This window comes from Tardiphaga sp. 839_C3_N1_4 (genome assembly GCF_051811045.1).
Classification (GTDB): Bacteria; Pseudomonadota; Alphaproteobacteria; order Rhizobiales; family Xanthobacteraceae; genus Tardiphaga.
Genome location: NZ_JBPWQD010000001.1, coordinates 5706669 through 5764115 on the forward strand (window position 1 = coordinate 5706669; position 57447 = coordinate 5764115).

The 57447-nt window shown below is 63.2% G+C and carries 49 protein-coding genes and 1 riboswitch (2 of these 50 running past the window's edge); of the genes, 23 read left to right on the plus strand and 26 right to left on the minus strand.

What is annotated here, in order from left to right; all coding sequences use genetic code 11:
- A protein-coding gene (locus AB8A38_RS27335) for an AMP-binding protein (protein ID WP_439088038.1) crosses the window boundary here: on the minus strand, positions 1-1490 show its 5' portion. It extends 73 nt beyond the left edge of the window; 1490 of the gene's 1563 nt are visible here — the first part of the coding sequence; it begins with the start codon at positions 1488-1490; the stop codon falls past the left edge of the window.
- Positions 1491-1678: 188 nt separating this feature from the next.
- Here AB8A38_RS27335 and AB8A38_RS27340 point away from each other — a divergent pair, with 188 nt between their 5' ends.
- The 3 genes from AB8A38_RS27340 to AB8A38_RS27350 are packed head-to-tail and all read left to right on the plus strand — an operon-like array spanning position 1679 to position 3690.
- The gene (locus AB8A38_RS27340; protein ID WP_089265314.1) at positions 1679-2287 is read left to right on the plus strand and encodes a LemA family protein; all 609 of its coding nucleotides are present in this window, start codon (positions 1679-1681) and stop codon (positions 2285-2287) included.
- Between the two features lie 24 nt (positions 2288-2311).
- The gene (locus tag AB8A38_RS27345; RefSeq protein WP_439088039.1) at positions 2312-3193 is read left to right on the plus strand and encodes a TPM domain-containing protein; all 882 of its coding nucleotides are present in this window, start codon (positions 2312-2314) and stop codon (positions 3191-3193) included.
- Positions 3193-3690, plus strand: a complete 498-nt coding sequence (locus AB8A38_RS27350) for a TPM domain-containing protein (protein WP_439088040.1) — start codon at positions 3193-3195, stop codon at positions 3688-3690. The genes AB8A38_RS27345 and AB8A38_RS27350 overlap by 1 nt, the downstream gene beginning before the upstream one ends.
- A gap of 128 nt (positions 3691-3818) precedes the next feature.
- Here the strand turns inward: AB8A38_RS27350 and AB8A38_RS27355 are convergent, their stop codons facing one another.
- On the minus strand, positions 3819-4430 hold the full coding sequence (locus AB8A38_RS27355; protein WP_439088041.1) for a glutathione S-transferase family protein: 612 nt from the start codon (positions 4428-4430) through the stop codon (positions 3819-3821).
- A gap of 174 nt (positions 4431-4604) precedes the next feature.
- Here AB8A38_RS27355 and AB8A38_RS27360 point away from each other — a divergent pair, with 174 nt between their 5' ends.
- The 3 genes from AB8A38_RS27360 to AB8A38_RS27370 all read left to right on the plus strand — a co-directional run bounded on the left by AB8A38_RS27360 (position 4605) and on the right by AB8A38_RS27370 (position 7360).
- Positions 4605-5579, plus strand: coding sequence for a hypothetical protein (locus AB8A38_RS27360; protein WP_439088042.1), 975 nt, complete (start codon positions 4605-4607; stop codon positions 5577-5579).
- 95 nt (positions 5580-5674) lie between these two features.
- On the plus strand, positions 5675-7189 hold the full coding sequence (locus AB8A38_RS27365) for a hypothetical protein (protein ID WP_439088043.1): 1515 nt from the start codon (positions 5675-5677) through the stop codon (positions 7187-7189).
- Positions 7190-7201: 12 nt separating this feature from the next.
- Positions 7202-7360, plus strand: a complete 159-nt coding sequence (locus tag AB8A38_RS27370) for a hypothetical protein (protein WP_439088044.1) — start codon at positions 7202-7204, stop codon at positions 7358-7360.
- 70 nt (positions 7361-7430) lie between these two features.
- On the opposite strand, the gene AB8A38_RS27375 is transcribed toward AB8A38_RS27370, so the two are convergent.
- The 3 genes from AB8A38_RS27375 to putA form a co-directional block, all read right to left on the minus strand.
- Positions 7431-7997 carry a fasciclin domain-containing protein gene (locus tag AB8A38_RS27375; RefSeq protein WP_439088045.1) on the minus strand — a complete coding sequence of 189 codons (567 nt, stop codon included), beginning with the start codon at positions 7995-7997 and terminating at the stop codon, positions 7431-7433.
- Between the two features lie 228 nt (positions 7998-8225).
- Positions 8226-9431 carry a CaiB/BaiF CoA transferase family protein gene (locus AB8A38_RS27380; RefSeq protein WP_439088046.1) on the minus strand — a complete coding sequence of 402 codons (1206 nt, stop codon included), beginning with the start codon at positions 9429-9431 and terminating at the stop codon, positions 8226-8228.
- A gap of 203 nt (positions 9432-9634) precedes the next feature.
- Complete coding sequence (putA, locus tag AB8A38_RS27385) at positions 9635-12637, minus strand: bifunctional proline dehydrogenase/L-glutamate gamma-semialdehyde dehydrogenase PutA (protein ID WP_439088047.1); 3003 nt, start codon at positions 12635-12637, stop codon at positions 9635-9637.
- Between the two features lie 112 nt (positions 12638-12749).
- Here putA and AB8A38_RS27390 point away from each other — a divergent pair, with 112 nt between their 5' ends.
- Positions 12750-13214, plus strand: a complete 465-nt coding sequence (locus AB8A38_RS27390; protein WP_439088048.1) for an Lrp/AsnC ligand binding domain-containing protein — start codon at positions 12750-12752, stop codon at positions 13212-13214.
- A 140-nt stretch (positions 13215-13354) separates the two neighbouring features.
- Positions 13355-13963 carry a hypothetical protein gene (locus tag AB8A38_RS27395; protein ID WP_439088616.1) on the plus strand — a complete coding sequence of 203 codons (609 nt, stop codon included), beginning with the start codon at positions 13355-13357 and terminating at the stop codon, positions 13961-13963.
- 280 nt (positions 13964-14243) lie between these two features.
- Here AB8A38_RS27395 and AB8A38_RS27400 read toward each other — a convergent pair whose 3' ends face one another.
- The 3 genes from AB8A38_RS27400 to AB8A38_RS27410 all read right to left on the minus strand — a co-directional run bounded on the left by AB8A38_RS27400 (position 14244) and on the right by AB8A38_RS27410 (position 16939).
- Entirely contained in the window at positions 14244-14444 is a 201-nt protein-coding gene (locus AB8A38_RS27400) for a cold-shock protein (RefSeq protein ID WP_068734210.1), read from the minus strand.
- 322 nt (positions 14445-14766) lie between these two features.
- The gene (locus tag AB8A38_RS27405; RefSeq protein WP_089265306.1) at positions 14767-15012 is read right to left on the minus strand and encodes a hypothetical protein; all 246 of its coding nucleotides are present in this window, start codon (positions 15010-15012) and stop codon (positions 14767-14769) included.
- A 166-nt stretch (positions 15013-15178) separates the two neighbouring features.
- Complete coding sequence (locus tag AB8A38_RS27410; protein ID WP_439088049.1) at positions 15179-16939, minus strand: adenylate/guanylate cyclase domain-containing protein; 1761 nt, start codon at positions 16937-16939, stop codon at positions 15179-15181.
- Positions 16940-17058: 119 nt separating this feature from the next.
- On the opposite strand from AB8A38_RS27410, the gene AB8A38_RS27415 reads away from it, so the two are divergent.
- Entirely contained in the window at positions 17059-18657 is a 1599-nt protein-coding gene (locus tag AB8A38_RS27415; RefSeq protein ID WP_439088050.1) for a glycosyltransferase family 39 protein, read from the plus strand.
- Here the strand turns inward: AB8A38_RS27415 and AB8A38_RS27420 are convergent.
- Positions 18639-19382: an ArsR/SmtB family transcription factor gene (locus AB8A38_RS27420; RefSeq protein WP_439088051.1), complete on the minus strand. Its 744-nt coding sequence runs from the start codon at positions 19380-19382 to the stop codon at positions 18639-18641. The genes AB8A38_RS27415 and AB8A38_RS27420 overlap by 19 nt on opposite strands.
- A gap of 147 nt (positions 19383-19529) precedes the next feature.
- Between AB8A38_RS27420 and AB8A38_RS27425 the strand changes: the two genes are divergently transcribed.
- A complete protein-coding gene (locus AB8A38_RS27425; RefSeq protein WP_439088052.1) occupies positions 19530-19922 on the plus strand; it encodes a RidA family protein in 393 nt (130 codons plus the stop codon).
- Between the two features lie 12 nt (positions 19923-19934).
- On the opposite strand, the gene AB8A38_RS27430 is transcribed toward AB8A38_RS27425, so the two are convergent.
- On the minus strand, positions 19935-20969 hold the full coding sequence (locus AB8A38_RS27430; RefSeq protein ID WP_439088053.1) for a YcjF family protein: 1035 nt from the start codon (positions 20967-20969) through the stop codon (positions 19935-19937).
- Positions 20966-22429 carry a YcjX family protein gene (locus AB8A38_RS27435; protein ID WP_439088054.1) on the minus strand — a complete coding sequence of 488 codons (1464 nt, stop codon included), beginning with the start codon at positions 22427-22429 and terminating at the stop codon, positions 20966-20968. The genes AB8A38_RS27430 and AB8A38_RS27435 overlap by 4 nt, the downstream gene beginning before the upstream one ends.
- 224 nt (positions 22430-22653) lie before the next feature.
- On the opposite strand from AB8A38_RS27435, the gene trhA reads away from it, so the two are divergent.
- Positions 22654-23352, plus strand: coding sequence for a PAQR family membrane homeostasis protein TrhA (gene trhA / locus AB8A38_RS27440; RefSeq protein WP_184518994.1), 699 nt, complete (start codon positions 22654-22656; stop codon positions 23350-23352).
- An 82-nt stretch (positions 23353-23434) separates the two neighbouring features.
- Positions 23435-24229: an SDR family oxidoreductase gene (locus AB8A38_RS27445; RefSeq protein ID WP_439088055.1), complete on the plus strand. Its 795-nt coding sequence runs from the start codon at positions 23435-23437 to the stop codon at positions 24227-24229.
- A 273-nt stretch (positions 24230-24502) separates the two neighbouring features.
- On the opposite strand, the gene AB8A38_RS27450 is transcribed toward AB8A38_RS27445, so the two are convergent.
- The 7 genes from AB8A38_RS27450 to AB8A38_RS27480 form a co-directional block, all read right to left on the minus strand.
- The gene (locus AB8A38_RS27450; RefSeq protein WP_439088056.1) at positions 24503-26845 is read right to left on the minus strand and encodes a molybdopterin guanine dinucleotide-containing S/N-oxide reductase; all 2343 of its coding nucleotides are present in this window, start codon (positions 26843-26845) and stop codon (positions 24503-24505) included.
- A gap of 29 nt (positions 26846-26874) precedes the next feature.
- Positions 26875-28503, minus strand: a complete 1629-nt coding sequence (gene mdlC / locus AB8A38_RS27455; RefSeq protein ID WP_439088057.1) for a benzoylformate decarboxylase — start codon at positions 28501-28503, stop codon at positions 26875-26877.
- A 361-nt stretch (positions 28504-28864) separates the two neighbouring features.
- Positions 28865-29716: an FAS1-like dehydratase domain-containing protein gene (locus AB8A38_RS27460; protein WP_439088058.1), complete on the minus strand. Its 852-nt coding sequence runs from the start codon at positions 29714-29716 to the stop codon at positions 28865-28867.
- A 25-nt stretch (positions 29717-29741) separates the two neighbouring features.
- Entirely contained in the window at positions 29742-30836 is a 1095-nt protein-coding gene (locus AB8A38_RS27465; protein ID WP_439088059.1) for a CaiB/BaiF CoA transferase family protein, read from the minus strand.
- A 9-nt stretch (positions 30837-30845) separates the two neighbouring features.
- Positions 30846-32021, minus strand: a complete 1176-nt coding sequence (locus AB8A38_RS27470; RefSeq protein ID WP_089265293.1) for an acyl-CoA dehydrogenase family protein — start codon at positions 32019-32021, stop codon at positions 30846-30848.
- 47 nt (positions 32022-32068) lie between these two features.
- Positions 32069-33340: a cytochrome P450 gene (locus AB8A38_RS27475; protein ID WP_439088060.1), complete on the minus strand. Its 1272-nt coding sequence runs from the start codon at positions 33338-33340 to the stop codon at positions 32069-32071.
- 47 nt (positions 33341-33387) lie between these two features.
- Entirely contained in the window at positions 33388-34584 is a 1197-nt protein-coding gene (locus AB8A38_RS27480) for a cytochrome P450 (RefSeq protein ID WP_439088617.1), read from the minus strand.
- Between the two features lie 260 nt (positions 34585-34844).
- Here AB8A38_RS27480 and AB8A38_RS27485 point away from each other — a divergent pair, with 260 nt between their 5' ends.
- Positions 34845-36017, plus strand: coding sequence for an isovaleryl-CoA dehydrogenase (locus AB8A38_RS27485; RefSeq protein ID WP_068734239.1), 1173 nt, complete (start codon positions 34845-34847; stop codon positions 36015-36017).
- A gap of 969 nt (positions 36018-36986) precedes the next feature.
- Positions 36987-38060 (plus strand): NAD(P)-dependent alcohol dehydrogenase, encoded by a 1074-nt coding sequence (locus tag AB8A38_RS27490; protein WP_439088061.1) that lies wholly within the window; start codon positions 36987-36989, stop codon positions 38058-38060.
- A gap of 51 nt (positions 38061-38111) precedes the next feature.
- Here the strand turns inward: AB8A38_RS27490 and AB8A38_RS27495 are convergent, their stop codons facing one another.
- Positions 38112-38894: an SDR family oxidoreductase gene (locus AB8A38_RS27495; protein ID WP_439088062.1), complete on the minus strand. Its 783-nt coding sequence runs from the start codon at positions 38892-38894 to the stop codon at positions 38112-38114.
- Positions 38895-38958: 64 nt separating this feature from the next.
- On the opposite strand from AB8A38_RS27495, the gene AB8A38_RS27500 reads away from it, so the two are divergent.
- Positions 38959-40239, plus strand: coding sequence for a Zn-dependent hydrolase (locus AB8A38_RS27500; protein ID WP_439088063.1), 1281 nt, complete (start codon positions 38959-38961; stop codon positions 40237-40239).
- On the opposite strand, the gene AB8A38_RS27505 is transcribed toward AB8A38_RS27500, so the two are convergent.
- Entirely contained in the window at positions 40236-42224 is a 1989-nt protein-coding gene (locus AB8A38_RS27505; protein WP_439088064.1) for a putative bifunctional diguanylate cyclase/phosphodiesterase, read from the minus strand. The two genes, AB8A38_RS27500 and AB8A38_RS27505, sit on opposite strands and share 4 nt — an antisense overlap.
- Positions 42225-42495: 271 nt before the next feature.
- Between AB8A38_RS27505 and AB8A38_RS27510 the strand changes: the two genes are divergently transcribed.
- A complete protein-coding gene (locus AB8A38_RS27510) occupies positions 42496-43008 on the plus strand; it encodes a tyrosine phosphatase family protein (protein WP_315843165.1) in 513 nt (170 codons plus the stop codon).
- Here AB8A38_RS27510 and cobS read toward each other — a convergent pair.
- Both cobS and cobT read right to left on the minus strand, forming a co-directional pair.
- Positions 43001-43765, minus strand: a complete 765-nt coding sequence (cobS, locus tag AB8A38_RS27515) for an adenosylcobinamide-GDP ribazoletransferase (RefSeq protein ID WP_315843164.1) — start codon at positions 43763-43765, stop codon at positions 43001-43003. The two genes, AB8A38_RS27510 and cobS, sit on opposite strands and share 8 nt — an antisense overlap.
- Positions 43766-44821: a nicotinate-nucleotide--dimethylbenzimidazole phosphoribosyltransferase gene (gene cobT, locus AB8A38_RS27520; protein ID WP_439088065.1), complete on the minus strand. Its 1056-nt coding sequence runs from the start codon at positions 44819-44821 to the stop codon at positions 43766-43768. It lies immediately after the preceding gene.
- A gap of 98 nt (positions 44822-44919) precedes the next feature.
- Positions 44920-45110: riboswitch (cobalamin riboswitch) on the plus strand.
- 109 nt (positions 45111-45219) lie between these two features.
- On the opposite strand from cobT, the gene AB8A38_RS27525 reads away from it, so the two are divergent.
- From AB8A38_RS27525 to AB8A38_RS27550, 6 genes are read left to right on the plus strand one after another with little or no spacing between them, the layout of a single operon-like run.
- On the plus strand, positions 45220-45669 hold the full coding sequence (locus AB8A38_RS27525) for a DUF1636 domain-containing protein (RefSeq protein ID WP_439088066.1): 450 nt from the start codon (positions 45220-45222) through the stop codon (positions 45667-45669).
- The gene (cobU, locus tag AB8A38_RS27530; protein ID WP_439088067.1) at positions 45666-46196 is read left to right on the plus strand and encodes a bifunctional adenosylcobinamide kinase/adenosylcobinamide-phosphate guanylyltransferase; all 531 of its coding nucleotides are present in this window, start codon (positions 45666-45668) and stop codon (positions 46194-46196) included. The genes AB8A38_RS27525 and cobU overlap by 4 nt, the downstream gene beginning before the upstream one ends.
- Positions 46197-47210: a cobalamin biosynthesis protein CobW gene (cobW, locus tag AB8A38_RS27535; RefSeq protein WP_439088068.1), complete on the plus strand. Its 1014-nt coding sequence runs from the start codon at positions 46197-46199 to the stop codon at positions 47208-47210.
- A 15-nt stretch (positions 47211-47225) separates the two neighbouring features.
- Positions 47226-50948: a cobaltochelatase subunit CobN gene (gene cobN, locus AB8A38_RS27540; protein ID WP_439088069.1), complete on the plus strand. Its 3723-nt coding sequence runs from the start codon at positions 47226-47228 to the stop codon at positions 50946-50948.
- Positions 50945-51571 carry a cob(I)yrinic acid a,c-diamide adenosyltransferase gene (gene cobO, locus AB8A38_RS27545; RefSeq protein WP_068734347.1) on the plus strand — a complete coding sequence of 209 codons (627 nt, stop codon included), beginning with the start codon at positions 50945-50947 and terminating at the stop codon, positions 51569-51571. Before cobN ends, cobO begins: the two co-directional genes overlap by 4 nt.
- Positions 51571-53058, plus strand: coding sequence for a cobyric acid synthase (locus AB8A38_RS27550; protein WP_439088070.1), 1488 nt, complete (start codon positions 51571-51573; stop codon positions 53056-53058). The genes cobO and AB8A38_RS27550 overlap by 1 nt, the downstream gene beginning before the upstream one ends.
- Here AB8A38_RS27550 and cbiB read toward each other — a convergent pair.
- Both cbiB and AB8A38_RS27560 read right to left on the minus strand, forming a co-directional pair.
- Positions 53031-53999: an adenosylcobinamide-phosphate synthase CbiB gene (gene cbiB, locus AB8A38_RS27555; RefSeq protein WP_439088618.1), complete on the minus strand. Its 969-nt coding sequence runs from the start codon at positions 53997-53999 to the stop codon at positions 53031-53033. The two genes, AB8A38_RS27550 and cbiB, sit on opposite strands and share 28 nt — an antisense overlap.
- Before the next feature lie 14 nt (positions 54000-54013).
- Positions 54014-54895, minus strand: a complete 882-nt coding sequence (locus AB8A38_RS27560) for an ABC transporter substrate-binding protein (protein WP_439088071.1) — start codon at positions 54893-54895, stop codon at positions 54014-54016.
- Here AB8A38_RS27560 and cobD point away from each other — a divergent pair.
- The gene (gene cobD / locus AB8A38_RS27565; protein WP_439088072.1) at positions 54887-55873 is read left to right on the plus strand and encodes a threonine-phosphate decarboxylase CobD; all 987 of its coding nucleotides are present in this window, start codon (positions 54887-54889) and stop codon (positions 55871-55873) included. The two genes, AB8A38_RS27560 and cobD, sit on opposite strands and share 9 nt — an antisense overlap.
- A gap of 12 nt (positions 55874-55885) precedes the next feature.
- Here cobD and AB8A38_RS27570 read toward each other — a convergent pair whose 3' ends face one another.
- Both AB8A38_RS27570 and AB8A38_RS27575 read right to left on the minus strand, forming a co-directional pair.
- Positions 55886-56668 (minus strand): ABC transporter ATP-binding protein, encoded by a 783-nt coding sequence (locus AB8A38_RS27570; RefSeq protein ID WP_439088073.1) that lies wholly within the window; start codon positions 56666-56668, stop codon positions 55886-55888.
- Positions 56665-57447, minus strand: partial view of a FecCD family ABC transporter permease gene (locus tag AB8A38_RS27575; RefSeq protein ID WP_439088074.1) — the 3' portion only. The gene runs 243 nt beyond the window's last position; the window shows 783 of its 1026 coding nt (coding positions 244-1026); its start codon lies beyond the right edge, outside the window — the gene reads right to left on this strand; the stop codon is at positions 56665-56667. The genes AB8A38_RS27570 and AB8A38_RS27575 overlap by 4 nt, the downstream gene beginning before the upstream one ends.

Sequence of the window (57447 nt, forward strand, 5' to 3'; positions counted from 1 at the left end):
GTCATCGGCAATTCAGTCACGAACTTGATGTGCTTGGGAGCATGCGCCGACCCCTTGCGGGTCTTCACCAGATTGATCAGTTCGTTGGCGTCCGGCTTCGCACCGCCACGCGCGACCACGATGGCGGTGACGGCCTCGCCCCATTTGTCGTCGGGCACCCCGACCACGGCGCACATGGCGACATCGGCATGGGTGGTCAACACATCCTCGATCTCGCGCGGGAAGATGTTGAAGCCGCCGGAGACGATCATGTCCTTCTTGCGGTCGAGGATGAACATGTAGCCGCGCTCGTCGGCGCGGGCGATGTCGCCAGTATGCAGCCAGCCGTTCTTCAGCGTCTCCGCGGTCTGCTCCGGCCGCTTCCAGTATTCCTTCATCACATGCGGCGCGCGGACGCAGATCTCGCCGGCCTCTCCGGGCGAGACTTCCTGATCGTCATCGTCGAGAATGCGGACGTCGCAGACAGCGATGGGGAAGCCGCAGGACAGGAACAGCTCGGGCTTCCTGGGATCATGATCCGTCTTGCGCAGCACCGACACAGGGTAGCATTCGGTCTGCCCGTAGAGCTGCGAGAACACCGGGCCGATGCGTTCGATGCCTTCCACCAGCCGGCTCGGTGACATCGGCGATGCGCCGTAAAGCACGAGATCGAGCGACGATAGATCGGTCTTTGACAGCGTCGGGTTGTCGAGCAGCACATAGATCATGGTCGGCACGAACAGCGTGAAATTGATGCGCTCGCGTTCGATGGTCTTGAGCACCGCTTCGGGATCGAAGCCCTTCAGCATGTGCACCGTGCCGCCGCGCATCAGCGTTGGCAGCACCTTGGTGCCGGCGACATGGCTGATCGGCGCCACCGTGAGATAGCTCGGCGTATCCGGAATTTCGAAGTCAGACAGGATGGCGCTGGCAAAGCCCGACACTTCGCGATGCCGGCGCAGCGCACCCTTGGACTTTCCAGTGGTGCCGCCGGTGTAGTTCAGTACGGCGATGTCATCGACCTGTGCAAAGTCCCGCGCGGTGGCGCTGCCGCCCGAGCCGACGACTTTCAGAAGATCGATGCCGTAATCCGCACGGCCCAGCGTGAACACGTGCTGCAGGCCTTGCGCGCGCGATGCCAGTTCGCCGCCGCGCTGCAGAAAATTGTCGGCATCGATGATCAGGATCGTTGCTTCGGCGTCCTCGATCTGGTCGATCTGGTCCTGCATGGAGCCCAGCGGATGCAGCCAGGAGATTGCGAAACGCGACAGTTGCGCGGCGACGCCGGCGCACCAGGTGTCGGCGCGGTTGGCTGTCAGCAACGCCACTTTCGTGCCGGGCTGTGCGCCGAGGTTCATGAACACATTCTGCAGTCGCGCGATCAGGTCCGTGGTGCCGCGATAGGTGATGGAGCCGCCGGGCCAACTGAAAGCGATGCGATCCGGATAGCGCGCCAGCGCCCGCAAGGTCTGCGCCCCGACCGTCGGAAACGCGTTGAGCACGTCCGTCATGGAAACCTCCCCAAATGTCCTCGGCTTCTGTGGGCCGATGCTTGCGGCAAGGCTAACAACGAATGCCGGGCATGCAAACATAAACCCGTATGGGCATTGCAGCATTCGCGATGAACTTGTGGCGGCTTTCGTCGTTTGCCTGTGCTAGAAGCGGTCGAGTCATTTGAGCCGCGTCACAGGAGAATTTCATGCGCAAGTTTTTGACCGTGCTGGCCGCACTGGCGACCCTCAGTCTGACCAATTGCGGTTACAACGCGATCCAGACCAATGATGAGCAGGTCAAGTCGGCCTGGTCGGAAGTGGTCAACCAGTATCAGCGCCGCGCGGACCTCGTGCCGAATCTCGTGAATTCCGTAAAGGGCTTCGCGCAGCAGGAGAAAGACGTTCTTCTGGGCGTCACAAATGCGCGCGCCAAGGTCGGCTCGGTGCAGGCGACGCCCGATGTGGTCAACGATCCCGCCGCGCTGCAGAAATTCCAGGCCGCGCAAGGCGAACTCTCCAGCGCGCTGTCGCGCTTGCTCGTGGTCACCGAGAACTATCCGCAGCTCAAGTCGGACGCGCTGTTCAAGGATCTGATGTCGCAGCTCGAAGGCACCGAGAACCGCATCACAGTGGCGCGCAACCGCTACATCAAGTCGGTGCAGGATTATAACGTCGGCGTGCGCACCTTCCCGAACAATCTGACGGCCATGATGTTCGGCTACAAGGAGAAGGCGAATTTCTCGGTCGCCAATGAGAGCGAGATTTCGACGGCGCCGAAGGTCGACTTCAACCCGACGCCGGCGCCTGCGAAATAGGCCGGTGCCGATCAGGCCGATCCGATGAAGGCGATCAAAGCCTGTCTGTTGGCATTGCTGCTGTGCTGGAGCGCCGTTGCTCTGGCTGATGTGGCCGTGCCGGCTCTGACGGGGCGCGTGGTCGATCAGACCGCGACGCTGAGCCAGAGCGAACAGGCGTCGCTCGACAGCACGCTGCGTGATTTCGAGTCGCGCAAGGGCAGCCAGATCGTGGTGCTGATCGTGCCCACCACGGCGCCAGAAGCCATCGCGCAATACTCCATCCGCGTTGCCGAAGCCTGGAAGATCGGCCGCAAGAAAGTCGATGACGGCGCGATCCTGCTGGTCGCCAAGGACGATCGCAAGCTCCGCATCGAAGTCGGCTACGGCCTCGAAGGCGCACTGACCGACGTGACCACGAAACGGATCATGGACGAGATCATCACGCCGCGCTTCAAGACCGGCGATTTCGCGGGTGGCATCACAGCCGGCGTCAACCAGATCATCAAGGTGATCGACGGCGAGCCACTGCCGGCGCCGGATGAATGGAAGGGTAATTCGAATGCCCTCGATCAGATCATGGAATATGCGCCGTTCCTGCTGTTCGGTGTGCTGATCTTCGGCAGTATCCTGCGTAATATCTTTGGCCGGCTGTTCGGCTCGCTGGCGACCGGCGGGCTCGTCACCGTGGTGGTCTGGTTGGTCGCCGGCAGCCTGCTGTTCGGCGGCATTCTCGGCGCGGTCGCATTTTTCTTTACGCTGATCAGCGAGGCCCTCATGTCGGGTGGCGGAGGCGGTGGACGTCGCGGCGGTGGCTCTATCGGGGGCGGCGGCGGTTCCTGGTCATCAGGGAGTTCATCGAGCAGCGGCGGCTTCAGTGGAGGCGGCGGCAGTTTCGGTGGCGGCGGCGCTTCGGGGAGTTGGTGATGAGCCTGACACGCATCGGCAACCATCTGCTCGGCAATCGCTCGCGGGTCCGCAAGGCGTTCCCGCCGGAATCGCTGGCGGCGATCGAACAGGCCATCAAGGCCTCCGAGGCCAGCCATGCCGGCCAGATCCGCTTCGTGGTCGAAGGCGCGCTGGACGGTGCCCCACTGTTCCGCAATCAATCCGCCCGCGAACGCGCCATCGACGTGTTCGCGCAATTGCGTGTCTGGGACACCGCGCATAACAACGGCGTGCTGATCTATCTGCTGCTCGCCGATCGCGATGTCGAGATCGTGGTCGACCGCGGCATTGATGCCCGCGTCGGCAAAGCCGGCTGGGAAGCGATCTGCCAGATGATGGAAGCGGAGTTTCGCGCCGGGCATTTCGAGCGCGGTGTGATCAAGGGCATCGATGCGGTGACGCAGCATCTGGCGGCGCATTTTCCGCGCGATGCCGGCTCGGTGAACGAACTGCCGGATGCGCCGGTGGTGCTGTAGCCGTTACGCCCTCTCAGCCGTCATGCGCGGGCTTGTCCCGCGTATCCACGCCTTGGCAACAAAACGAATAAAGACGTGGATGGCCGGGACAGGCCCGGCCATGACGGAGTTTTGTGTCAGAGCGCCAGTTACGCCTTCACACTCTCCCGCGCACCGACCCGCTCGAACCACGCTGCGATCCTCGCATTGCCCCGGTCCCAAGGCTGCTTCACCTTGTCGGCGAAATCGAGCCAGCAAAACAGCACGATGTCGGCCATGGTGAACCGCTCGCCGCAGATGAAGGTCTTGCCGCCCATCTGTCCGTCGAGCCAGCGCAGCCGGTCGATGGCGATTGTTTTCAGGCCCGGCGCGCCTTCGGGCACGCAGACGATACGTGTCTCGAAGCGCTTCAATCCCTCCGAAAAGCGATAGCCGTTGGCGATGTGCTGGCAGATGTTGAGATCGACGCGCTGCCGCCACATCCGCGCCTCGGCGCGCTGCTCGGGCGTGGTGCCGATCAGCGCCGGCGTCGGATGCGTCTCCTCGATATATTCGCAGATCGCCACCGTCTCCGACACGTAGGCGCCGTCGTCGAGTTCGAGCGTCGGCATCTGGCCATGCGGATTGCGCGCCAGATGCGCGGGTTCGCGGTTCTCCCCGGCAGCAAGATCGACGCTCTGGATGGGGAGGCTGATGCCCTTCTCGGCCAAGAACATGCGCACCACGCGCGGATTCGGTCCGATGGAATCGTAGAGCTTCATGGCATTTCCCCGATTGTTCTGTTTGCAGGTGTTGTGCGGGCGGGGCGGATGCGCGTCAAGCAACGGTTCCTCCCCCCGGACAAGAGGTGAAATTTTCGTAAGCACGGCACCCGGTAAGGATTTGGCAAGCAATGAAAGTTACCAAAGTGTTCATCTATTCCGGAGAATTTGATCGTGAGCGAGCACAAGGCCGATTCCACCCCAGACGTCAGCGGCGATCACGTCGACACCGGCGCGGCGGCGGTGGCCGGTTCCCACGATGCTGACATTCACGTGGATTCGCCGAAGCTCGCACCGGAGCAGGGCGACGAGCACAGCGGTGCTGACCGCCCCGCCCAGATGCCTAAGAGGGAAGCGCCGAAGCTCGGAGCGCCCGGCCGGATCACCATCATGGCTCCCTCCCGCGACAGCGGCCCGCATGATGGCGCATCCCGCGAGAATGTGTCGCGCGAGCGCTCCTGGGAAGACTTCGTCAACTCCGAGCCGAAGATTGAGTCGGCAGAGAAGGCTGGCCGCAGCCGGATGCTGGCGATCGCCGCGATGATCGCGCTGGGCATCACCGTCGGCGCGGTTGGTGGTTCGGTCGCAATGTCGGGCCTCGGCAAGCTGTTTGCCGCCGACGACGCCAAGTCGACCAATCAGGCACTGGAAGACCATATCGCCCGCCTCGACGGCGAACTCTCGGCGCTCAAGGCCGAGGTCGACCGCAACGCCAAGCAGTCCATTGCGGCGCGCGCGAAGTCTGCCGATCGTCTCGACAAGCTTGAGAAGGCGCAAGCCGAACCGGCCGCGAAACTCGCCAAGCTGAGCGAGACCGTCGAAAAGCTGCGCACCACACCGCCGGCTGCTGCCGCACCCGCGCCGGCCCCTGCACCGGTTGCCTCGGTACCGGCCAAGGAAGTGACCGGTTCGATCAACGCCCCGGTGCCGACCCCGACACCGAAGCCCGAAGTTGCGCGCCTGCCCACGGTCGAAAGCTGGCGCATCATCGACATCGCCGGCGGCGGTGCCACCATCGAGGGCCGTGCCGGAATCTTCGAAGTCTATGCCGGCGATCCGGTTCCCGGCCTCGGCCGCGTCGACGCGATCCGCAAACAGGATGGCCGCTGGACGGTGGTCACGAGCCGCGGCCTGATCGTTGCCCGCTGATCCGCTCTTCCTGTGATGAATGCGTTCGGGCCGCTGCTGGTGCAGCGGCCTTTGTTTTGGGCTAGCTTCCCGGCATGACGTATCGGGATTGCGCCGTGCGACTTTGCTTGAGCCTCATTGCCGTGCTGCTCGGCCTCGTGGCTCCTGTCGCTGTCGCGCAGGCTGACGAGGGCAACGGTCTCGCCGTCACCGATCCCGGTGTGTTGCGGGCGCTGGAAACGCACGGCACCCACGGTCTCGGCCTCGCGCAACTGCTCGATACCGCGCGATCGATACCGATCCCCAACGATGCTCTGTTTGCTCTGCCTGCGATGACGCCGGTCCGTGCCGCGCTGGATGATGCGTTCACGCACTATCTCGCCGAGCATCAGAACCGCCAGCCGCGCGTGAGCATTGGCGTTGGCCCCGGCCATGATGTGCAACTGTTCGACAAGGTAATGCTGACGTCGCCCGACGCGCGGTTCATTCTCGCCGGAATCGTCAACCGCATGGACCGCGCTTATGTCGCGCCGGATACTTGCGGCGAGATCAGGCTGATCTACCGCCTCACGCGCACGGCCACTGGCACGACACCGCCGCGCCTGCCGATGACGCTAAATCTTGTGCTTCATGCGAAGGACCCGAACGATGCGTCGGTAACATGCGCGGATCTCGCCGCGCGCTGGCTCGATTCAGCGCCGTTCGCCGAGACTGGCGTAGCGCTCGCAGATCGCTTGCTGAAACCGGGTGGCCCGCTTGCGACAATCACAGCCGCACATATCGATCGCATCGAAACCAATCTGCAGATCGCGCATCGACCGAAGTCCGATACGCGGGAATTCCGCACCGACTATTTGCAGAAGGTGTTTCGCTTCGATGCCAGCGCGAAGCAGTTTCGCGAGGCATCCATGGAGGACCAGATCGACCGTGATCGGTTGCTGGCTGACGCGGCGCTCGGTCGCGCGTTTCGAGACTGGCTGCTCGCGCCGAAGAATCTGCGCGCCTTCGATCGCGGTACGGTTTTGATCCCCGAGAAATTCCTCGCGACATCGTCGCTGGCGTCGACGCCGGTTGGCTTTGCACCATCGGTGCTGCAGCCGGAGTTCGGTCTGATAGACAGCAAGGGGAAGGGCGTGTTCAGCGACCGCGACATCGTGAACGCGCTGGAACGAGCAGCATCGCAGGGCATCGCCTTGGAGAACATCCGCTCGCCAGCCGGCTTCGCGCGGCGGCTGAACGACATCACTTGCGGCGGCTGCCATCAGATTCGCGGTATCGGCGGTTTTCATTTTCCCGGCGCTGACACGCTGGCCGAGCAATCGCAGGGAACGGTCCCCGCATCGCCGCATTTCATCGGTGATCAGCCCCGCCGTCGCGATATCGTCATGGCGATGCGCAATGGAAAGGCGGCGGACTTTTCACGCGGTTTCTCCGACCGGCCGCAGATGCGTGGTACCAATGAACTCGCGGGATCGCCTCTCCTCGATGGCTGGGGCGCGACATGTTATCGACCGAAGCAGAATGGCGTCGCGGACAAGAGTTTCGCATCCTGGACCTGTGCCGAAGGTCTCGCCTGTCAGCAGGTTGGTGGGGATGCGTCGTCTGCGATCGGCATGTGTTTCGTGAAATGAAATGAGGACGCGATGAACGAGACCGACAAAGAGATCAAGGAACGCGACATCGCGATCGCCGAGAACGAGAGCAAGCAGCAGACGACGAGCAGCATCCGCGTCAGCGTCTGCGCGATCGGTGTGGCCGTCCTGCTCGGGCTCGGCTTCTTCGGCTGGCTGCTGGCGCGGTAGTCAAAAAAGCACCTCTCCCCGCAGACAGGGAGAGGCGAAGTAGGTCAATTCAGAATGCTCTCTGGAACGGTTAGCCCGGCATGAGCACGGTGTTGACCACGTGGATCACGCCGTTCGACTGGTTTACGTTCGGGATGGTGACGGTCGAGACGCCGCCCTTGGCATCGACGAGCATCACCTTGCCGCCGGAGCGCCGCACGGTGAGCTCTTCACCTTCGACGGTGGTGAGCTTCTTGCCGTCGGTCAGCGCAGCTGCCTGCAGCCGGCCGGGGACCACGTGATAGGTGAGGATCTTGGTGAGCGTTGCCTTGTTCTCCGGCTGCACCAGTGTGCCGACAGTGCCCTTTGGCAGCTTGCCGAATGCCGCATTGGTCGGTGCGAACACGGTAAACGGGCCGGGGCTGGCCAGCGTATCGACGAGGCCGGCGGCCTTCACGGCGGCGACCAGCGTGGTGTGATCCTTCGAATTCACGGCGTTCTCGACGATGTTCTTGGACGGATACATCGCGGCGCCGCCTACCATGACGGTGTTCTCGCCCTTCATCATCTTGGCAGCAGCGGGCTCGAGGAAGCTCGCCGAAATCATCAGCGTGCTGAAGGCGGCGAATGACAGTAGTGCAATGCGCTTCTTGGACATGGTCGTCTCCCGATTGACTGTGGCGTCGCCGGCGGGGAATCCGCAGACGTTGTGATCTCGTTGCCGGCGACAGGCCAGGATATGTCCATGGCCTGTCGCGCTAACGAGATCAGCTACGCGTGGTGGGAGAGGCGGTTTCAGATCAGCCCGTGACCACTTCGTGATCACGGGCCGCATCGCAGCATTGAAACTCTTTTGCGCGAGCTGCGTACTCCGCTATTTGCGCGACTATGCTACCGCGCCAGTCGCGCGCAGCCGCGCAATCTCGGCATCGTCGAAACCAGCGGCACGCAGGATCTCGTCGCTGTGCTGGCCGATGGACGGCGGCAGATGCGGTTTGCGTTTGGTCTCGCCGCCGATCCAGATCGGGCTGTTGATGGTGAGGATGTCGGTTCCCTCAAACGGGATCAGCACGTCGTTGTCCTTCATCTGCTGATCGTTCGGGATGTCGTCGAGAATACCGACGAAGCCGAACACGAGGCCGTTGCCATCGAGCCGCTCGCGCCAGTCGGCGAGGTCGCGGGTCGCGAACACCTCGTCGAGGATCTTGATCAGTTCGACGGAACGCGCATGGCGATCGGGTTTGGTTGCGAAGCGCGGATCGTCGCGCAGGTCCTCGCGGCCGAGGCATTTGGTGAAAGCCGGCCATTGCCGCTCCTCGGCAAGCAGCGACAGCATGATCCAGCGACCGTCGCGGCACCTGTAGTGATTGGTGACGGCATTGAGCGCTTCCTCGCGCGAGCGGCGCTTCTCGAATTTGGCGCCGACCAGCTTGGCCTGCGCCAGCACGCTCGACGACCACACGCCATTGGCCATCAGGTTGGATTTCACCTGGCAGCCCTTGCCGGTCTTCTCGCGCTTGTAGAGCGCGGTGACGATGGCGCCATAAAGCGCCATGGCGCAGGGATGATCGCCCATGCCGGCAATCGAACGCGTCGGCGTGGTGTCTTCATCCGCGCGTACCAGATCCATCATGCCGGAGCGCGCCCACCACGCGGTGCTATCGAAGCCGGGTTTGTCCGCTTCCGCGCCCTTGTCGCCATAGCCGGTGAAGCACGCATAAATGAGCTTCTCGTTGAGCGACGCGATATCCTCATAGGCGATCTTCAATCGCTTGCGCACCGGCGGCGGGAAATTGGTGATGAACACGTCGGCTTCGGCGATGAGCTTGTAGAGCACTGCCTGGCCTTCCGGCTTGGCCAGATCGAGCGCGAGACTCTTCTTGTTTCGGCTCTCCATCATCCACGCATAATTGTGCTCGCTCTTGGGATAACCGGGCAGGTTGGGCAGGTTGCGATAGGGGTCGCCGGCACCGGGCGGTTCGATCTTGATGACGTCGGCGCCGAAGTCAGACAGCACTGTGGCTGCGGCGGGCGCGGCGATGAAGCTCGCGCAGTCCAGCACCTTCAGCCCCTTGAACAGACCGTCTTCCATGCGTCACTCCCGTCGCTTTTGTTCTATGTGGTGTTCTTGCCGTCTGCCGGAATTTAATTCCGTCTGGAATCCGGTGGCGCATTTGACCCATCTTCGATGGGTGATGCAACGCTCTTCCCCTCTCCACCAGCGCAGCGCTGCTGCGCGCCGCGGGAGAGGGTGGATCGAGCGCGCGGAGCGCGATCAAGACGGGAGAGGGTTATTCAATCGCCGTCTGTCATCAATGCTGCATTGCCACCCGCGGCAGCCGTGTTGATCGTCACCGTCTGTTCGGTGGCGAAGCGGGCGAGGTAGTGCGGACCGCCGGCTTTCGGCCCGGTGCCGGACAGGCCGAAGCCACCAAAGGGCTGCACACCGACCACGGCGCCGATCATGTTGCGGTTCACATAGACATTGCCGACCGGCAGGCGCGCGATCACGCGCTCGATCATATCGTCGATCCGCGAATGCACGCCGAGCGTGAGCCCGAAGCCGGTGTCGGCAATATCCTGCAGCACCTTGTCGAAGCCGGCAGCGCGGTAGCGCACCACATGCAGGATCGGGCCGAACACTTCCTCGGTGAGCTGCCGTGCGCTTGCGAGTTCGAAGATATGCGGTGCGACGAAGTTGCCTGCAGGTGCCGTGCCCGCAAGGTGCACGCGTGCTTCGGTCGTCATGCGCGCAATATGCGCATCGAGCTTTTGCTTTGCCTCGGTGTCGATCACCGGGCCGATATGAGTGGCGGCATCACGGAGATCGCCCAGCTTGAGTTCCCGGGCCGCGCCCACGATCATCTCGATCATGCGATCGGCGACATCGTCCTGCACCAGCAGCAGCCGCAACGCCGAGCAGCGCTGCCCGGCTGACCGGAACGCTGACATCACCACATCGTCGGCGACCTGTTCGGGCAGGGCGGTGGCATCGACGATCATCGCATTGATGCCGCCGGTCTCCGCGATGAGTGGCACGATCGGGCCATCTTTGGCGGCGAGGGCGCGATTGATGGATCGCGCCACCTCGGTCGAGCCGGTGAACACCACACCGGCGATGGCGGGATGCGCGACGAGCGCCGCCCCGGTGCGGCCGTCGCCCTGGATCAGATGCAGTGCTGACGTGGGCACACCGGCTTCGTGAAGCAGGCGCACGGCCTGCGCCGCGATGCGTGGCGTTTGTTCGGCCGGCTTGGCGACGACCGTATTGCCGGCCATCAGCGCGGCACTCACCTGGCCAAGAAAGATCGCCAGCGGAAAATTCCACGGCGAGATGGCGACGAAGACGCCGCGGCCGCGCAGGCTCAACAGGTTGCTCTCGCCGGTGGGCCCGGGCATCACCTCGCCCTCGCCGAATTGCTTGCGGCCTTGCGCGGCATAGTAGCGGCAGAAGTCGATGGCTTCGCGGACTTCCGACAGCGCGTCATCGAGCGTCTTGTCGCCTTCCTGTTGCAGCAATGCGATGAAGGACGCACGGCGCTGTTCCAGAAGATCGGCGGCGTGGTCGAGGATTGCCGCGCGGTCTTCAGCCGGCGTGCGGCTCCATGATGCAAAGCCTGTGCGCGCTACCGTCACCGCAGCATTTGCCTGCTCGGCATTGGCATCGACTACCTTGTCCATGTCTGGCTTGCTGGCCGCAATCTCGACCAGCAATTTGTTCAACGCAGCGCGTTCGCCGAATTCGATGCCGTGCGAATTGGTGCGCTCGGGTCGATAGAGATCGGCGGGGAGCGGGATCTTCGGATGACGCGCGCCGTCGGGCGCGCCAATAATTGCGGTCGGTCGCTGCAGCAAGCTTGCGGTCGGCACGGTGTCATCGGCGGCGATCGCCACGAAAGATGAGTTCGCGCCATTCTCCAGCAGCCGTCGCACCAGATAGGCCAGCAGATCGCGATGACTGCCGACCGGCGCATAGGTGCGCCAGCGGATAGCGGGGTAGTCCTTGCCGAGTTGATCGTAAAGCGCGTCGCCCATGCCGTGCAGGCGCTGGAATTCATGGCCGCCGCTGGTGCCGGCCAGTTCGAGGATGGTCGCGACGGTGAGCGCATTGTGCGTCGCGAACTGCGGGAAGATGCGCGGCCGCAGCACGAGCAGCTTCTGCGCGCAGGCGATGTAGTTGAGATCGGTCATCGCCTTGCGCGTGAACACCGGATAGCCAATGAGCCCGCGTTCCTGCGCGCGCTTGATCTCGGTGTCCCAATAGGCGCCCTTGACGAGCCGCACCATCATCTTGCGATCGTGATGGCGCGCCAGCGCGTCGATGTGGTCGATCACATCGGCGCAGCGCTTTTGATAAGCTTGGATCGCAAGCCCGAAACCGTCCCATCCTGCCAGCGACGGATCGGCAAAGGCCGCGTCGATCACGTCGAGCGACAATTCGAGTCGGTCGGCTTCTTCGGCATCGACGGTGAAATTGAGGTCATAGCTCTTCGCTTGCTGCGCCAGCGCGATCAGACGCGGCACCAGTTCGCGCATCACGCGCTGATGGCTCACCGCCTCATAGCGCGGATGCAGCGCCGAGAGTTTGACCGAGATACCCGGCCGGTCGGGCAGAGGCCGCTTGCCCGCGGCGTGACCGATGGCCGAGATCGCCGAGGCGTAGGAGTCGAAATAGCGCTGCGCGTCGTCTTTGGTGCGCGCGCCTTCGCCAAGCATGTCGAAGGAGTAGCGTGCCGGGCGCTCGGATGGCGCGCGGGCGCGGGCCAGCGCTGCATCGATGGTTTCCCCGAGCACGAAATGGCTGCCCATCAGCCGCATCGCCTGCCGCGTCGCGGTGCGCACCGCGGGCAGGCCGATCCGCTTCGCCAGCCGGCCCAGCGTGCCCGTCGGCGTCTCGCCGGGCTGGATCGCGCGCTGCGAGATGCCGAGCGCCCAGGCCGAGGCATTGACTAGGAAGGCGCTCGATTTCGTTTCATGATGGATGAAGTCGCCCTGGCCGAGCTTGTCCTCGATGAAGGCATCGGCGGTGCGCGCGTCCGGCACCCGCAGCAGCGCCTCGGCCAGTACCATCAGCGCCAGGCCCTCCTTGGTGGAGAGCGCATATTCCCGCAGCATGTCCTCGACACCGCCAAAGCGGTCGTCCTTGGCGCGGATTGCGTCGATCAGGCGCCTGGCCGTTGCGTCGATCCGCGCGTCCTGGGCGGGCGTCATGGCTGCGTCGGCCAGAAGCCAGGCGGCGATGGCTCCATCATCCGGTGCATAGGGAGCGCTGAAGGGAGGCATGGAATCGGGCGGCATGGGCGTTTCCTCGGATATTCTGCAACCCTAATCCCGGTCCGCCCGTAGTTCGATAGGAGATATCGAAATTTTACCTTAGATAATCCGGAAATGGTCGTGCTATACACCTGATATGAGTGATATCGACAAGATCGACCGGAAAATCCTCGCCATCCTGCAGGCTGACGGCCGAATCGCCAATGTCGAGCTGGCCGAGAAGATCGGCCTGTCCCCGACATCGATCGGCGATCGGCTGAAGCGGCTGCAGCGCGACGGCTATATCGAGGGCTATGGTGCGCGGCTCAATCCGCAGATGCTTGGCCTCGGCCTTTTGGTGTTCGTCGAAGTTCTGCTCGACAAGACCACGCCGGATGTGTTCGAGCGCTTCGCCCGCGCGGTGCGGCTCGCGCCGGAAGTGCTGGAGTGCCACATGGTGGCCGGCGGTTTCGATTATCTGGTGAAGGCGCGCGTTGCCGACATGAGCGCCTATCGGAGTTTTCTCGGCGAGAGTCTGCTGGCACTTCCCGGCGTGCGCGAGAGCCGCACCTACGCCGTCATGGAAGAAGTGAAGCGCGACGCACCGCTGCCGGTGGGATAGCGAGCCGGGATAACGCCGCCGTTACCTTGCCGTTGTCTTGGCAGCGTGGAGACCCTGCGTTAGGTTTCCGCGCGTTTCTCTCGGAGCAAATCATGCGGGCAGGCCAGTTCAATCTTCGTGTCGCCGATTTTCGTAGTCTGATGGCGGCAGGTGTCATCGCGCTGACCGGCCTGTTCTCGATGTCTCATGCGCGCGCGATCGAAATGTCCCGCGAGGTCAGCGATCTCTACACGTCGGTGTCGATTTATCCGCCATCCGCGGGTTCCATGACCATCTGCTACGGCTTCGTCTGCCGGCGTCGCCACGCCTTCGATTTCACGCCGGCCGACAGGGCTGCGCTCACCAAGCTTCTCGCCGCAGGCAAGGCGTCGGCCGCAGCGGAGCGCGCTGCCGTGCAGAAGGCGGTGGTGTGGTGGGACCGCCGCGTCGGCCCGGTGCTGGGCACCGACAAGCGGATCGCCAATGCGGATTTCCGCTATTTCGACGACAAGCACAATTTCGATTGCTGGGACACGACGCGCAACGTCACCAGCCTTCTGCTGATCATCCAGGACTGGGGTTTGCTCAAGCATCACACGGTGGGCAATCCGCGCTATCGCGGCAATGCGCTGGTGCTGCAGACGCCGCACAATACCGCCGTGCTGCTGGACCGCGCGACAGGCACCGAATGGGTGGTCGACATGTGGACGCGCGGCTATGCGCAGCTGCCGGACGTCAAGCCGGCCGATCAGTGGGTCAAGGAAAACTGAAGCAGGGAATGGAGCGCCGTCGCGTCGCTGAGGCGTGCGTCACGTCAACTGGCGGCTCTAAGCAGCGGACCTCGAAAGATCTCAGCTCGGACTTTTGGAGTTAGGCTAGAGCGCACACCGCGGATCGAATTAGCGCAATCCTGCGTGAAACTGATTGCGTTGCAGGAGAGGTGCCCCTTTGGAGGAAACCGCTCGTGCCGAATGCGCTCTACATTGTTGAGGCGTGATCTCGAAGACTTCGGTGAAGCAGCCAGATCACACTGATATCAAACCAGATGTATCAGACCTTGAGGTTCTCAGCCGAGGTCTTGCCGCGGTTGGCAACTTCCTCGAATTCAACGGTCTGTCCTTCGTTCAGTGTCGAAAGGCCAGCCTTCTCAACTGCCGAAATATGAACGAACACGTCCTTGCCGCCATTCGCCGGCTGGATGAATCCATAACCCTTCGTCGGGTTGAACCACTTCACAGTGCCTTTAGTCATCACGTCGTCTCCGCGGGATCAAAATCGATAACGAACTGCCGGTCCCCGCAAACCGGCATATCCGACATGCGCACGTTACCCGCGGATTGCCAAGCTTGATAGCTCAAACGGCGTGCAGAAATCGTCCAAACCGACCGTTCTCTGTCCAATTTGCCGGGATTCGTCGCTATTCAGGATGTTTCCGACGCGGCGGAAGGTCGCAAAAGCACAGTGCCAGGCTCAGCCGCGATACGACCATGCGTTGTCGCCTGCACGCGAGTGATATCGCTGCAATGCAAAACCCCGGCCGAGACGGCCGGGGTTCGCAGCCCTCATGCGAGGATTAGTAGCAGACGTTAACCGTGCGCCAGCGCAGGCCGTAGGGCGTCATCACGCGGCGGCTCACATAGCATCCACCGCCGCCACCGACATAGCCAATGCCGAAAGTGGGGCCGTAGAAGCCGCCACCATGGAAGTGGTGGTGATGGCCATGCCAGCCCCAGCCATGGGCCGATGCGGTGGACGGCGTGAGCGCCATCGCGCCAAGAGAAGCTGCTGCAACGAATGCGAGTGCGAGTTTGCGAAACATGGTCATTCTCCTTCAGTGATGCGCGAAGCGCTGGTTGCGGGATCTGTCTGTTCGATCCATCGCAAATTCGTCGCATCGATTTCGGAGCGGGTTCGAAGAAATTCTGTAGGAATTTTCTGAATGCTTGTTCAGGCAGGCAAAGCAGGTGCGCCCTGCAGGAACAGCGTTAAAGCGCGGAAACCATGTCGCTGGTCACGAGAGATGAAAGTACCTTGGCGTCTTTGATCGTGCGCACATTCATCGGCGCGGCGCGACCGCGGATCGCGACGTCCTGTTGTGGCAGCGCGTCACCCGCGAGGCCTGCAGTGGTGCTTACTTCCTCGGAGATGATGACTTCGCAAGCGAGGCTCTTGGTCATGTCCTGCAGGCGCGCGGCGACATTGACCGCATCGCCGAGTGCGGTGAACACCATGTGGTCGCGATAGCCGATATCGCCGACGATGACTTCGCCGCCGTGAATGCCGATGCCGAAACGCAGCGGCTGCGGCAGGTCATGGGCGAGGGCGCGATTGAGTTCGTCGATATTTTCGGCAATGAGCCGTGCAGCCTGCAGGGCCTGACGACACGCGGTCTGCGGATCGCAGGCGAGGCCGAACAGCGCCAGCTCCCCGTCGCCGATGAACTGGTTGGGCTTGCCGCCGCTTGCGATCACAGCTCGCGAGACGGCGTCGAGAAAACGGTTGACGATGAACACCGTGTCGTAAGGCAGCCGCTTCTCGGCGAGCATGGTCGAGCCGCGCATGTCGACGAACATGCAGACGAGATAACGCTCCTGGCCGATCCGCGCCGGCTGCGATGCGTGAGCATTCGCGCTGGTCACCTGCGGCGCGAACAGTTGAACGAAGGTGAGGTCGGCTGTCGGTCGCAACTGGCAGGCCAGCCGGACCGCGGGGTCTGCAGCGCCGCCGATCCTGCTCAGCACGAAGGCTTCGCGCGCGGATGGTGCCGGCAATGTCTCGACACCGCTGGTGACGCGAATGCGGCAGGTCGAACAGCGCGCGCGTCCGCCGCAGACGCTGGCATGCGGCACGCGATGACGCAGGCTCGCTTCCAGCACGCTGAAGCCGAGAGGGACGCGCAGCTTGCGACCGTCGCTATAGGACAGATTGATCATCCCGGCGCGGCGTTCGACGACCATGCGGATAGCGCGGGCCGCGAGCACGATACCGAGCAGCGCGAGGTAGCCGATCAGGAGATCGTCGGTGATGTCGCCCAGTGTCTGCTGCTGTGGAACGGTGCCCATTCGGTCCGGGCCGAAATTCTCGGCCTGCCATTGCGGCGATGCCAGCTTGGCCTCGACCTCACGCTTGCCCTGAAAGATGCCGAGCAGTGCCAGTGTCGGGATCAGCACGGCAGCCGACAGAAGATAGGGCGCGAGGCTCTTGAAGTGGGCTTTCAGCCGCAGCCAGAAATACAGCCCGATGCAGCCGTGCAGCCAGGCGACGACCACCACGAGATACATCGACCACGTCTTCGCGGGCGAGGTGATCCAGCCATAGAACACCTGAGGATAGCTGCGATTGATGTCGTACAGGTTTTCTCCCAGGCGGACGGCGACCACATGGCCGACGATGAGTGCGGGAATGCTAAGCCCGAGTACCAGTTGCAGCGGCTCGACGGCTCGCCAGCGGAACTGCCGCCGTTCGAACAGCGCCCAGATGCCGAGCACGCCATGGATCGTGACCGCCGAGTAGAAGGTCACGGCGACTGGAAAGAACTGCCAGAAGCCGGCATGGATGACGACGCCGGTCTGCAACGCGTCGAGCGAGATATTGCCGAGCGCATGATTCAGGAAATGGCTGAGCAGATAGGTGAACAGCACCAGTCCGCAGACCAGCCGGACCTGGCGCAGCCCGATGCCGCGCCACCACCCGGCGGCGGGGGTGGCCCCAGGTGGCTTGCCGGCTGTCTTGAACGTCGCATCCATGGCGAAACCCTACGGCGAGACGCGCTCCGATGCCATCCGGAGCGGCCTCTGGACAGACCTTATCCAGCAGTAAAGTCAACAAGTTGACAGCATGGCGAAGTCCGCCGAAAAGCTCGGCGATGACGTCTTTTCCCGACCCTTACCTCGATCGGAATGTCTCCCGCCGCGCCTTTTGGGTGATCGGTGCATTGCTGGTCGCGCTGACCGCGATGCGGCTGGTCTATGCGGGGCTGTTCGATCTGCGCACCGACGAGGCCTATTACTGGACGTGGTCGAAGGAGAGCGTGCTGTCGTTCCTCGATCATCCGCCGATGATCTCATGGTTCATCCGTGCGGGCACGCTGATCTTCGGCGACACGAATTTCGGCGCGCGTTTCGCCGGTATCGTGGCGATGGCGGTGACGCAATTGCTGCTCGCCGACATCGTTCGCCGCGTCACGCAGGATCTGCGCGCGGTGCTGCTGGCGGTGCTGATGTCGGAAGCGGCGCTGTATTACGGATTGTTGATGGCCAAGGTCGCGCCGGATGTCGCGTTGATCCCGTTCGCCATGGCGATGCTGTGGTCACTGGTGCGGCTTGCCGAAAGCCATGACGGACGCTGGTGGCTCGCAGCAGGCGTCTTCGGCGGCTTCGCCTTGCTGTCCAAACTCACGGTGGTGATGTTCGTGCCCGGCATTCTCGCATTCATGCTGGTGCCGGAATGGCGCGGACGCTGGCTGTGCAGCCCGTATCCATGGCTGGCCGTGCTGATCGCACTGGCGATCTCGTCGCCGGTCCTGATCTGGAATGCCGGCCACGACTGGGCGTCGTTCAGGTTCCAGTTCATCCGCGCCACCACGAACAACGAGGTGTCGCTGCGCACGCTCGGCGATTTTCTCGGCCTGCAGTTCGGTCAGGTCGGCTTAATCCTGATGCCGGTCATTCTCTCCGCGGTTGTCGTCACTGCATGGCGTGGCTATCGCCGCCGCGAACCGGTCGCGATCCTGCTCGCCACCTGCGTATTGGTGCCGTTCTTTTTCTTTGCATGGAAGTCGCTGACCCTGCGTGTCGGCGATACCTGGCCGATGTTCCTGTGGCCCGCCGGCATCGCTGCGGTGGCGATCAACCTGACGAAACTGCCGGCCGACGGCTGGTCGCCGCGCATGGTGCGTGCCTCCTATGGCTGGAGCATCGCTGCCATCGCCACCGGCATTCCGCTGGTGGTGCTGGTCTTCCTCTATAGCGTGGCCGCGCCGTGGAATCTGATCGGCAAGAACGATCCGCTCGGCGGGGAGGGCGGCTATCAGGTGCTGGCTGACCGCGCACTGGCAGAGATGAAGACCACCGGCGCCACCTGGATCGCGACGACCGACTACCGCACCTATGCGATGCTGCGCTGGCATCTCAAGGACAAGGTCCCGGTGGTGCAGGTCAACGAACGGGCGCGTTTCATCGGCTTCCGCGATCCCGGCATGGCTGATATCAAGGGTCACACCGGGCTCTATATCGCGCAGACCGCGGACAACCACCGTCCATTGCTGGCGACGACCAGCGCAGTGCTCACGCCTGTTGCTGAAGTTGATACCATCTGGCGCGGCACTGCCATGAAGCACTATGCGATCGACAAGCTCACGGGCTGGACGCCGGACCTGACGCCGAAGCCTGATACGCCATTCTATCGCTGGCCTGCGCTGGCGGAGATGTCCGTGCCGTCACGCATTCAGCTGGCGGCGCGCTGACGACTCTCTCCCGGCTGGCGGGGCGGAAGCAGGCTGGGACTGGCGCCGGTGACGTTCAGATCGATGCCAAACATGTCTTTCAATTCAATCTTGCCGGCATCCGTGACTTCAAACGCGCGGGTCGCGCCCGTTCGCGCAATCCATCCGAGTTCCAGAAACCGCCGTTGGAGCTCGGCGCCGACCAGTCCCCCCGCATGATAGCGCCGCTCGCTCCAGTCCAGACAGGCCCGGCAGAAGATGCGCTTGCTGCGGCGGTCGGTTTCAAGCGTGGCTCCGAAGTCGCAGAGAAAGCGGTGGCCGGCGTCGGTCAGGGCTCCGCCATCTGCACTCAGATGCATGTAATCTCGCGCGATCAACGCGTCCGCGACCGCAACGCCGAGCCGTCCGGCCATGTGATCGTAGCAACTGCGCGCAAGGCGCAATGCTTCATCGCGCGCAGAACGCGGTCGATGCCTCGGTGGCATTTCCAGGGCCGCGACGGCGATCATGCTTTCCAGCATCTGGGCCACAAGTGGTGATGTGATCCGATAGTAACGAAACCGCCCGCTCGGGGTTACCGATATCAATCGCGCGTTGAGCAGCCGAACCAGATGTTCGCTCGCGGTGGGGCGGGATATCCGCGCCTGAAACGCCAGTTCGGTTGCCGTGAGCGCCTGACCTCCCATGAGTGCCGCAAGCATGGTCGCGCGCGCTGTATCGCCAACCAGCGCTGCGACTTCGACCATGTTAGCGGAGGCGACCATAACCCAGCGTAGCGGCTCGCCGGATAATCCGCCACTCCCGTCGGTTCGGCCGGCGCCGAACCAATTGGCCCGGCGCCGGCCGGCGCCCGTGCGATGATGCGATCAACAATGGCAGCCGGGAGTGGAAACATGCAGGCACAGTTCATTCGTGTCGAACCGTTCTCATCCTATTTCGAAGCACGGAAGGTTCCTGTCGCGCCGGCCGTGCGCTACGGCGATCTCGTCTATGTCTCGCAACTGCCGCCTTATGATCCCGAGACCGGGGAGATCAGGCGCTTCCCGCTGGAGCGGCAGATCGAGATTGTCCTCGATCAGATGGCGCTGTGCCTCACGGCTGCGGGTTCATCGATCGACAGGGTGATCAAGTGTAATGTCTATTGCACGGGGGCCGATCAGTTCGAAACCATCAATCGGGTTTATGCGCGTTACTTCTCTAGCGATCCGCCGGCGCGGGGCTTTTTCATCGTTGCGGGATGGCATGGCCCGTTCGACGTCGAGGTCGACTGCGTGGCCGCAGTCTAGAAGGAGTGCGGATTACGTATTCTCTTCCCCGTCCCGCTTCCGCAGCAGATCCTTTGCGAGATCGCCAAGTTGCGGGCGTGGCAGCGCCGTGAATGGCAATGGCCGCGTCACATCGATGGCGGCGAGACCCAGGCGGGCCGTGAGCAGTCCATTGAGCACGCCTTCGCCGAGCCGCTGCGAGAGTTTCGCGGCGATGCCATGGCCGAGCACCTGCTGGATCATGCTGTCGCTGGCGGCCATGCCGCCGGTGATGGCCAGATGGCTGATGGCATGACGCATCAGCGTGATCATCCCGAGTGTCCCCGGCCGGCCGCCATAGAGTTTTGCGAGCTGCCGGACCAGCCGGATCGCCGCGGCGGCGACGAACAGAACATCGACCACCGCGCGTGGGCTGACAGCGGTTACCACCGAGACGCGCTGTGCGGCGACCGAGACGAGGCGGCGCGCTTCGATGTCGAGCGGGCTCATCAATTCACGTTCGGCTACGCGAATGAGATCGGCGCCGTCGATGATATCGTCGGCATGGCCCTGCAGGGCCGTGCGCGCGCGGGCGAGGCGCGGATTGGTATGCGCGAGCTTCAGCAGGTCGGTGAGCACGGCGCGGCTCTCGGCGCGGTCGTCGCTGGCGATGACGGCCAGCGCGCGGGCATGCAGCTTCTCGATGGTGGCGAGCCGCATCAGGCTCAGCGTCTCACGTGTGATGATGGCGATCAGCGCGACGCTGACCAGCGCAGCGAAGCCGACGCCGAGAAAGCCGAGGCCGTCATTGATCGCGAACAGGTCGCGGACCAGTTGCGTGACGCCGAGACCCGTGCCGAGCAGCACGAGGCCGCCGAGTCCGGTCCAGAACAGTGTGCCCCAGCGGAAGCCTGATCGCACCGGCCGTAGTGGCTCGTCGATGACGACGGGCATCGCCATCGGATCGGCTTCGGGGGTGATGCGGATGGTGCCGCGGGCGAGGCGGCCCACATCCTCGTCGGCGTCCATGACGGTGACGTGGGGATCGTCGAGCCGGAACGTGGCCGGGCGGCGCGTACGGTCGGTCATTGCAGCCTGTCTCCGATCAGGAACTGGAGCGCGCGGTCGAGGCGGATGTGAGGCAGCGCCGGCTCCTCGCCGCCATCGCGGGTGAGGAGCGGCGGGCGGAAGCGCAGGAAGCGATAGTCGGCCTTGTCAGCGCCGTCTGTCGAGAGGCCCTTGAAAGAACCGCCGGTGAACAAACCGTCGAGATCGGTCGGCAGATCGCCGGGGAAGGTCGCGACTTCGGTCTCGCCGTCGAATGTCTCGCCATTGGCGACCTCGCCGGCGGCCGGCGTGCCCAATATCGAGGGCAGTTTGTCGCGGCCGCGTTGCACCAGCGCTTCCTTGGTCGCGCGCACCGCGGCGATGGCGACGACGTCGACCGACGCGCCGGCCAGCTCCGAACGCGACACTGCCTTGGTCACGGTGCGCCTGAGCACATCCTCCAGCCGGTCATGGCTGAGGTGATGCAGATGATCGGCCTTGGTCGCCGCAAACAGGATGCGATCGACGCGCGGACGGAACAGTGTGCTGAGGATCGTGCTCCGGCCGATGCGGAAACAATCGAGAATGCCGGCGAGCGCCGCTTCGAGATCGTGCAGCGCTTCGGGTCCCGCATTGAAGGCAGAGAGCGCATCGACGAGTACGATTTGCCGATCCAGCCTGGAGAAGTGATCGCGGAAGAAAGGGCGGACGACGACGTCCTTGTAGGCCTCGTAGCGTCGCTTCATCATCGCCCACAGCGAACCATCCGGTGCGCTGCCATCGCTGGCGACGTCGAGCGGCGCAAAGGTGAGTGCCGGCGAGCCTGCAAGATTGCCCGGCATCAGGAACCGGCCCGGCGGCAGCAGGCTCATGGCGAAGCGTTCGTCGCGGCAGGCGCGCAGATAGTCGGTGAAGAGTTTTGCTGCGATCAGTGTAGCCTGCTCGTTTTCCGGCGCATTGGGATCGAGCGTGGCAAGATGCGCGTGAAACGCCGCAGCCAGCGCCGCGCGCGGACCCTGCCGCGACAGCGCAAGGCTCTCCGCCGACCATTCCTCATAGCTCTTGTTGAGCAAGGGCAGATCCAGCAGCCATTCGCCGGGATAGTCGACGATGTCGAGCGTGAGCTTGCGGTCGGCGCCGCTCGTGCGCTGATAGTCGATGACCAGACGCAGCTCGCTGATATCCGTTGTCGAGTTCGGCCAGCGGCGCTCATCGATCAGCGTGCGTAGATGTTCCTCATAGGCAAAACGCGGGACGGCATCGTCGGGCTGCGGCGCAAGACGCGCTTGCGCGATGCGCCCGGTGGCGAGCGACTCGAACACCGGAAAGCGTCCGCCGCGCGTCAGGCCATGCACGAGTGCAGTAATGAAGACCGTCTTGCCGGCGCGCGACAGGCCTGTGACCCCAAGCCGCACCGTGGGATTGAACAGACCATCGCCATAATCGAGCAATGCGCGCGCAGACAGCCGCGCTTCTTCGACGAGTTCGGACAGGCTGGGCATCGTGCGGGAAAGCTCATCATGGTGAATGGTGCGCGGGTGTTGATCTGCCTTTAAAAATGGCGATTGTCTGGCTGAAATCAAGTTCGTCACGAAAGCGTCGTCACTTCGTCGTTTGGCTTTCGTTGACGATCTCCAGCCTATGATCTATCGCTGATTTCAGGGGAAGTCACAGGCGGGCTTACGGGGCAAGCTCACCGCATAGCACCGGCCGGGTTGACGCCACCATGACCGTTTTTCGCATCAAAGAACTGACCAGCAATTCCGCTCACATGGTGGCCGGCGCGATCCGCTGGAATTACGACCGTGCCGAGCTGATCGCCGACGGCATCGTTCACGGGCTCGGCGTGTTCTCCGGCCTGATCGCCGCCACGGTTCTCATCGTCCTCGCTGCCGTGTTTGCGACCGCGTATGAAGTCGTGACCGTCTCGGTCTATTCCGTCGGCCTGCTGGCCATGCTGGTGCTGTCGGCCATCTACAATATGTGGCCGGTGTCGCCGCGAAAGTGGTTCCTGCGTCGCTTCGATCACTCCGCGATCTATCTTCTCATCGCCGCGACCTACACGCCGTTCTTTGCGCAGATCGCCAATACACGGCTCGCGATCTCGCTGCTCGCCGGCGTGTGGAGCGTCGCCATCACCGGCATCGTCATCAAGCTCGTTTATCCCGGCCGTTTCGATCGCCTTGCGGTCGTGCTCTATCTCGCCATGGGCTGGAGCGGCTTGATGGCCTATGACGCCGTGTTCACGCCGCTGCCGCCGCTGACCATGTGGTTCGTCGCCGCCGGCGGCACGCTGTATACGCTGGGCGTCGTATTCCACGCCTGGCAGCGGCTGCGTTTCCAGAACGCCATCTGGCACGCATTTGTCCTGCTCGGCGCCGCGTGCCACTATACGGCCGTGCTCGACATGGTGCTGAGCACCTAGGGCATGATCCCGGAAAGTGGATACCGGTTTTCGGATCGGATCATGCTCTAACAAGAAACAAAAACATCAAGGGGAGTGCGGCATGCAGGTGACCGGTAAGGTCGTCGTCGTGACCGGTGGCGCCAATGGCATCGGCCAGGCGTTATGCGAGACATTTCATAAAGCGGGTGCAGCGAAAGTCGTCGTCGTCGATCTCGATGGCGAACGCGCAGCCGCCGTTGCAGAGTCCATCGGCGGCGCCGCGTTCCGATGCGATGTCGGCAAGGAAAAAGACATCCAGCATGTGATCGAACTGACTGAACGGCATTACGGGCCGATCGCTTTGTTCTGCTCCAATGCCGGCATCGGCGGCGGCTTCGATCCTATGAGCCCGAATGCCGGTGGCACATCGGATGAACCATGGGCGAAGAGCTGGGCGATCCATGTGATGGCGCACGTCTATGCGGCGCGGCATCTGATCCCGCTCTACAAGGCACGTGGCGGCGGCTACTTCCTCAACACGATCTCTGCCGCGGGGCTCCTCTCGCAGGTCGGCAGCCCGGCCTATTCGACCACCAAGCACGCCGCGGTTGGCTTCGCCGAAAATCTCGCGATCTCGCATCGGGCGGATAACATCAAGGTCTCGATCCTGTGCCCGCAGGGTGTCGATACCAACATGCTGAAGAACATCCCGAAGGGCCCGCAATCCAATGACGGCAACCTGTCGCCGGAGCAGGTCGCGCAGGATGCACTGGCGGGGATCGAGGCGGAGACCTTCCTGATCCTGCCGCACAAGCAGGTCATCGACTACATGCGCAAGAAGACCGAAAACTACGACCGCTGGATCGGCGGCATGGCCAAGATCCAGGCGAAGATGCGGGAGACGTTTGGGAAGTAGGGGCGGGCCTTCCTTAACCTCGCCCCGCATTTGCGGGGAGAGGTCGACCGGCCTTTCGATGCGAAGCATCGATGGGCCGGTCGGGTGAGGGGCATGGCACACGGCCTGCCGCAAACGCGCGCTCTCGAATCCCCCTGAATCAGGTCGAGCTGTGAAAAGAATTTCGCGACCCGAGAGACTGGCGCTGTGGCGAATGTCGCGCGCGGCCCCTCACCCGCCGCGAAGACGCGGCGACCTCTCCCCGCAAAGAGCGGGGAGAGGTTAGAAAGAGAATTACTCCGCCGCTTCGAGCTTCGGCGGGCGCGGCCAGATCACCGAGACCGGCGGATCATAGGCCTGGATCGGCGGCAGGTTTCCGGTGAATTTCTCGACATTCACCACCGTGAGCTGGCCCGTGCAGCCCTGCGCGAGGCGCGAGGTGCCGGTGTCCCTTGTCAGCACGTTCGGATTGCCGTGCACGCAGAGCGGCTTCTCCTCGTTCGGATCTTCCGGATCGTAATAGGCGCCGGTCGGCAGCTGGATCACGCCGGCCATCACGTCCTCGGTGACGACGACGGATGCGAGACACGAACCGCGCTGATTGAACAGCTTGATGATGTCACCGTCCTTGATGCCGCGCGCGTCCGCATCGACCGGATGCATGCGCGCGACTTCGCGGCCGCGGCGCTTCTCGGCGGAGCTGTGCCCGCCGAAGTCGAGCTGGCTGTGCAGTCGCGAGGCCGGCTGGTTGGCGACGAGCTGCAGCGGGTTGGTCGCATCGACCACGTCTTCGGGCGCGAGCCAGACCGGATGGCCGGGGCAGTCGTCGTAATTGAAGCTGGCGATGGTGTCCGACGTGATCTCGATCTTGCCGCTGGTGGTCGGCAGCGGCGTGCCCTCGGGATCGTCGCGGAACGCGCGCAGGGTGCCGCCGTCCAACGGTAGCTGTGGCAGCATTACTTCGCCGGCCGCCCAGAAGGCATCGAAATCAGGCGCATCCAAGCCCTTGGCTTTGAGCCCGTCGTAAGTCGGTTGATAGAGATGCTTCAACCATTCACGCGGCGTGCGGCCTTCGGTGAAAGCATCGGCGGCGCCGAGACGCTCCGACAGGCCTGTGAAGATCGCGTAGTCGTCGCGCGCGTCGCCAAACGGCTCCGCCATCTGATGCATCGCGACCATCATCGGATCGGTTTGCGAGCTGCCGATGTCCTCGCGCTCCAGCGACATGGTGCAGGGGAGCACGAAGTCGGCATGGCGCGCCGATGCGGTCCAGGCGAGGTCGTGCACCACCAGCGTGTCGACACGCGCGAAGGCCTTGCGCAGGCGGTTGAGGTCCTGATGGTGATGGAACGGATTGCCGCCGGCCCAATAGACCAGCTTGATATCCGGATAGGTCATGTGTGCGCCGTTATATTCGAACGGTGCGCCGGGATTGAGCAGCATGTCGCTGACGCGCGCCACCGGGATGAATTCGCTCACGCCGTTCTTGCCCTGCGGCAGGCCGGCGATCGGCACGGCGTTCTGGCGGCGTCCGTAATTGGCGATGGCGCCGAGCGCATAGCCGAAGCCGCCACCGGGCAGGCCCGATTGTCCGAACATCGCCGACAGCACCGAGGCCATCCACACCGGCTGTTCGCCATGCTTCGCGCGCTGCAGTGAATGCGCAACAACAAAGAGCGCGCGCTTGCCGGGCAGGCGACGCGCAAGCGTGAGTATGGCGTCGGCCTTGAGGCCGGTGATCGCAGCAGCCCAGGCAGCGTCTTTCGGCTGGCCGTCGCTGCGGCCCATCAGATAGTCTTCGAAAGTATCCCAGCCGTGCGTATGGCTGTCGAGGAAGGCGCGGTCATGCGTGCGGTCCATGACAGCGGTATGCGCGATGCCGAGCATCAGTGCCACGTCGGTGCCGGGACGCGCGGCGACCCAGTCCTGGTTCACTTCATCGGGCAGGTCACTCTTCAATGGCGAGATCAGCACGAGTTCGCCGCCGCGCTTGCTGAGCGCGATCATGTCGCGATGTTCGGTGTGCTTGCTGATGCCGCCGCCGGCGACGCGCGAGTTCTTGGTGTTCATGCCGCCGAAGGCGAGGATGATATCGGTGTGCTCGACGATCTCATCCCAGCCGATATTGCGGCGGGTCATGTCTTCGTAATTGCCGAGGATATGCGGAATCAGCACCGTCGACGCGCCGGCCGAGTAGCTGTTGACCGAACGCACATAGCCGCCGAGTGCGACATTGAGAAAACGATGGATCTGACTCTGCGCGTGATGGAAGCGTCCGGCACTCGACCAGCCATAGGAGCCGCCATAGATCGCCTTGGCGCTGTGCGTGTCCTTGACGCGCTTCAGCTCACCGGCGAGCAGGTCGAGCACCTCGTCCCATTCCATCTCGACGAATGCATCGCGGCCGCGCCGATCGTCCGGGCCGGGGCCGTTCTCGAGCCAGCCACGGCGCACCATCGGCTTGGCAATGCGCGCCTTGTGACGCAGCGCCTCGGGAAAATTCTGGATGATCGGATTCGGATCGGGATCGATCGGATGCGGTGTGATGACGAGCTTGCCGTCGACCCATTGTCCGGAAAAGGCACCCCAGTGGGAGCTGTGCGTTTTCTTCGAGGAGTCGCTTGCGTGCTTCGTCATGCCTGACCTTCCGTTATGATCCCGTCATATCAGTGCTTCTGTCCATAAAGCACGGGAACGGCCGAGTCGACGATGACTTCGACAAGGCTGACGCCCGGATGTTGCAGAGACTGCGCGAAGGCGCCCGCAAGTTCCGATGATTTGTCGACGCGCACGGCATGCACCCCCATGCCTTCGGCCAGTTTGACGAAATCCAGGCCGGGCAGATCCAGCCCGGGAACATTGCGCACCTGCATCACCTGGCTGAACGAGCGCATCGCGCCATAACCGGAATTGTTGATAACCACTATGGTTAAAGGCAATTTGCGCTGCGCAGCGGTCCACAGTGCCTGGATCGAATACATCGCCGAGCCGTCGCCGATCAGGCACACCGTGCGCCGATCCGGATAGCCCAGTGCCATACCGACAGATGCCGGCAGTGAATGGCCGAGACCGCCTGAGGTCATGGTGTAGAAACTGTTGGCGCCGCGCATTGGAAGATACTTCTGCATCGCCGGGCGATGCGACGGCGCTTCTTCCACCAGCATCGCATCCGATGGCATGGCCCGCGACAGCGTGTGCAGCAGATAATCTATCGGGATCGGGTCACTGGCTACCGGCGGCGGCGGCAGGATGCGGCCCTTGGCGACCGCGCGTTTGGTATCAGGCAGCAGCTCAAGCAGCAGCGTCAGCGCCGGCTTCATGGTCGCGATGATGCTGGTGCCGATCGGCGCGACGGCGGCGGAGTCCGCATCATCCGTGATCTGGAAGATCGTGGTATCGCCGTCGAAGATCGCGGCATGGCCTTCGACGTGGAAGGTGAAGACCGGCGCGCCGATGACGACGACGAGGTCGTAGTCTTTCAGTGCGTCGGAGAGCTGTGCCGGTGAGGCATGCAGGAAGCCCGCGAATTGCGGATGGCGTTCCGGGAAACTGCAGCGCGCCGAGAACGGACTGACCCAGACGGCGGCCTTCGTTTTCTCAGCAACGCTGACCATGAGATCGACGGCGTTTGCGCGATCGATACCGGGGCCAACGATGAGCGCCGGATTCTTGCTCTTGCCCAGTGCGGCGACGAGTTCCTGCATCGCCTGCGGATCTGGCCCGAGCTCGCGGCTGACATGACGTGCTTCAAGAGGTTGGGCCTGATGCGTCCAGTCGTCGATCGGCACCGACACGAAGGTCGGTCCGCAGGGCGGCTGCATCGCCACGTAATAGGCGCGCGCGATCGCCGCCGGCACATCCTCCGCGCGCGCGGGCTCGACGCTGTATTTCACATAGGGCCGCGGAAATTCCGACGCACGCTCGGCATAGAGAAATGCCTGCAGCGGCAAGATGCTGCGTGCCTGCTGGCCCGCGGTGATCACCATCGGCGTCTGGTTGCGATGCGCGGTGTAGATATTACCGAGCGCATGGCCGACGCCGGCAGCGGAATGCAGATTGACGAAGGCGGCATTGCGCGTCGCCTGCGCATAGCCATCGGCCATGCCGATGACGGAGGCCTCCTGCAGGCCGAGCACATAGTCGATATCGTCGGGCCAGTCAGCGAGGAACGGCAGTTCCGTCGAGCCGGGATTGCCGAACACTTTGCTGATGCCGAAGCCGCGCAGGAGATTCAGTGTGGCGTCCTTGACGCTCACGGGAGTACGGGCGGCGGGTTTCTTGCTGTCGCGGGCCAAGGCGGTTTCCTCACGTTATCGGGCAGTTGTCTGCCGTGTGTTGTTGACTCATCAACAGCAGGAGGGGGCGGGGAGTCAATCCGGGAGGTGGGGTGAAACCGCGCTGACGGAGCGGAGGCGCGCCGTCGCTCCCTCTCCCCGCATCCCCGCGAAGCGAAGCTTCGCTAGGCGGGGAGAGGGGTGGGGTGAGCGGCGGGGCACATCGCCCGCGAAAGGCTGGGGAGATTGCGGATCGAAAAGTCGAGATCCGATAGGTGAGGCCACTGGGTCTTTATGGCGCGCTTCCCCTCACCCGCCGCGAAGGCGCGGCGACCTCTCCCCGCGCAGAGCGGGGAGAGGTTAGGTCAGAGCGTCGCTGCGATTACCAGCTCGCCGTCGCCTTCATGGTCGGCGCGCCCTGATGGTTTGCGGTCCAGACCTCGAGCCCATCCGCCGTCTCGTTCGCATTCACCGAGAAATTCGCGCCGTCGAACAGTGGTGACACGCCACGATAGCTGAACTTGGCGGGCGCCTTGCCACCCTTGAGCTTGGCCGCGAATTCCACCAGCAGCGCCGCCTGCAACGGCCCATGAAACACGAGGCCCGGATAGAATTCGACCTTGGTGACATAATCGCGGTCGTAATGGATGCGGTGGCCGTTGAAGGTCAGCGCACTGTAGCGGAACAGCAGCACGGGATCGGCGTAATGCGTTTCCTGATGCTTCGCCGCAGGGACTTCCTTTGGCGCGGGCGCCGGCGGCGCCATGCTGGTCGGCATGTCCCGATAGACGATGTCCTGTCGTTCGCGGATGGCGAGGCCGCGCCTGGTGGTGATCAGGTGCTCGACATTGACGAAGCACAGCGCGCCGGTCGAGCCGGTCTTGAGATTGACGTCGAGGATCTTTGACGAGCGCGTGACCTCATCGCCGACAAGCAACGGCTCGATGAACTGCACTTCGCCGCCCGCCCACATGCGACGTGGCAGCGGTACCGGCGGCAGGAAGCCGCCGCGCGCGGGATGGCCGTCCGGGCCGAGCTTGTCCATCGCAGCGACCGGTTGGGCCAGACACCAATGGGTGGTGAACGGCGCGGCATCGCCTTGCTTCGGCGTGCCGATGTCCAGAAACAGTGTGGCGCGCAGACCCTTCACGAGCTGCGCAGTCACGACGTCGGAGGCCTCATCGGTGCGACCGATCCACTGCTTGAGATGATCGATGTCGAGTGTGTCGGTCATGACGACCTCCGTGTGATCTTGAAGATTACTTCTGCACTTCGCCGATGCCGGGGACGGCGCCGTAACTGCGCGGCGCATCGACCCAGATCGCCGCCGGCGCCGGATACGAAACTTCGCCATTCGGCGTGTTGACGGTGATGCGGCGCAAATGCGGATGGGTGGTGAGGTCCGCCATGGTGTTCACCTCCGCAAACGCGATGTCGGCATCCGTCAGCCGCGTCAGCAATTCATCGCGGCCGAGCGAACCAAAGATGTCGCTGACAGTCTGGTCGGTGAAGGCGCGGTTGCGCACGCGCTCGACGCCGTTGACGAGGCGTGGATCATTGGCCAGCGCGGCATCGCCCAGCACCTTGGCGCAGAGAATCTTCCATTCGCGCTCGCTCTGGATCGAGATCAGGATGTCCTTGCCGTCCCTGGAGCGAAACACGCCATAGGGCGCGATCGAGGGATGCGCGAGGCCCATGCGCTTCGGCTCGTTGCCGGCTTCGGCATTGAGCAGCGGTACGGTGAGCCAGTCGGCCATCACGTCAAACATGGAGATGCGGATATCGGCGCCTTCGCCGGTCACCGAACGGCCGATCAGCGCTTCCAAGATCGCCGCATGCGCGGCAGCGCCGGTGGCGACGTCGACGATGGAGACGCCGACGCGCGACGGGCCTTCAGGGCCGCCAGTGATCGACGCCAACCCGCTTTCGGCCTGGATCAGCAGGTCATAGGCTTTGCGATGGGCATAGGGCCCGGTGTCGCCATAACCGGTGATGGTGCAACAGATCAGCCGCGGATAGTCCTTGCGCAGGCGCTCGCGCGTGAAGCCGAGCTTGTCCATGGAGCCGGGCTTGAGATTCTGGATCAGCACATCGGCGGTGGCGATCAGCTCTTCCATCGCCTTACGGCCTTCCGGTGTCGCGAGATCGACCACCACGGAATCCTTGCCGCGGTTGAGCCAGACGAAGTAGCTGCTCTGGCCCTTGGCCGCGGCGTCATATCCCCTAGCGAAGTCGCCTTCGGGGCGCTCGATCTTGATGACATGTGCGCCGGCATCCGCGAGCCGCGAACTGCAGAATGGTGCAGCCACCGCCTGTTCAACGGCGATGACAGTCAGTCCCTTGAGCGGCAGCATGTGTCTATCTCAATACGAGCGCGGCATGCCGAGCACGTGCTCGGCCACGAAGGACAGGATCAGGTTGGTCGAGATCGGCGCCACCTGATACAGACGCGTCTCGCGGAATTTGCGCTCGACGTCGTATTCCTCGGCAAATCCAAAACCGCCATGGGTCTGGATACAGGCATTGGCCGCCTCGAAGGACGCATCGGCGGCGAGCATCTTGGCCATGTTGGCCTCGGCGCCGCATTCCATCCCGGCTTCGTATTTGCGCAGCGCTTCCTTCACCATCAGCTCGGCCGCGCGCATATTCGCATAGGCCTTGGCGATGGGGAATTGAATGCCCTGGTTCTGTCCAATCGGGCGGCCGAACACCTGGCGTTCCTTGGCATAGGCCGACGCCTTGGCGATGAACCACTTGGCATCGCCGACGCATTCGCTGGCGATCAGGATGCGCTCGGCATTCATGCCGGAGAGGATGTAGCGGAAGCCCTTGCCCTCTTCGCCAATCAGGTTTTCCGCCGGCACCTTCATGTCGGTGAAGAACACTTCGGTGGTGGCATGGTTCATCATGGTGCGGATCGGGCGGATCTCGAGGCCGTTCTTCTTGGCCTCTTTCATGTCCACCAGAAACACCGACAGGCCGTCGGTGCGCTTCGCGGCCTGTTCCTTCGGCGTGGTGCGTGCGAGCAGCACCATCAGGTCGGAATATTCGGCGCGGCTGGTCCAGATCTTCTGGCCGTTGACGATGTAGTCGCCGTTATCGTCCTTCTTCGCCACCGTCTTCAGCGACGACGTGTCCGTGCCCGAGGTCGGTTCGGTGACGCCGAAGGCCTGCAGGCGAACTTCGCCACTGGCGATCTTCGGCAGCCACTTGGCCTTCTGCTCGTCATTGCCATGACGCAGCACGGTGCCCATCGTATACATCTGCGCGTGGCAGCCGCCGCCATTACAACCGGCGCGCTGGATCTCTTCGAGGATCGCCGCTGCGGCCGACAGTTTGAGGCCGGAGCCGCCATATTCCTCGGGGATCAGAACCGACAGGTAGCCGGCTTCGGTCAATGCATCGACGAAAGCCTTCGGATAGGCCATCTCGCGGTCGAGCTTGCGCCAGTATTCACCGGGGAACTGCGCACACAGTTTGGCAACGGCATCGCGGATATCGTGGAATTCGTCCTGTTCCGCGGGATGGTGTTTCGTCAAGGAATTGAGCTTCTCTTCTTGAGGGGAAAATTATGAATCCTGACCGGCTAGGAGATTCTGACTGGCAGGGTCTCGTAGCCTTTAACGAAGCTCGAATACACGCGCTTGGGTTCCCCCACAACTTCGATGTTCTCGAACCGTTTCAGTATCTCCTCCCAAACGATCCTCAATTGCAACTCCGCCAGGCGCATGCCCACGCAACGGTGTATGCCAAAACCGAATGACAGGTGAATCTTCGGCCGTGCGCGGTCGATGATGAACTCGTTCGGGCGCTCGATCACCTCCTCGTCGCGGTTGCCCGAGACGTACCACATCACCACCCGGTCGCCCTTCTTGATGGTCTTGCCGCCGAGTTCAGTATCCTGCATGGCGGTACGGCGCATATGCGCCAGCGGCGTCTGCCAGCGGATCACTTCGGGGACCATGGTCTCGATAAGCGACGGATTGTCGCGCAACTTCTGATACTGGTCGGGGTTCTCGTTCAGCGCCAGCACCGAGCCGGTCATGGTGTTGCGGGTGGTATCGTTGCCGCCGACGATCAACAGGATGATATTGCCCATCAGTGTGTCGGGATCCATAAAGCGCGTCGCGTCGCTATGCGCCATCATGGAAATCAGGTCATTCCGCGGGTCGGAATTCACGCGCTCGTTCCAGAGCTTCTGGAAATAGGCGGCGCATTCGTCCATCTCGCGGCGGCGTTCTTCCTCCGACGACACGATTCCACTTTTTGGCAGCGCCGTGGACACGTCCGACCAGCGCGTCAGCTTGCGGCGCTCTTCCCATGGGAAATCGAACAGGGTCGCCAGCATCTGTGTGGTGAGTTCGACAGAGACGCGTTCAACCCAGTCGAAGGTCTCGCCGCGCGGCAATCCGTCGAGCACCTTGCAGACGCGCCCACGGATCAGCACCGCCATCTCGTCGAGATGATCAGGCGTGAACATCGGCGTCACGGTCTTGCGCTGTGCGCTGTGCTTCGGCTCATCCATGGCGATGAAGCTCGGCCAGTCATAGCCTTCCGGCACGTCGCGGATCGCGATGCCGCCATGCTTCACGTCGGACGAGAAGATGCCGTGATTGGTGTCGACCTTCATGATGTCGTTGTACTTGGTCACCGACCAGTAGGGTTCGATCGGCGCATTGGTGCAGTAATGCACAGGCTCTTCCGCGCGCAGCCGCTCGAAGAACGGCCACAGCGTATCGGTCGCGAACAATTTCGGCGCGCCGGGATGGAAGTCCTTCAGTGGCGTCGAATAGGCGATCTCGCGCGCGACGCGCTGGATCTCGGCTTTGTCAGGATTGATCCTGGCTTGGATATTCATGGCGTCTGCTCTCCAAAAATCGATCCTGAGCCGTTGCGGTCGCTGGTTCAGCCAGCGATCCGCACAGGCAGTGTTTCATAGCCCTTCACGAAGCTCGAAAAAACGCGGCGCGGCTCGCCGACGACTTCGATCCTGTCGAAGCGCTTGATGATCTCTTCCCACACAATCTTCAATTGAAGTTCGGCAAGTCTGAGCCCGACGCAGCGGTGGATGCCGAAGCCGAATGACAGATGGCGGTTCGGCCTGATGCGGTCGATGATGAATTCGTTGGGGTTTTCGATGACCTCGTCGTCGCGATTGCCCGAGACATACCACATCACGACCTTGTCACCCTTCCTGATCTGCTTGCCGCCGAGCTCGGTGTCCTGCACCGCCGTGCGCCGCATATGTGCGAGCGGCGTCTGCCAGCGGATGATCTCCGGCACCATGCTCTCGATCAGCGCCGGGTTGGCGCGCAGCTTGTCATATTCACCGGGGAATTTATTGAGCGCGTAGAGGCCGCCAGACATCGAATTGCGCGTGGTATCGTTGCCGCCGACGATCAGCAGAATGATGTTGCCGAGAAAACTCTCCGGATCGAGATGCCGAGTGGCCTCGCTATGCGCCATCATCGATATCAAGTCGCTCTTCGGCGGCGCATTGAGCCGCTCCTGAAACAGTCGTCCGAAATACTCGCCGCATTCGCGCAGTTCTCTTTGCCGCTCCAGCTCGGCCTCGGGCGTGGGTGGCAACATGGTGGCGACATCCGACCAGTGAGTGAGCTTGCGGCGCTCCTCCCAGGGAAAGTCGAACAGCGTCGCCAGCATCTGCGTGGTGAGTTCGATTGACACGCGATCGACCCAGTCGAAGGTCTCGTTGCGGGGCAGGGAGTCCAGCACCTCGGCAGTGCGACTGCGGATCAGGCTGGAGAGCTCGTCCATGTGGTGAGGTGCGAACATCGGCGCCACCGTCTTGCGCTGGGCGCTGTGATGCGGCGGATCTGTGGCAATGAACATCGGCCGGCGGAACTGCACACCGGCATCGCGAATGGTGATGCCGCCGAATGCTGCCGCGGAGGAGTAGGTGGCGTGATTGGTCTCGACCTGCATGATGTCGTTGTACTTGGTCACCGACCAATACGGTCCGAACATGCTGTCCTTGCAGTAGTGGACGGGATCCTCGCGGCGCAGCCGTTCGAAATAGGGCCAGAACGTATCGGTGCGGAACAGTTCGGGATTGCCGGGATCGAACTCATCGAGCGGCATCCCGTAAGCTTGGGCGTGGGCGGCGGCTTGGGCGGATTTGCTGCTGTCGGAATCCTGGACGCGATCGAGCATCGGTTCTCTCCCCTGGCATGCCTTCCGTGGTTGGTCCCGGAGGGCTTATTTGGATGAATTACAACCCGTTGCGGGGCCAAGAGCAAGGACCACTTTATGCCTCTTCTCAGCCCGTTCGGCCCGTGACATGGTGATTTCAATCAACAAAACCGGCGCGCTTGCGCGCCGTTCTGACCGGAGGCGACCCTGTGATTTCGAACGCTCAACGGATGTTCAATTTTGATCTCGGCGAGACCGCGGATGCGATTCGCGAGACCGTGCGTGACTTCTCCCAGAACGAGATCGCGCCGCGCGCCGAAGCCATCGACAAGACCAACCAGTTTCCGCTCGATCTCTGGCCCAAGATCGGCGCGCTCGGCCTGCACGGTATCACGGTGGAGGAAGAGTTCGGCGGCGCCGGGCTCGGCTATCTCGAACACGTCATCGCGGTGGAAGAGATTTCGCGCGCCTCGGCGTCGGTGGGCCTGTCCTATGGCGCGCATTCGAACCTCTGCGTCAATCAGTTGCGTCGCAATGGCAACGAGGCGCAGAAGCGCAAATATCTGCCGAAGCTGATCTCCGGCGAACATGTCGGATCCCTCGCGATGTCCGAGCCGGGTTCCGGCTCGGACGTGGTGTCGATGAAGACTCGCGCCGACAAGAAGGGCGACCGCTACGTTCTCAATGGCAACAAGATGTGGATCACCAATGGCCCGGTGGCGCAGACGCTGGTGGTCTATGCCAAGACCGATCCGGCGGCCGGCCCGCGCGGTATCACCGCCTTCATCATCGAAAAGGGCATGAAGGGTTTCTCGACGGCGCAGAAGCTCGACAAGCTGGGCATGCGTGGCTCGGATACCTGCGAACTCGTATTCGAGGATTGCGAAGTGCCCGAGGAGAACGTGCTCGCCGAGGTCGGTCGCGGCGTCAATGTCCTGATGTCCGGCCTCGATTATGAGCGCGCGGTGCTCGCGGCAGGCCCGCTCGGCATCATGCAGGCCTGTCTCGACGTCGCGCAGCCTTATGTGCATGAGCGCAAACAGTTCGGCGAGCCGATCGGCAACTTCCAGCTCGTGCAGGGCAAGATCGCCGACATGTATGTCGCGCTGAGTTCGGCGCGAGCTTACGTTTATGCAGTCGCGAAAGCCTGCGATCGCGGCGAGACCACCCGCGAGGATGCCGCCGGGGCCATCCTCTACGCGTCGGAACGCGCCACGCAATGCGCGCTCGACGCGATCCAGCTGCTCGGCGGCAATGGCTATATCAACGACTATCCCACCGGCCGCCTGCTGCGGGACGCCAAACTCTACGAGATCGGCGCCGGCACCAGCGAGATCAGGCGGATGCTGATCGGGCGGGAGCTGTTCGCGAAGAACGGGTGAGGGGGAGATCCCCTGTATCTGGAGCGCTGACCTCTCCACTGTCGTTTCGGGGCGTCCGCCTGGGTTCGTCATTCCGGGGCGCACGAAAGCGGCGAAGCCGCTGAAGTGCGAACCCGGAATCCCAGAGTGCTTGGCGCTGACTAGAGACTCCCATGCTGGGATTCCGGGTTCGCGTGCGCGAAGGCGCGCCCGCGCCCCGGAATGACAGTTCGGGGCCCCCAAACATTTTTTCCTATCCTTCATTGACAACATCCCTGTAAGGTTTATATTCCCTTTGTCCTGCCCCACCGAGAGGGGCGATCGCGATCGTCACGTTCGCGGGGTGGGATGCGGTGGACGCCGGAGATGCGGCGTCACGCGGTTCATGGGGTGACGTCTGTCTTCGGGCAGGACGGATCTGCGCCAGCACTGCCACTGGCAAGGAGACGGCCGGCCTTGGGATGGAAAGACCCCTGGACAGTGTGACGGACGACCAAATCGAAACGCGTCCGGCTTACTCGCTTGAGGCTCCCTGTCCCTCCGCCGTGGGACCATCATTTTGGTGATCGGACCGTTCGCCAAGGCAAAGTGCAAGCAGGCTGAAAAAACACCGTATGCGGAACGTCGGGCACTTGCTCGGCGCCTCCGAAAGTCCTGATGCACTCACAATTGCGGAAGACCGCATTCGCATCAGGCCCAAGGGTGCAACGGGCACCCGGCGTTCCGCACGCCCTCTCACAGGGGGCGGGAATGCAGGACACGACGGCGCCCCCGCGCCGCAAATAACAGGGGTGAGGACGCATGTCTGGAGAGCGGTGGCTGTTTGACAAATTGAATCAAGAGCAACGCAGAAGCGCGGCTGTGTGCGCCATCTTCAGAGAGATTCAAAAGACATCGCCACTTGATCCACCTCAATCCGGTCACGGCAAAATGCGCAGATGATTGGCTCATGGCGTCGATCGACGCACCATCGCAAGCAGGAGCAGGATCATGCCGAAAATGAAGGCTGCGATATTCGTGGAGCCGGGTCGTATCGTTCTGGAGGATAAGCCGATCCCCGCTGTCGGTCCGCTCGATGCGCTGATGCGCATCACGACCACCACGATCTGCGGTACCGATGTGCATATCCTCAAGGGTGAATATCCGGTCGAGAAAGGGTTGACCGTCGGACACGAGCCGGTTGGTCTCATCGAGAAGCTCGGCAGTGCCGTCACCGGCTATCGCGAGGGCCAGCGCGTCATTGCCGGCGCCATCACGCCGAGCGGCCACAGTTATGCATGTCTCTGCGGCTGCTCATCGCAGGATGGCGCTGGAACGAAGCATGGCTTCAAGGCCAGCGGCGGCTGGCGGTTCGGCAATACGATCGACGGCGCGCAGGCCGAGTATGTGCTGGTCCCCGATGCCATGGTCAATCTCAGTCCGGTGCCCGACGCGTTGACGGATGAGCAGGTACTGATGTGTCCGGACATCATGTCGACGGGATTTGCCGGCGCCGAGCGCGGCCGCGTCAGGATCGGCGACACGGTGGTGGTGTTCGCTTTGGGGCCGATCGGACTCTGCGCCGTCGCGGGCGCGAAGCTGATGGGCGCGACCACGATCATCGGTGTCGATACGGTGCCCGCACGCATTGAGGTCGCCAAACGGATGGGTGCCGATATGGTCGTCGACTTCAAGAAGGGTGATCCGGTCAAGCAGATCATGGAGCTGACCGACGGCCGCGGCGTCGATGTGGCCATCGAAGCGCTCGGCACGCAAGGCACCTTCGAATCGGCACTGCGCGCACTGCGGCCGGGCGGCACCCTGAGCAGCCTTGGCGTCTATTCGACGGATCTGCAGATTCCCCTGAGCGCCTTTTCGGCGGGCCTTGGCGATAACACGATTGTCACCAGCCTGTGCCCCGGTGGCAAGGAGCGGATGCGGCGGCTGATGAACGTCGTCGCCTCCGGCCGCGTCGACCTGACGTCGCTGGTCACGCATCACTACAGACTGGACGATATCGAAAAAGCCTACGATCTGTTTGCGCACCAGCGCGATGGCGTGCTGAAGGTCGCCATCACGCCGTGAGGCGAGGAGGCGGCCAGCGCGAAGAGGCTGCGCTGGCTGCCTTTGATGCGCTCACATCGCCAGGAACGAGCGATTCCAGGTCGGGCTGATCAGCACCTCATTGATACAGACATGCGGGGGCATGCTGGCGATGAAGGCAATGGTCTTGCCGAGATCGTCCGGCTGCAGCATCCGCGCCATGACCTCGTCGCTCGGCGGCACCGGACGGTTCTTCATGATGTCAGTGGCGACCTCGCCCGGCGAGAGACAGCAGGCGCGCAAGCCGTTGACGCATTCGTCCATGTTGAAGGAATGGGTCAGCGCCAGCACGGCGTGCTTGGTGGCCGTATAGGCCGGCCCGGTCATTTTCGATACGATGCGCCCGGCCCACGAGGCGACATTGATGATGCAGCCGTCCTTCTGCGCGCGCATCGCAGGCAGCACTGCGCGCATGCAATACATCACGCCATTGAGATTGATGTCGACGATCTGGTCCCAGCCGTCCTGCGTGACGTCTTCCCAGCTCCGCTTCGGCAGGTTGACGCCGGCGCTGTTGACCAGAAGATCGATACGCCCATGTTTGGCGAGGATGGCCTGAGCCACCTTGTTGACGTCGTCGACATTGCTGACATCCAGCGCCATGGCCTCCACGGGCTTGCCGCCGGCGCCGAGTTCATCGGCGACGCCCTTCAGCACATCGGCGCGGCGGCCGGAAATGACCACCGTCCAGCCATCCGCCAGCAGCGCCTGCGCTCCCGCTCTGCCGATTCCGGTGCCGCCGCCGGTCACCCATGCGATCCTGGTCTTGCTGCTCACGATTTTCTCCCTGATCGTTTCTTGCTTCACGATGTCCATCGTCTTGCTTCACGATGGCCAAAGTGTTCAACAATAATCGTGCCGGCGCCAGTGCCGCCAATTCATGAGCCTCATGCCGATCATGCCGACCGAGACAAAGCCGCCCATCGATCAGAACCGCCTCTGGGACGACCATATGGCGCTGGCCGCCATCACCGATCCCGATAAGCCGTGGACGCGGCGGTCGTTCTCGCAGCGCTTCCTCGAGGGACGCGCCTGGCTGCGCGAGCAATTCATCGCTGCGGGCATGACTGTGCGCGTGGATGCAGGCGCCAACATGATCGCCCGGCTGGAAGGCGGCGTCCCGGGCCTGCCGCCGATCATGCTCGGCTCGCATTCCGACACGGTGCCATCCGGCGGCCGCTTCGACGGCATTTCCGGCATCCTCACGGCGCTTGAGGCCGTGCGCGCCCTGCAGGCGTCCGGCTACAAATCGCGGCACCCAATCGAGATCGTGGATTTCCTGGCCGAGGAGCCCAGCGAATACGGCCTGTCCTGCGTCGGCAGCCGCGCCATGGTCGGTGAGCTCGATGCCAGGATGCTGACTTACACCAATGCAGCCGGCGAAACCTTGGCCGATGCCATCAAGCGCGTCGGCGGCGATCCAGCAGCCATCGCCGCGATGCAGAAGCCGGAATTCGTTGGCTATCTTGAATTGCATATCGAGCAGGGCGTCGTGCTGGAAAGCAAGAAGCTCGATCTTGGCCTCGTCACCGGGATCGCCGGCATCACCCGCGTCGAGATCGTGCTGCAGGGTGCCGCCGATCATGCTGGCTCGACGCTGATGGAATATCGCAGGGATGCGAGCCTTCCCGCCGCTGAACTCGTGCTGCTGGTCGCGCAGCAGGCCAATGCATTTGCCGCGCGCAAGCAGGGCCACTTCGTCGCCACCACGGGGATCCTCGAGATCAGCCCGAACGCCGCTAATGTCGTACCCGGCGGTGCGCGCATGATCCTCGATATTCGCGCCGAGAAGGCTGCGCTGGTCGATGAATTCGTGGCACTGCTCGATCGCGAGAGCCTCGCCATCGCCAAACGCGCCAGGGTCGAACGCGAGCGTTTCGCGTTGATCTCGCAAAATCCTCCCGCGCCTTGCGACGATCATCTGCTCGACGTTCTCGGGCGTAGCGCTGCCAAGCTCGGCTATTCCACGACGCGGCTGGCGTCGGGGGCCGGTCACGATGCCGCTTTCATGTCGCATATCGGCCGCAGCGCGATGCTGTTCATTCCGTCAAAGGACGGCAAGAGCCATTGCCCGGAGGAATGGTCGGAGCCGGAGCAACTGGCCGTCGGGGCGGCAACGCTGTTCGAGGCGGTGCGGCTGCTCGACGGACAGAACGACTAGCCGGCGGTGCGTTCGGCCAGCATGCTGCGTTGAGCGGAGGCGAGGTAATCCCCAACCTGCTCGATGCTCATGGGCTTGGCGAAGAAATAGCCCTGCATGAGACGGCAGTTCTCCTTTTGCAGGAAGTCGACCTGTTCCGCGTTCTCGACACCTTCGACGATGCAGTCATGGCCGAGGCCGGCGCAGAGGCCTAGCATGGTGCGCAGGATCAAGCGCGAGGCATCGTCGGTTTCGATATTGCTGATGAAGCTGCGGTCGATCTTGACCTTGTCGAGTGGCAATTCGCGAATACAGCTCAGGCTCGAATAGCCGGTTCCGAAATCGTCCAGCGAGATGCGGGCTCCCAGAGTCTTCAGCGCATTCAGCGCTTCAGTCGCTTGCGCGAGATTGCCCATCACGGCCGTCTCGGTAATCTCGAAGTCGATGCGGCTGGCCTTCACCCTGCTTTGCTGGACAACAGCAATGATCTTGAGGATCGACAGGGGAGAGGCGACGTCAACCGCAGAGAGGTTGAACGAAATCCGGACGTGCTCCGGCCATGTGGCTGCGCCTTCCAGAGCCTTGCGAAGCAGCAACGGGGTCAACTGGCCGATCATGCCGGAACGCTCGGCGGCAACAATGAAGCTCATTGGCGGAACATTGCCGAGCTCCGGGCTCTTCCAGCGCGCCAGGGCTTCGAAGCTCGCAGGCTGTTGTGTTTCTGCGTCGATAATCGGCTGGTAGGCGATCCACAATTCCCGTTCGAGGTCGGCACTAGCCAGGGCCCGACTCACAGAGGAGGCCTCGCGGATATCGGCTTCGTGTTCTGCAGAAAACCGGACGGCCTTCCCACGCTTGTGCTGCTTGGCAAAGAACAGCGCGTAATCGGCGCGCTCGAACAAATCCTGCGCGGTCTTGGCTGTGTCCGGAAATTCCGCATATCCGATCGAGCAGCTGATGCTTACTGTAATGTCATCAATCTCGAACGGGATGTCGAATAGGTTCTCGATGCTCTCTTCCGCCTCAACAATTGCATCCGGGTCGAGCAATTGGTCGCTGAACATGACGAATTCGTCGCCGCCCAGTCTGCCCAGAAACACGTGAGGGGCGAGATGTGCGCGCAGTCTGTCTGCGACTTCGACCAGCAAGCGATCACCCGTGTGATGCCCATGGATGTCGTTGATAGGCTTGAAGCCGTCAAGATCCAGGATACCGAGCAGCAGGCCGCCGCTACTGTGCTCAGTGTTGACAATGCCGCGCTCGAGCTCGGCAAAGAAGTTCCGGCGATTGGGGAGACCGGTGAGGCTGTCGATATTTGAATTCCGGAAATTCTTGTCGCTCAGCACCTGCAGTTCAGCCTGCTTGATACGCAGCGCCTTTTCCGAATTCACCCGCTTCTCGAAGTCGGAGTAATTGCCGAGCAGCATGAAGAGAACGGCCCCGATAACCACGACGAAGTTGAAGGCGATGGAGACGAAGACCACATTGTCGCTGGAGCCGAAAAAGAACGCGAAGGGCACGACAACCAGCGCCATCACGATCAGCGCTGCCGCGCGCAGATGCATGAGGCAGAAGCCGCAGCCGATCGATGTCACGGCCATAAAGAACGCAACGTGGCTTTTGCTATAGGCGTCGCCATAGGGAAACAGGCTGAGGCTCCAGGCAGTGAACGCGACGCCGAGAATGCCTGCAAAGATGATGGAGCCGGTGAGCTTTTCTACGGCCTTGTTGAGTGACAGCGTGGTGTGCCGCGCTCTCAGCCAGCTCAGTATCCGGATCACACAAATTGCATCGAATGCAGCGGGGAGATAGACGGTAAGCAGATGTGGCGCCGTACCATAAAAGGTGATCGCAAGTGCCGTCGTGTTGACGACCACCAGTGCATACATCATCGGCACCTGACGGGTGAAGGCAGCGAGTTTTGCTTCCACCAGTTCGGGGTTTTCGCGCGGCACCCGGAAGATCGTTCCGATTTGTGATGCCGCCATTTCGAAGTAGTTCAGCATCGTACCGTCCTGGACTCTGCACTCGTGAGTTAGATACCTATCGCAACTTCTTTAAGATTGGCCTGCCTTGGCTGCTGAAAGTTCGAGATATTAACCGATTGTTCCGATTGGTATATTTTCCTCGGATTGCGATGGTGCAAGTGCGAAAAGGTCGGGGGTGGTATTAAGAAACCGACCTTGCATCATCGACATCGCAGCGGCATGAGGTTGAAGATGGTCCATTCGCCGTGGGTGAGAGGAAGGACATGACAACAGCGAGCAGGGTGTTCGAATGATCTATGTGAGCTCGCTCGGGGGCCTTGCTGCTGTGGCAGATTTGCTGCCGTCCTTCGATCTGCTGACCCTTCTGTCGCCCACAACGAGCGAGCGCGACTGGAGCGGGTTGGCGCGTGAGCGTCATGTGGAGCTGACCTTTCACGATATCGTTGAAGTGACGCCGGACCTGATCGCGCCCGATGCCGACGTCGTGGATGCCATTCTTCAATTTGGCCGCGGCAGCATCGCTGATCGCCCGATGCTCATTCATTGCTGGGCCGGCATCAGCCGTTCCAGCGCTGCGGCTTACGCCATCGCCTGCGATCGCAATCCTGGCTATGAGGCGGCAATTGCAGATGAACTACGCAAACGTTCGCCCTATGTGACTCCGAACAAATTGATGGTGCAATTGGCCGACGAACAGCTTGGCCGCAAAGGCCGCATGGTCGAAGCCATCGCGTGCATCGGCCGCGGCGCTGACGCCTTCGAAGGTGAGCCCTATCGATTGCCGTTGAGCTGGCCTATTTGATCAGGGCTGCGACACCAAGCAGAAAGCCGATCTCGAATAGTTGCTCGACGGCGCCGAGCACGTCGCCGGTGTAGCCACCGATTAGACGGCGCGACCAGAGTGCGAGCAACGCGGCGAGCGCTGCGCCGAGCAGAAGACCCGCAGCGAGTGAGGCGAGCGAGACGAGCGCCAGCGGGATCGCCGCAAGCACGATCACAACAAGTGCAAACAACGATTCCTCAAACCGCACGGGCGCTTCGGCGTAAGTGACCTTCATCGCACTGGTATCGCCGCCGTAGGGCAGGCGGTTCATCACAAGGGCCGGCATGGCGCGGGCTGCGGCGTGGACGGCGATCAGCGCTGTCGCACCTGCCCACATCGGCAATATGGCGAGCGCCGCAATGCGCAGCGCCGTGCCGAGGCCGAGTGCCAGAGCGCCGTAAGTACCGATGCGGCTGTCCTTCATGATCGCAAGACGCTTCTCGATGGTCCAGCCGCCGCCGAAACTGTCGGCCGTGTCGGCCAGGCCATCTTCGTGCAGGGCGCTGGTGATGACGATGCTTGTTGTAATCGCCAGCAAAGCCGCGATCAGCGGTGACCAGAATTCGCTGGCAACGAGAAACACGATTGCGGATGCGGCGCCAATGCCGGCACCGACGATCGGAAAATACTTCATTGCACGCGCAAGCCAGTCAGCCTCTTGCGCGTCCCCAGTTGCCGGTACCGGCAGCACCGTCAGGAAACGGATCGCATTCAAGAGATGCGGATCCAGTCTCATCTAGATCTTTCCGGCCAGCACGTCGTCGAGGCTCGCAACGTCGGTCAGCATGCGCGCGGCGGCACGGACCAGCGGCACCGCAAGCAGGGCGCCGGTGCCTTCGCCGAGCCGCAAGCCGAGATCGAGTAGCGGCGTCGCATCGAGTGCGTTCAGCACGATGTCATGGCCGCGTTCGGCCGAGCGGTGTGCGAAGACGCAGTAGTCGCGTGCAGCCGGGGACAGGCGAACGGCGAGCAGTGCCGCGGCGCTGGAGATGAAGCCGTCGATGATCACCGGCCGCCGTTGCGAAGCTGCACCGAGGATCGCTCCGGCCATGCCGGCGATTTCCAGTCCGCCGAATTGGGCCAGCACATCCAGGGGTACAGTTGCATCACTGCGCGCCGCCGCCTTCGTGATCGCCGCGCGCTTGCGCGCCATGCCGGCGTCATCCTGCCCGGCGCCAACGCCGATACAATCATCCAGGGGGGCCGGTGCGAGTCGATGAACCACTAGTGCCGAGGAGGCCGTGTTGCCGATTCCCATCTCGCCGAGCGCGATGATATCGGCGCCGGCCTTGATCTCACCGACGGCGATTCTGAAGCCGCGCGATAGTGCATCCGCCGCTTGCTCTGCCGTCATCGCAGGTTTGCGCGCAGCGTTGGCGGTGCCCATGCGGACCTTGGCGTCGATTAGCTTCGGATGGACAGGCAGTTCCGCAGCGACCCCGATGTCAATCACGCGGATGTCGATATTGTTGGCCGTGGCAAATGCATTGGCCGTGGCGCGGCCGGCCAGATAGGTCATCACCATCGCGACCGTGACCGCCGACGGATATTGCGACACGCCTTCGGCCACGAGTCCGTGATCCCCGGCAAATACCAGCAGCACGGCATTGTCGCCGCGCGGTTCGCCAGGATGCCGGATCATGCCGAGCTGCAGCGCCAGGTCCTCGATTCGTCCCAGCGAGCCCGGCGGCTTGGCCTTGCCGTCGATGACGGCACGGATGCCTGCCGCGATCTGCGGGTCAACACGCACAATGGCGGGCGGTTGCCACAATGGCTGGGAATGGGCGGACATAGGGTTCCTTTTCGCGGCCTAACTGACGCAAGACGACCTGCAAGGTCAACAGGTCCGGCGACAGTCCGCTGGCGCGGTTGACCCCGGCGCACCCGGCAGATAGCGTCTTTTGTGATGGTCCTTCCGCGTGGAAGGTGAATAGGGAAGCCGGTTCGAGGCCGGCGCTGCCCCCGCAACTGTAAGCGACGAGCCCGCGCCGGTGCCACTGGGAATTCTTCAGAATTCTTGGGAAGGCGGCAACAGGCTTTGACTCGCAAGCCAGGAGACCTGCCATCACGAACTGTGCTTTGGAGGCGTCGTCGGGGCGGGGTGCACCGGACGGGAGCGAACCGACGGCTATGCTGTCGGCGCGATCCAACAAAGCTCGTAGGCCCGTGAGGGCATGAACTGAGCATGTAATGGATCACGACAGCGCCGATATCTCTGGCGAACAAATTTCGGTCGAACCGCCGCGCCCTGTGCCAGCCGGTCCCGTTGTCGTGAGCGTGTGCATCAGCTGCAAGGCTGCCGAAACCGGCACGATCGTCGGGCCGGACATGTTCGATGCTGTGAAGGCCGCGCTCGGCGATGGCGATGCTGCCGTGACGGTGCGTCCGGTGCAGTGCCTCAGCGTCTGCAAGCGACCGGCGACGGTCGCGGTGACGAGCCCTGATGGCTACACGTTCCTGTTCGGCGATCTGCAGACCGATAGCGGCAGCGCGGCGCTAGTGTCCTTCGTCGAGTCCTATCAGAAGGCCGACTACGGCCTGGTGCCATGGCGCGAGCGCGCCGAGGTGCTGCGCAAGGGCATGGTCGCGCGCGTGCCGCCGATGCGTTGGTCGCCTGAAGACGGGCGTGCGCCGAAATGACCGCGGCCTCCACCACATTGGTGCTGGGCGGTGCGCGGTCCGGCAAGTCGTCCTTCGCCGAAAGGCTGGTCGATGGCATCGGCCTGACGAAGATCTATCTGGCCACGGCAACGGCCGGCGACGACGAGATGCGTGTTCGCATCGCGCAGCATCGCAAGCAGCGCGGCGAGGGCTGGACGACAGTCGAGGAGCCGCTGGCGCTAGTCGATGCGCTGACGCGTGAGGCGACGGTCGGTCGCGTCGTGCTGGTGGATTGCCTGACTCTGTGGCTGTCGAACCTGATGTTTGCCGAGCGCGATCCGGAAATCGAAGCAAAGCGTCTGGTGCGTTTTCTCGATGTCTCGCGCTATCCGATCGTGTTCGTGTCCAACGAAGTCGGCCTCGGTCTCGTGCCGGAGACACCGCTCGGCCGCGCGTTTCGCGATGCGCAGGGCCGCCTCAACCAGATCATCGCGGCCGCTGTGCCGAATGTTGCTTTCATTGCAGCCGGGCTTCCGCTCTGGCTCAAGCGTTCCCAGGAGAATTGAATGTCCCGCGTTCCCGTCACTGTCCTCACCGGATTTCTCGGCGCCGGCAAGACCACGCTGCTGCGCTCGTTGCTGACCCAGGCCGACGGCCGTCGCATTGCGGTGATCGTCAACGAATTCGGCGATGCCGGCTTCGATGGCGGCCTGGTCGAGGAATGCGCGGCGAAGGCCTGCGCGCCCGGCGATATTGTCGAGCTCACCAATGGCTGCATCTGCTGTACTGTGGCGGATGACTTCGTGCCGACCATGGACAAGCTGTTGTCCCGTGAACGTCCGCTGGACGCTATCGTCATCGAGACGTCGGGTCTCGCGCTACCGCAGCCGCTGCTGAAGGCCTTCGCGTGGCCCGCGGTAAAGACCCGCGCCACTGTCGATGGCGTTGTTACCATCGTCGATGCGCTGGCTTTGTCCGAGGGGCGCGTGACGCTGGACGAAGATGCCGTTGCCGAGCAACGCGCCAGGGACGAGGGTATCGAGCACGACGATCCCATCGAGGAAGTGTTCGAGGATCAGCTCGCCTGTGCCGACCTAGTGGTGCTGTCAAAAAGCGATCTCGTCGCTCCAGAGAAGCTCGCCGAGATCGAGACCAAACTCAAAGCCGTGCTGCGCCCCGGTGTCAGCATCGTGCGCTCCAAAGGTGATCTCGCACCATCGGTGCTGATCGGCCTCAACGCCGCCGCCGAGGACGACATGGCCGCCCGCGTGGGGCATCACGGCGAGGAAGAAGAACACGACCATGACGACTTCGACAGCATCGTCGTCAAGCCAACCGCTGCGGCCAGCATCGACGCGATGCGTGCGCGCATCAGCGATGCGCTTGGCCTCGACGGCGTGCTGCGCGTGAAGGGTCATGCACGCATTACGGACAAGCCCGCGCCGATCGTGGTGCAGGCCGTCGGCGCCCGCGTCGATCTCGCTTTCGCCCGGCCGGATGTGGCGCAGGCGGAGCACCTCGTGGTCATCGGCCTCAAGGGATTCGACGGCGACGCCGTGCGAAAGGCACTCGCCGGGTAACGCAGGTTCACCCGCATGCATCTGAAGCTCGAAACCTCCGGCAGTATTGACGATGGCGACGTCGCCCGCGATCTCGGGCAGGACACTGCCGATATCGTCGTGCTGTCCGCGGCTGACAGCGATCTGGCGGCGTTCAATGCGGCGCATGCGACACTGCCGGGAGATTTCCCCAGCGTGCGGTTCACCAACATGCTGGCGCTCGGCCATCCTGCGTCGATCGATCTCTATGTCGAGCGCACGCTGGCTAGGGCGAAGATCGTGGTGCTGCGCATGCTCGGCGGCATCAGCTATTGGCCCCATGGCGTCGAGAGCCTTCGCAGCGACGCGCTGAGCCGCGGTAGCAAGTTTGCCTGCCTGCCCGGCGAGATGGACTGGAATGCCGAACTGGCCGCCCGCGGCACGGTCAGCAGCGACGAAACCCATGCGTTGTGGCGCTATTGCAGCGAGGGCGGTGTCGATAATGCGCAGCTAGCACTGCGTTATGCCGCGCATCTGATCGGTCACGGTGAGGAGCCACCTGTTGCGCGGCCGATGCCTTCGGCCGGCTTCTGGCCGGGGGAACTCGCAGCGGATAGCCGACCGAATGCGATTGTGATCTTCTATCGCGCGCTGGTGGCCGGCGGCGACACTGCTGCGATCGATGCCTTGCGTCTGTCGCTCGACGCGCGCGGTCTCAATGCGGTCTGCCTCTATGTCACCAGCCTGAAGGATGAGCGCTCCGCCGCCTTTCTTCGTGCTGCGCTGGCAGCCTATCCGCCCGATATCATCATCAATGCCACGGCCTTCGCTACCGCGACCGCGCATGACGATGCCGGCGTGCTGTCGGCGTCTGGTTGTCCGATTCTGCAGGTCGCACAGGCCGGCATCTCGCGTGCCAGCTGGGAAGCGTCGACCCGGGGTCTCACGCCGCGTGATCTGGCGATGCATGTGGTGCTGCCGGAAGTCGATGGCCGCATCTTCGCTAATGCCATCGCCTTCAAGGAACGGGGAACCAGCGATGGCGGCTTCGCGCCGACGACACTGCAGCCGGTGCAGGATCGCGTCGATGCCACGGCCGATCTCGCAAAGGCCTGGGTGCGCTTGCGTCGTTCGTCAGCGAGCGAACGTCGCGTCGCACTGATCCTTGCGAATTATCCCAACCGCGATGGCCGTCTTGCCAACGGCGTTGGCCTCGATACGCCGCAGAGCCTGATCGATGTAATGGCCGCCATGGCTAAGGTCGGATACGGCACTGGTGATACGCCCGATACGACAGCTGCCATGATGCAGCTGTTGCAGCAGGGGCCAACCAACGCGCTTGCCGGTCGCGCCGAGCGAAGCGGTGGCGTGACCTGGCCACTAGCTGATTATAGAGCGGCCTTTGCGACGCTGCCGGCCAATGTGCGGGCTGCTATTGAACTGCGCTGGGGCGGGGCCGAGAGCGATCCGCATGTGGTCGATGGTGCCTTCCGTCTTGGCCTGCATCGTTTCGGCAATATCACCGTCGGCGTGCAGCCGGCACGCGGTTACAATATCGATCCCAAGAGCACGTATCACGATCCCGATCTGGTGCCGCCGCATCACTATCTCGCCTTCTATCTCTGGCTGCGCCGTGATTTCGATACCCATGCGGTGGTCCATCTCGGCAAGCACGGCAATCTCGAATGGCTGCCGGGCAAGAGCGCCGGTCTGTCGACAGACTGCCTTCCCGATGCAGTGCTGGGGCCGCTTCCGCATCTCTATCCGTTCATCGTCAACGATCCCGGCGAGGGTATTCAGGCCAAGCGCCGCAGCTCCGCCGTGATCATCGACCACCTGACACCGCCGATGACGCGGGCCGAATTGCACGACGATCTGGCGCGCTTGGAGAACCTGGTCGACGAATATGCCATGGCGACCGATCTCGATCCCAAGCGCGCCGCAGTGATCGCCGAGGACATTCTGTCACTCGCCCGCGCGCAGCAGATCGATGCCGATGTCAACGTCACCCGCGACACACCGACCGGCGAGGCGCTGCGCGCGCTCGACGCCCATCTCTGCGATCTCAAGGAAATGCAGATCCGCGACGGGTTGCATATCTTCGGCCGCGTGCCCGAGGACGCGCAGCGCAATGATCTCTTGGTTTCCATCGCGCGCTTGCCGCGCTCGGACATCAAGCCGCAGGATGCGTCTTTGCATCGCGCACTGGCTGCCGATCTCGGGCTCGGTGCGTTCGATCCGCTCACCCGTGATATGGCCGATGATTATCTCGGCCCACGCCCCGGTGTTCTTGCCGATGTCAGTGACGCAGTGTGGCGCACCACCGGTGATACGGTCGAACGCATTGAATTGCTGGCGTCGCAGCTTGTCTCCAGCAAGCTCGATTGCGAATCGACATGGACGCGTACAGCGCAGGTTCTGGACTGGATCGCCGCGAAGCTGCGGCCGGCCATCGACGCCTGCGGTGGCGCGGAAATAACTGCATTCCTCAAAGGCCTGGATGGCCAATTTGTGCGGCCGGGCCCATCGGGGGCACCGACGCGCGGCCGGCCCGATGTGTTGCCGACCGGTCGTAACTTCTTCGCGGTCGATGTCCGCGCAGTGCCGACGCCATCGGCATGGCGCATCGGGCAACTTGCGGCAGAACGGCTCGTCGAATCCTATTGGCAGGAGGTCGGCGAATGGCCGCGCGCGATCGCAATGTCGGCCTGGGGTACGGCCAATATGCGCACTGGCGGTGACGATGTGGCTCAGGCGCTGGCGCTGATCGGCGCCCGGCCGCTGTGGGAGGAAACCTCCGGCCGTGTCACCGGCTTTGCCATTACGCCGCTGTCCGAGCTGAAGCGGCCGCGCGTGGATGTGACATTCCGTGTCTCCGGCCTGTTCCGCGACGCGTTCACGACCCAGATGGACATCATCGGCTCCGCCGTGAGTGCCGTGGCCGAACTCGACGAACCCGATGACGCTAACCCCATCGCAGCCAATGTCCGCGCGCGTGCCCGCACGCTCGAAGCCGGCGGCATGACCTGCGAGATTGCACGGCGACAGGCGACGCGTCGTGTGTTTGGCTCGAAGCCCGGCGCTTATGGTGCAGGACTGCAGGCGCTGATGGATGAAGGCGGCTGGAGCAATCGTGACGACATTTCCGACGTCTATCTTGATTGGGGCGGCTACGCCTATGGCAGCGGAATCGATGGCGAGCATGCGCGCGGCGAATTCGCCGAGCGGCTGAAGGGTGTCGATCTCGTCGCGCAGGCGCAGGACAATCGTGAACACGACATTCTGGATTCCGACGACTACTACCAGTTCATCGGAGGGCTCGCAGCGACGGTGCAGACATTGCGTGGCTCGGCACCGCGCATCGCCCATATCGATACGTCGCGACCGGAAGCGCCGATTGCCCGGCCGCTTGCGCATGAGATCTCGCGCGTGGTGCGCGGCCGCGGCGCCAATCCGAAATGGATCGCCGGCGTGATGCGCCACGGCTATAAAGGTGCGTTCGAGATCGCGGCCACGGTTGATTATCTGTTCGGTTTCGCAGCCTCCACCAATGCGGTTGCCAATCACCATTTCGACCAGCTGTTCGCCTCCTATCTGGAAAATGACGAGGTTCGCAGCTTCATGGCATCTGCCAATCCCGCGGCGTTGCGCGAGACGGCTGCGCGTTTTGCTGAAGCCATCCGCCGGGATCTGTGGACGCCGCGTTCCAATCGCGCGGCCGATCTGATCGCCGAACTTCTGCCGCAGGCGCACAAAGAGATCGCAAAGGAAATCGCATGACCGAACTCGCCCACGACGATGAAGAAAATGCCCGCCACAAGATCAAGGCGGCCAAGCACAAGGCCGCCAAGGACAAAATCATGGCGACCAAGGTCGGCGAGAAGGGCCTCTTGATCGTTCACACCGGTACCGGCAAGGGCAAGACCTCGGCTGCGCTGGGCATGGTGTTCCGCCATATCGGTCACGGCTATCCGGTCGGCATCGTGCAATTCACCAAGTCGCCGGAATGGGACACTGGCGAAGCGCGTCTGCTGAAGACCTTCCCGGATCTCGTCACGCTGCACATTATGGGCGAGGGCTTCACCTGGATCACCCAGGACCGCGAGCGCGACATTGCTGCCGCGACCGCGGGATGGGAGCGCGCCAAGGAAATGATCCGCGATGACCGCCATCGCCTGGTGCTGCTCGATGAGCTCAATATCGTGCTGCGTTACGACTATCTCGATCTCAACGAGGTTCTGACTTTCCTGCGCGACGAGAAGCCCGCGGACAAGCACGTGGTCATCACTGGCCGCAACGCGAAGCCCGAGCTGATCGAGATGGCCGATCTGGTCACCGAGATGACACTGATCAAGCACCCGTTCCGCGCCGGCATCAAGGGCCAGAAGGGTATCGAATTCTGATGAACCTCACCACGCCCGCGCTGATGATCCAGGCGACCGGCTCCAATGCCGGTAAGTCGACGATTGTCGCTGGCCTTGCGCGGGCGCTGGTGCGGCGTGGCTTGAAGGTGGCACCGTTCAAGCCGCAGAACATGTCGAACAATGCGGCTGTCGCGGTCGATGGCGGCGAGATCGGCCGCGCGCAGGCGGTGCAGGCGCGGGCGGCGAGACTGCCGCCGAGTGTTCACATGAACCCGGTGCTGTTGAAGCCGGAGACCGATACCGGCGCCCAGGTGATCGTGCAAGGCAAGCGCTGGGGCACGCTGCGGGCGAAGAACTATCTGGAGAAGAAAGCTACACTCCTACCGGCGGCGCTTGAAAGCTTCTCGCTGCTCGCCGATCAGGCGGACATCGTTCTCGTCGAAGGCGCCGGCAGCCCTGCGGAGATCAATCTGCGCGCCGGCGACATCGCCAATATGGGCTTTGCGGCCGCGGCCAACATTCCCGTCGTGATCGCCGGCGATATCGATCGCGGGGGCGTCATTGCGAGCCTAGCCGGCACGCATCTGGTGCTGGAGCCGGAGGAACGTGCGCGCATCCACGGCTTCATCGTCAACAAGTTTCGCGGTGATCCCAGCCTGTTCGACAATGGCCTCACAGCGATTACGCGGCTGACAGGCTGGCCGTCCATCGGCGTGTTGCCATGGTTGCCGCAGGCTGCCTTCCTGCCGGCCGAAGATGCCGTCGATCTCGATCGCACCCATGCCTCGTCATCGACGCGGATCATCGCGGTGCCGGTGCTGGCACGCATCGCCAATTTCGACGATCTCGATCCGCTTGGCATGGAGCCGGGCGTGAAGCTTGTCTTCATCAGGCCGGGCGAAGCCATTCCGGGCAACGCCGATGTCATCATCATTCCCGGCAGCAAGTCCACCATCGGCGATCTGGCCTTCCTGCGTTCGCAGGGCTGGGACGTCGACATCAAGGCGCATGTGCGCCGCGGCGGCCACGTGCTGGGCCTGTGCGGCGGCTATCAGATGCTCGGCAAAACCATCGCCGATCCCGATGGCGTCGATGGATTGCCGGGCACGGTCGATGGGCTCGGGCTCCTTGATATCGAAACGCTCATGAGCGCCGACAAGTCCACCACGCTGATCACTGGCACGCATTGCGTGACGGGGGCGGCGATCGAAGGTTACGAGATCCATCTTGGTCGCAGTGAGGGTGGCGACTGCGCGCGGCCGCTCGTGATGATCGATGGACGACCTGATGGTGCCGCTTCTGTCGATGGGCGCGTGCAGGGGACCTACGTCCACGGATTGTTCACCGGCGACGCATTCCGCAAGGCCTGGCTGGCCAATCTCGGCATTGCCTCGTCGCTGGCCTATGATGCGCAGATCGAAGTTGCACTCGATGCGCTGGCCGATCACTGCGAAAAGCATCTGGATATCGGTCGGCTGATCGAAATTGCCCGCAGCCGTCAGAGCAGCAGCGCCAGCGCGGCATAGAGCGCCGCCTGCAAGACGCAGGCTGCGACGAACACGCGAAGTGCCCGGCCGATGTCGTCAGGCGCTGCGGTTCGTCCTTCGGCATTGAGATAGGGATCGTTGACCGCGCCCTCGGCATAGACGCGCGGTCCCGCTATTGCGATCCCGAGCGCGCCAGCCATGGCGCTTTCCGGCCAGCCGGCATTGGGCGAGCGGTGCTTTCCGGCGTCGCGCGTCACGATCTTCAATGACGAGATGATTGATCCGCGTGCGACCGGCGCAGCGAGCGCGACCAATATTCCCGCAAGGCGCGCCGGGATCAGATTGACGAGATCGTCGAGCCGCGCGGCGGCCCAGCCGAAATCCTGATACCGCACGCTGCGATGGCCGATCATGGAGTCGGCCGTGTTGATGGCTTTGTAGGCGATCAGGCCAGGCAATCCGAGCAATGCCAGCCAGAACACCGGCGCGACGATGCCATCGGAAAAATTTTCCGCGGTGGATTCGATCGCCGCGCGCGCCACACCGGCTTCGTCGAGTTGTTCAGGATCGCGCCCAACGATCATCGCAACGGCCTGTCGCGCCGCCGGCAATCCAGCCTCAGTGAAAGCGCGACGCACGCGGGCCACATGCTGATACAGGCTGCGCTGAGCGATCAGCAATGAGGCGATCAAAGCCTCGATCGCAAAGCCGATCCAGTTGTCGTTGAGGAGATCGGCAAGCAGTCCGCCGACAAGCATTGCGACACTGACCAGCGCGATGACGGTGACGACACCGGCCAGCTTGCGCTGCCGACGCGACCAGTTTTCACGATTGAGCCGGCGTTCCAGCCAGCCGATGCCGTTGCCGATCCAGACCACGGGATGCGGTGCGCGGCGCCACAGCCAGTCGGGATCGCCGATCACGGCATCGAGCAGCAGCGCCGCGACCACCAGCAGGAGCGCGTCGCCATGCGCCAGCATCCCATGCGGCAGCATCAGGGCGCCACGCGGCTGATTTCGGTGGTCAGTCGATCGAGCGCCTCGACCATGGTCGGACCGCCGCAGGCGGTGAGGCGTTCGGGCAGAACCAGTCGCTTCGAGGCCGGATAGAATTTCTCCAGCGCGGGATGCAGCAGGAAAGCGCGGCCTTCGTCTTCGGCGAAGTCGGTATTGTCGGTGACCAGCAGCAGATCGGGCCTCAGCGTGACAATCGCCTCCAAGGAGGCGAAGCCGCCAGCCTTGAGGCCGAGTTCGCCGCCGGCATTGCGCAGGCCGACGGCCGAGAGCAGCGACGTCGTGAGATTCTCGCCGCCGGACACCCAGCCGCGCCGCGACACCGCCAGTACCCGCAACGGCTTGCGCTGTACGGCGGCATGGGCCTGCGCGATAGCACTATCGAGTTTCGCTATTTCGGCTTCAGCGCGCTCCGGATGCTTGACCAGCGCGCCCATCTGGCGGAGCTGTTTCTTGACGTCGTCGAGCGAGCGGGCGGGATCGAATTCGGCGACCTTCAGCCCCTTGTCCTTCAGGAGTTCGCGGGTCGCGCGCTTGGTGAAGCGGCCGGCGACAACGACATCCGGCTTCAGCGCCAGCACGTCCTCGGCCTCGCCGGACAGCAGCCGGAACGCCTTCGCCTTGTCCTTATCCCATGAGCGGAACGGATCGCGCGCATAGGGGCTGAGGCCCAAAATCTGCTCGGGATCGGCGAGGGTGACGAGCAGTTGATCGGTGCAGAGATTGATCGAGGCGATACGCGGCAGATTGGCTGCACTGGCCTGCAGCGGCGCGTATGCGAGCAGCGCGAGTGCCGTAGCCGCGAGTGGCCAAAGCCTCTCGCGCTTTGCCCGATATGATGGCATGACACCGGCATGAAACATGGTGGCGATCTCACCCAGGCGATGGCTGAATTCGGCGGCGCGCCGGACCAATGGCTCGATCTCTCGACCGGGATCAATCCATGGCCGTGGCCCATTCCTGCCAACCTGCCGAGCCATCTTTGGGAACGCTTGCCGACGCGCGCCGACGAACAGTCGCTGCTGTCCGCCGCGCGCAGCGCCTACCACGTGCCCGATAACGTCGATGTCGTTGCTGCTGCCGGTACGCAGGCTCTGATCCAGTGGCTGCCGCATCTCGCCGGGCCTGGCGCCGTTGCCATTGTCGGGCCGACCTATAACGAGCATGTCGCGGCTTGGCGTGCCGGCGGACATGAGGTTGGCGTGATCGGCAGCCTCGGCGCGCTGCCGGATCATGCCAGGCATGTGGTGATCGTCAATCCCAACAATCCTGACGGGCGCGTCGCCACGCGCGATGAACTCGCCGATGTTGCGGCGATCCTGCAGCGACGCGGCGGCTGGCTGGTGATCGATGAAGCCTTCGCCGATGTCGATCCCGCGATCAGCGCGGCTGGCCTGTGTGCGATACTGCCGGTAGCGATCCTGCGCTCGTTCGGAAAATTCTACGGCCTGGCCGGCCTGCGTCTCGGCTTCGCGCTCGCGGCGCCGCTGATCGCGCAGCGTATCGCGACCGCCATCGGCCCATGGGCCTGTTCCGGACCGGCGCAAGTCATCGGCGCGGCCGCCTTGCGTGACGAGCGCTGGGCCACACAGACCCGCGTCGCGCTGGTCGCCCAGGGTATCAAGCTCGACACCGTGTTGGCCGATGCCGGTTTCGAGATTGTCGGCGGCACGTCGCTGTACAGGCTGGTGCGACATGTCGACGCCTTGAAATGGCATGCCGCATTGGCCCGGCAGCAGATCTGGTGCCGTCGCTTCGACTGGAGCCATGAGCTGTTGCGCTTCGGTCTGCCGCCCGATGCGGCCGCTCTGAGCCGGCTTGCTGCTGCGCTGGCGAAATAGCCGCCACATCGCTCAGACTCCCGCCCAAGGCAGGATAATCGTTTCGTTCCGGTGTTCGGCGCGATAGGTGCTGATGCGAAATACGTCGGCGACGATGTCATCGGACAGCGCCTGTTGCGGCGCGCCCTGTGCGGCGAGGCGTCCGTCGGACATCACCAGCACCGTATCGGCGAAACGTGCCGCGAGGCCGAGATCGTGCGTCACCACGATCACCAGCACGCCGCTGTCGGCGACGTCGCGCAGATTTGTCATGACATCGATCTGGTAGCGGGGATCGAGCGATGCGGTCGGCTCATCCGCCAGCACGATCGGTGCCTCGACAGCGAGGACGCGGGCGAGCGCGACGCGGCTGCGTTCGCCGCCGGAGAGCTCGGTCACACGCCGATCGGCAAAGGCGACGATGTCGGTGGCCTGCATGGCGCGCTCGACCGCAGCCTTGTCCGACGATGTCAGCCGCGCCGGATCGGTCGCGCCATGCGGATAGCGGCCGAGGGCGACGACGTCCTTCACATCGAGCGGCCAGTGCACGACATGGCCTTGCGGCAGATAGCCGAAGCGTTTTGCGCGCTCGCGCAGCGACAGGGACGCCAGCGCATCGCCGGCGACGTTGATCGTGCCCGTTGAGGACTGCAAGCCTGCCAGCGCGCGCAGCAGCGTCGTCTTGCCGGCGCCGTTCGGGCCGACCAGAGCGACCAGATGCTTGCGTTGCAGCGAAAGCGAGACCTCGTGCAGCACCGGGCGGCCGGAGAGCGAGACGCTCAGATTGCTCGCGGTCAGCAGCGCTTGATCGGTCATGCGACGCCTCCGCCCAGAGCGCGACGCTCGCGCATGATGAGATAGAGGAAGAATGGCACGCCGATAATCGAGGTCAATACGCCGACCTTGATGTCGGTGGTCGACGGAATAAGGCGCACGGCGATATCGGCGGCGAGCAACAGCGCCGAGCCGGTGAGCGCGCTCGGGATCAGCAGCCGGGCGGGATCATGGCCGATGATCGGGCGCATCAGATGCGGTGCGATGAGGCCGATGAAGCCGATCGTGCCTGTGACAGCGACAGCGCCGCCGACGCCGAGCGCCACGCCGAGGATCACCAGCAGGCGCAGCCGGCTCACATTGACACCGAGGCTCTGTGCAGTTTCTTCGCCGAGGCTCAATGCACGAAAGGCCGAACGCTGGCTCATCAGAATGATTGCGCCGGCGACAATGAACGGCAGCGCCAGTGTGACGTGGCGGAAGCTGCGGTCTTCCAGCGAGCCGAGCAGCCAGAATGCAATTTCGAGCGCGGCGAAGGGATTGGGCGACAGGTTCATCACCAGCGCCGTCGCGGCACCTGCGAGACTGGAGATTGCGAGACCCGCGAGGATCAGCAGCAGCAGACCGGCATTGCGGCCGGCGATACCAAGCAGCACGAACACCGACAGGAACGCCATCGTGATGCCGGCAACGGGCAGTGCCCATGAGCGGACATCGGCCAAACCGAGCGAGATCATCAGTACCGCGCCGAAGGCCGCCGATTGCGGCGCGCCGAACAGGGACGGCGAGGCGAGGGGATTGCGTAGCAATCCCTGCAACGC

Bases quoted from the DNA above. Each gene is read 5' to 3' on its own strand.
- AB8A38_RS27370 (WP_439088044.1), top strand. From the start codon at position 7,202: ATGAACGAGACCGACAAAGAGATCAAGGAACGCGACATCGCGATCGCC.
- AB8A38_RS27450 (WP_439088056.1), bottom strand. From the start codon at position 26,845: ATGACGAAGCACGCAAGCGACTCCTCGAAGAAAACGCACAGCTCCCAC.
- cobS (WP_315843164.1), bottom strand. From the start codon at position 43,765: ATGAGACTGGATCCGCATCTCTTGAATGCGATCCGTTTCCTGACGGTG.
- cobD (WP_439088072.1), top strand. From the start codon at position 54,887: ATGAAACATGGTGGCGATCTCACCCAGGCGATGGCTGAATTCGGCGGC.
- AB8A38_RS27415 (WP_439088050.1), top strand. From the start codon at position 17,059: ATGACGTCTTTTCCCGACCCTTACCTCGATCGGAATGTCTCCCGCCGC.
- AB8A38_RS27480 (WP_439088617.1), bottom strand. From the start codon at position 34,584: ATGCCGCTCGATGAGTTCGATCCCGGCAATCCCGAACTGTTCCGCACC.
- AB8A38_RS27445 (WP_439088055.1), top strand. From the start codon at position 23,435: ATGCAGGTGACCGGTAAGGTCGTCGTCGTGACCGGTGGCGCCAATGGC.
- AB8A38_RS27430 (WP_439088053.1), bottom strand. From the start codon at position 20,969: ATGACCGACCGTACGCGCCGCCCGGCCACGTTCCGGCTCGACGATCCC.
- AB8A38_RS27375 (WP_439088045.1), bottom strand. From the start codon at position 7,997: ATGTCCAAGAAGCGCATTGCACTACTGTCATTCGCCGCCTTCAGCACG.
- cobO (WP_068734347.1), top strand. From the start codon at position 50,945: ATGACCGAACTCGCCCACGACGATGAAGAAAATGCCCGCCACAAGATC.
- cobU (WP_439088067.1), top strand. From the start codon at position 45,666: ATGACCGCGGCCTCCACCACATTGGTGCTGGGCGGTGCGCGGTCCGGC.
- AB8A38_RS27495 (WP_439088062.1), bottom strand. From the start codon at position 38,894: ATGGACATCGTGAAGCAAGAAACGATCAGGGAGAAAATCGTGAGCAGC.
- AB8A38_RS27350 (WP_439088040.1), top strand. From the start codon at position 3,193: ATGAGCCTGACACGCATCGGCAACCATCTGCTCGGCAATCGCTCGCGG.
- AB8A38_RS27425 (WP_439088052.1), top strand. From the start codon at position 19,530: ATGCAGGCACAGTTCATTCGTGTCGAACCGTTCTCATCCTATTTCGAA.
- AB8A38_RS27560 (WP_439088071.1), bottom strand. From the start codon at position 54,895: ATGTTTCATGCCGGTGTCATGCCATCATATCGGGCAAAGCGCGAGAGG.
- AB8A38_RS27420 (WP_439088051.1), bottom strand. From the start codon at position 19,382: ATGGTCGAAGTCGCAGCGCTGGTTGGCGATACAGCGCGCGCGACCATG.
- AB8A38_RS27345 (WP_439088039.1), top strand. From the start codon at position 2,312: ATGAAGGCGATCAAAGCCTGTCTGTTGGCATTGCTGCTGTGCTGGAGC.
- AB8A38_RS27500 (WP_439088063.1), top strand. From the start codon at position 38,959: ATGAGCCTCATGCCGATCATGCCGACCGAGACAAAGCCGCCCATCGAT.
- trhA (WP_184518994.1), top strand. From the start codon at position 22,654: ATGACCGTTTTTCGCATCAAAGAACTGACCAGCAATTCCGCTCACATG.
- AB8A38_RS27340 (WP_089265314.1), top strand. From the start codon at position 1,679: ATGCGCAAGTTTTTGACCGTGCTGGCCGCACTGGCGACCCTCAGTCTG.
- putA (WP_439088047.1), bottom strand. From the start codon at position 12,637: ATGCCGCCCGATTCCATGCCTCCCTTCAGCGCTCCCTATGCACCGGAT.
- cobT (WP_439088065.1), bottom strand. From the start codon at position 44,821: ATGTCCGCCCATTCCCAGCCATTGTGGCAACCGCCCGCCATTGTGCGT.
- AB8A38_RS27400 (WP_068734210.1), bottom strand. From the start codon at position 14,444: ATGACTAAAGGCACTGTGAAGTGGTTCAACCCGACGAAGGGTTATGGA.
- AB8A38_RS27475 (WP_439088060.1), bottom strand. From the start codon at position 33,340: ATGAATATCCAAGCCAGGATCAATCCTGACAAAGCCGAGATCCAGCGC.
- AB8A38_RS27525 (WP_439088066.1), top strand. From the start codon at position 45,220: ATGGATCACGACAGCGCCGATATCTCTGGCGAACAAATTTCGGTCGAA.
- AB8A38_RS27410 (WP_439088049.1), bottom strand. From the start codon at position 16,939: ATGGATGCGACGTTCAAGACAGCCGGCAAGCCACCTGGGGCCACCCCC.
- AB8A38_RS27550 (WP_439088070.1), top strand. From the start codon at position 51,571: ATGAACCTCACCACGCCCGCGCTGATGATCCAGGCGACCGGCTCCAAT.
- AB8A38_RS27510 (WP_315843165.1), top strand. From the start codon at position 42,496: ATGATCTATGTGAGCTCGCTCGGGGGCCTTGCTGCTGTGGCAGATTTG.
- cbiB (WP_439088618.1), bottom strand. From the start codon at position 53,999: ATGCTGGCGCATGGCGACGCGCTCCTGCTGGTGGTCGCGGCGCTGCTG.
- AB8A38_RS27405 (WP_089265306.1), bottom strand. From the start codon at position 15,012: ATGTTTCGCAAACTCGCACTCGCATTCGTTGCAGCAGCTTCTCTTGGC.
- cobW (WP_439088068.1), top strand. From the start codon at position 46,197: ATGTCCCGCGTTCCCGTCACTGTCCTCACCGGATTTCTCGGCGCCGGC.
- AB8A38_RS27435 (WP_439088054.1), bottom strand. From the start codon at position 22,429: ATGCCCAGCCTGTCCGAACTCGTCGAAGAAGCGCGGCTGTCTGCGCGC.
- AB8A38_RS27505 (WP_439088064.1), bottom strand. From the start codon at position 42,224: ATGCTGAACTACTTCGAAATGGCGGCATCACAAATCGGAACGATCTTC.
- AB8A38_RS27390 (WP_439088048.1), top strand. From the start codon at position 12,750: ATGAGTGATATCGACAAGATCGACCGGAAAATCCTCGCCATCCTGCAG.
- cobN (WP_439088069.1), top strand. From the start codon at position 47,226: ATGCATCTGAAGCTCGAAACCTCCGGCAGTATTGACGATGGCGACGTC.
- AB8A38_RS27395 (WP_439088616.1), top strand. From the start codon at position 13,355: ATGGCGGCAGGTGTCATCGCGCTGACCGGCCTGTTCTCGATGTCTCAT.
- AB8A38_RS27460 (WP_439088058.1), bottom strand. From the start codon at position 29,716: ATGACCGACACACTCGACATCGATCATCTCAAGCAGTGGATCGGTCGC.
- AB8A38_RS27465 (WP_439088059.1), bottom strand. From the start codon at position 30,836: ATGCTGCCGCTCAAGGGACTGACTGTCATCGCCGTTGAACAGGCGGTG.
- AB8A38_RS27380 (WP_439088046.1), bottom strand. From the start codon at position 9,431: ATGGAAGACGGTCTGTTCAAGGGGCTGAAGGTGCTGGACTGCGCGAGC.
- AB8A38_RS27355 (WP_439088041.1), bottom strand. From the start codon at position 4,430: ATGAAGCTCTACGATTCCATCGGACCGAATCCGCGCGTGGTGCGCATG.
- AB8A38_RS27490 (WP_439088061.1), top strand. From the start codon at position 36,987: ATGCCGAAAATGAAGGCTGCGATATTCGTGGAGCCGGGTCGTATCGTT.
- AB8A38_RS27570 (WP_439088073.1), bottom strand. From the start codon at position 56,668: ATGACCGATCAAGCGCTGCTGACCGCGAGCAATCTGAGCGTCTCGCTC.